Source organism: Thiomonas delicata (genome assembly GCF_900088825.1).
GTDB lineage: Bacteria > Pseudomonadota > Gammaproteobacteria > Burkholderiales > Burkholderiaceae_C > Thiomonas_A > Thiomonas_A delicata.
Map to the genome: position 1 here is coordinate 1,930,465 of NZ_LT592170.1, position 54,336 is coordinate 1,984,800.

The 54,336-nt window shown below is 66.3% G+C and carries 55 protein-coding genes and 2 pseudogenes (2 of these 57 cut by a window edge); 30 read left to right on the forward strand and 27 right to left on the reverse strand.

Translation table 11 applies throughout. The features are described from left to right. The 5 genes from cysS to THIARS_RS09160 all read left to right on the forward strand — a co-directional run. Nucleotides 1-210, forward strand: the final stretch of a protein-coding gene (gene cysS, locus THIARS_RS09140; protein ID WP_094160735.1) for a cysteine--tRNA ligase. 1,170 nt of this gene lie to the left of the window's left edge; the window shows 210 of its 1,380 coding nt (coding positions 1,171-1,380); its start codon lies off the left edge, out of view; its stop codon occupies nucleotides 208-210. A gap of 7 nt (nucleotides 211-217) precedes the next feature. Further along, the gene (locus THIARS_RS09145) at nucleotides 218-844 is read left to right on the forward strand and encodes a DNA-3-methyladenine glycosylase family protein (protein WP_245845707.1); all 627 of its coding nucleotides are present in this window, start codon (nucleotides 218-220) and stop codon (nucleotides 842-844) included. Nucleotides 845-946: 102 nt separating this feature from the next. Continuing rightward, nucleotides 947-1,921, forward strand: coding sequence for an acetyl-CoA carboxylase carboxyltransferase subunit alpha (locus THIARS_RS09150; protein WP_094160737.1), 975 nt, complete (start codon nucleotides 947-949; stop codon nucleotides 1,919-1,921). Nucleotides 1,922-2,000: 79 nt separating this feature from the next. Continuing rightward, nucleotides 2,001-3,017, forward strand: a complete 1,017-nt coding sequence (tilS, locus tag THIARS_RS09155) for a tRNA lysidine(34) synthetase TilS (RefSeq protein ID WP_094160442.1) — start codon at nucleotides 2,001-2,003, stop codon at nucleotides 3,015-3,017. Between the two features lie 107 nt (nucleotides 3,018-3,124). After that, nucleotides 3,125-4,381 carry an aspartate kinase gene (locus THIARS_RS09160; protein ID WP_094160443.1) on the forward strand — a complete coding sequence of 419 codons (1,257 nt, stop codon included), beginning with the start codon at nucleotides 3,125-3,127 and terminating at the stop codon, nucleotides 4,379-4,381. A gap of 9 nt (nucleotides 4,382-4,390) precedes the next feature. Here the strand turns inward: THIARS_RS09160 and THIARS_RS09165 are convergent, their stop codons facing one another. Continuing rightward, nucleotides 4,391-5,734, reverse strand: a complete 1,344-nt coding sequence (locus THIARS_RS09165; protein ID WP_094160444.1) for an ATP-binding protein — start codon at nucleotides 5,732-5,734, stop codon at nucleotides 4,391-4,393. Then, nucleotides 5,731-6,486, reverse strand: coding sequence for a response regulator (locus tag THIARS_RS09170; RefSeq protein ID WP_094160445.1), 756 nt, complete (start codon nucleotides 6,484-6,486; stop codon nucleotides 5,731-5,733). The genes THIARS_RS09165 and THIARS_RS09170 overlap by 4 nt, the downstream gene beginning before the upstream one ends. A gap of 203 nt (nucleotides 6,487-6,689) precedes the next feature. Between THIARS_RS09170 and THIARS_RS09175 the strand changes: the two are divergent. From THIARS_RS09175 to THIARS_RS09185, 3 genes and pseudogenes are all read left to right on the forward strand, one after another. Continuing rightward, a pseudogene (locus THIARS_RS09175) lies at nucleotides 6,690-7,583 on the forward strand (MFS transporter); the annotation flags it as partial. A gap of 41 nt (nucleotides 7,584-7,624) precedes the next feature. After that, complete coding sequence (locus THIARS_RS09180; RefSeq protein ID WP_094160447.1) at nucleotides 7,625-8,146, forward strand: MFS transporter; 522 nt, start codon at nucleotides 7,625-7,627, stop codon at nucleotides 8,144-8,146. A gap of 87 nt (nucleotides 8,147-8,233) precedes the next feature. Then, nucleotides 8,234-9,208 (forward strand): quinone oxidoreductase family protein, encoded by a 975-nt coding sequence (locus THIARS_RS09185; RefSeq protein WP_094160738.1) that lies wholly within the window; start codon nucleotides 8,234-8,236, stop codon nucleotides 9,206-9,208. Nucleotides 9,209-9,239: 31 nt separating this feature from the next. On the opposite strand, the gene THIARS_RS09190 is transcribed toward THIARS_RS09185, so the two are convergent. The 4 genes from THIARS_RS09190 to THIARS_RS09205 all read right to left on the reverse strand — a co-directional run bounded on the left by THIARS_RS09190 (nucleotide 9,240) and on the right by THIARS_RS09205 (nucleotide 14,707). After that, nucleotides 9,240-10,040, reverse strand: a complete 801-nt coding sequence (locus THIARS_RS09190; protein WP_094160448.1) for a DUF2189 domain-containing protein — start codon at nucleotides 10,038-10,040, stop codon at nucleotides 9,240-9,242. A 114-nt stretch (nucleotides 10,041-10,154) separates the two neighbouring features. Beyond that, entirely contained in the window at nucleotides 10,155-10,706 is a 552-nt protein-coding gene (lspA, locus tag THIARS_RS09195; protein ID WP_094160449.1) for a signal peptidase II, read from the reverse strand. A gap of 73 nt (nucleotides 10,707-10,779) precedes the next feature. Next, a complete protein-coding gene (gene ileS, locus THIARS_RS09200; protein WP_094160450.1) occupies nucleotides 10,780-13,632 on the reverse strand; it encodes an isoleucine--tRNA ligase in 2,853 nt (950 codons plus the stop codon). Between the two features lie 103 nt (nucleotides 13,633-13,735). Further along, on the reverse strand, nucleotides 13,736-14,707 hold the full coding sequence (locus THIARS_RS09205; protein WP_094160451.1) for a bifunctional riboflavin kinase/FAD synthetase: 972 nt from the start codon (nucleotides 14,705-14,707) through the stop codon (nucleotides 13,736-13,738). A 253-nt stretch (nucleotides 14,708-14,960) separates the two neighbouring features. Between THIARS_RS09205 and THIARS_RS09210 the strand changes: the two genes are divergently transcribed. Both THIARS_RS09210 and THIARS_RS09215 read left to right on the forward strand, forming a co-directional pair. Continuing rightward, nucleotides 14,961-15,164 carry a cold-shock protein gene (locus THIARS_RS09210; protein WP_094160452.1) on the forward strand — a complete coding sequence of 68 codons (204 nt, stop codon included), beginning with the start codon at nucleotides 14,961-14,963 and terminating at the stop codon, nucleotides 15,162-15,164. A gap of 146 nt (nucleotides 15,165-15,310) precedes the next feature. After that, a complete protein-coding gene (locus THIARS_RS09215) occupies nucleotides 15,311-15,877 on the forward strand; it encodes a DedA family protein (protein WP_094160453.1) in 567 nt (188 codons plus the stop codon). Between the two features lie 3 nt (nucleotides 15,878-15,880). Here the strand turns inward: THIARS_RS09215 and THIARS_RS09220 are convergent, their stop codons facing one another. The 5 genes from THIARS_RS09220 to THIARS_RS09240 form a co-directional block, all read right to left on the reverse strand. Continuing rightward, the gene (locus THIARS_RS09220; protein ID WP_245845825.1) at nucleotides 15,881-17,047 is read right to left on the reverse strand and encodes a tryptophan--tRNA ligase; all 1,167 of its coding nucleotides are present in this window, start codon (nucleotides 17,045-17,047) and stop codon (nucleotides 15,881-15,883) included. 46 nt (nucleotides 17,048-17,093) lie between these two features. Continuing rightward, a complete protein-coding gene (locus THIARS_RS09225) occupies nucleotides 17,094-17,642 on the reverse strand; it encodes an acyloxyacyl hydrolase (RefSeq protein ID WP_094160455.1) in 549 nt (182 codons plus the stop codon). 49 nt (nucleotides 17,643-17,691) lie between these two features. Next, complete coding sequence (locus tag THIARS_RS09230; protein WP_094160456.1) at nucleotides 17,692-18,351, reverse strand: site-2 protease family protein; 660 nt, start codon at nucleotides 18,349-18,351, stop codon at nucleotides 17,692-17,694. A gap of 65 nt (nucleotides 18,352-18,416) precedes the next feature. Beyond that, on the reverse strand, nucleotides 18,417-19,052 hold the full coding sequence (locus THIARS_RS09235) for an L-threonylcarbamoyladenylate synthase (RefSeq protein WP_094160457.1): 636 nt from the start codon (nucleotides 19,050-19,052) through the stop codon (nucleotides 18,417-18,419). Nucleotides 19,053-19,119: 67 nt separating this feature from the next. Next, nucleotides 19,120-19,965 (reverse strand): 3',5'-nucleoside bisphosphate phosphatase, encoded by an 846-nt coding sequence (locus tag THIARS_RS09240; protein WP_094160458.1) that lies wholly within the window; start codon nucleotides 19,963-19,965, stop codon nucleotides 19,120-19,122. Nucleotides 19,966-20,112: 147 nt separating this feature from the next. Between THIARS_RS09240 and THIARS_RS09245 the strand changes: the two genes are divergently transcribed. Both THIARS_RS09245 and plsY read left to right on the forward strand, forming a co-directional pair. Then, complete coding sequence (locus THIARS_RS09245) at nucleotides 20,113-20,601, forward strand: aminoacyl-tRNA deacylase (protein ID WP_094160459.1); 489 nt, start codon at nucleotides 20,113-20,115, stop codon at nucleotides 20,599-20,601. A 52-nt stretch (nucleotides 20,602-20,653) separates the two neighbouring features. Continuing rightward, on the forward strand, nucleotides 20,654-21,286 hold the full coding sequence (plsY, locus tag THIARS_RS09250; protein ID WP_094160460.1) for a glycerol-3-phosphate 1-O-acyltransferase PlsY: 633 nt from the start codon (nucleotides 20,654-20,656) through the stop codon (nucleotides 21,284-21,286). Nucleotides 21,287-21,325: 39 nt separating this feature from the next. On the opposite strand, the gene THIARS_RS09255 is transcribed toward plsY, so the two are convergent. After that, nucleotides 21,326-21,982, reverse strand: coding sequence for a retropepsin-like aspartic protease family protein (locus THIARS_RS09255; protein WP_094160461.1), 657 nt, complete (start codon nucleotides 21,980-21,982; stop codon nucleotides 21,326-21,328). A gap of 14 nt (nucleotides 21,983-21,996) precedes the next feature. After that, nucleotides 21,997-22,482: a YajQ family cyclic di-GMP-binding protein gene (locus THIARS_RS09260; RefSeq protein WP_094160462.1), complete on the reverse strand. Its 486-nt coding sequence runs from the start codon at nucleotides 22,480-22,482 to the stop codon at nucleotides 21,997-21,999. A gap of 47 nt (nucleotides 22,483-22,529) precedes the next feature. Between THIARS_RS09260 and murB the strand changes: the two genes are divergently transcribed. After that, nucleotides 22,530-23,552 (forward strand): UDP-N-acetylmuramate dehydrogenase, encoded by a 1,023-nt coding sequence (murB, locus tag THIARS_RS09265; RefSeq protein ID WP_094160463.1) that lies wholly within the window; start codon nucleotides 22,530-22,532, stop codon nucleotides 23,550-23,552. 101 nt (nucleotides 23,553-23,653) lie between these two features. Here murB and THIARS_RS09270 read toward each other — a convergent pair whose 3' ends face one another. The 5 genes from THIARS_RS09270 to THIARS_RS09290 all read right to left on the reverse strand — a co-directional run bounded on the left by THIARS_RS09270 (nucleotide 23,654) and on the right by THIARS_RS09290 (nucleotide 27,052). Then, on the reverse strand, nucleotides 23,654-24,637 hold the full coding sequence (locus tag THIARS_RS09270; RefSeq protein WP_094160739.1) for a sulfurtransferase: 984 nt from the start codon (nucleotides 24,635-24,637) through the stop codon (nucleotides 23,654-23,656). Between the two features lie 52 nt (nucleotides 24,638-24,689). Then, nucleotides 24,690-25,427 carry a DUF6969 family protein gene (locus THIARS_RS09275; protein WP_141202366.1) on the reverse strand — a complete coding sequence of 246 codons (738 nt, stop codon included), beginning with the start codon at nucleotides 25,425-25,427 and terminating at the stop codon, nucleotides 24,690-24,692. Nucleotides 25,428-25,485: 58 nt separating this feature from the next. Beyond that, nucleotides 25,486-25,746, reverse strand: coding sequence for a hypothetical protein (locus THIARS_RS09280; protein WP_094160465.1), 261 nt, complete (start codon nucleotides 25,744-25,746; stop codon nucleotides 25,486-25,488). Between the two features lie 152 nt (nucleotides 25,747-25,898). Further along, on the reverse strand, nucleotides 25,899-26,492 hold the full coding sequence (locus THIARS_RS09285) for a YeeE/YedE thiosulfate transporter family protein (protein WP_245845709.1): 594 nt from the start codon (nucleotides 26,490-26,492) through the stop codon (nucleotides 25,899-25,901). 8 nt (nucleotides 26,493-26,500) lie between these two features. Then, entirely contained in the window at nucleotides 26,501-27,052 is a 552-nt protein-coding gene (locus THIARS_RS09290) for a YeeE/YedE thiosulfate transporter family protein (protein WP_425444232.1), read from the reverse strand. 266 nt (nucleotides 27,053-27,318) lie between these two features. Between THIARS_RS09290 and THIARS_RS09295 the strand changes: the two genes are divergently transcribed. Further along, the gene (locus THIARS_RS09295) at nucleotides 27,319-28,620 is read left to right on the forward strand and encodes an NAD(P)/FAD-dependent oxidoreductase (RefSeq protein ID WP_094160467.1); all 1,302 of its coding nucleotides are present in this window, start codon (nucleotides 27,319-27,321) and stop codon (nucleotides 28,618-28,620) included. A gap of 138 nt (nucleotides 28,621-28,758) precedes the next feature. On the opposite strand, the gene THIARS_RS09300 is transcribed toward THIARS_RS09295, so the two are convergent. After that, on the reverse strand, nucleotides 28,759-29,868 hold the full coding sequence (locus THIARS_RS09300) for an alkene reductase (protein WP_094160468.1): 1,110 nt from the start codon (nucleotides 29,866-29,868) through the stop codon (nucleotides 28,759-28,761). Nucleotides 29,869-30,239: 371 nt separating this feature from the next. On the opposite strand from THIARS_RS09300, the gene THIARS_RS09305 reads away from it, so the two are divergent. The 4 genes and pseudogenes from THIARS_RS09305 (at nucleotide 30,240) to THIARS_RS09320 (ending at nucleotide 35,571) form a co-directional block, all read left to right on the forward strand. Then, entirely contained in the window at nucleotides 30,240-33,194 is a 2,955-nt protein-coding gene (locus THIARS_RS09305; RefSeq protein ID WP_245845828.1) for a molybdopterin oxidoreductase family protein, read from the forward strand. Beyond that, nucleotides 33,191-33,916, forward strand: a pseudogene (locus THIARS_RS09310) (4Fe-4S dicluster domain-containing protein); the annotation flags it as partial. The gene THIARS_RS09305 and the pseudogene THIARS_RS09310, both read left to right, overlap by 4 nt. 230 nt (nucleotides 33,917-34,146) lie before the next feature. Then, nucleotides 34,147-35,079 (forward strand): dimethyl sulfoxide reductase anchor subunit family protein, encoded by a 933-nt coding sequence (locus THIARS_RS09315; RefSeq protein WP_094160470.1) that lies wholly within the window; start codon nucleotides 34,147-34,149, stop codon nucleotides 35,077-35,079. Between the two features lie 54 nt (nucleotides 35,080-35,133). After that, on the forward strand, nucleotides 35,134-35,571 hold the full coding sequence (locus THIARS_RS09320) for a lysozyme inhibitor LprI family protein (protein ID WP_186436618.1): 438 nt from the start codon (nucleotides 35,134-35,136) through the stop codon (nucleotides 35,569-35,571). Nucleotides 35,572-35,605: 34 nt separating this feature from the next. Here THIARS_RS09320 and THIARS_RS09325 read toward each other — a convergent pair whose 3' ends face one another. Further along, nucleotides 35,606-37,096, reverse strand: a complete 1,491-nt coding sequence (locus tag THIARS_RS09325) for an NAD-dependent succinate-semialdehyde dehydrogenase (protein ID WP_094160472.1) — start codon at nucleotides 37,094-37,096, stop codon at nucleotides 35,606-35,608. Between the two features lie 209 nt (nucleotides 37,097-37,305). On the opposite strand from THIARS_RS09325, the gene alaS reads away from it, so the two are divergent. The 4 genes from alaS to THIARS_RS09345 are packed head-to-tail and all read left to right on the forward strand — an operon-like array spanning nucleotide 37,306 to nucleotide 42,291. Beyond that, nucleotides 37,306-40,068, forward strand: coding sequence for an alanine--tRNA ligase (alaS, locus tag THIARS_RS09330; protein ID WP_094160473.1), 2,763 nt, complete (start codon nucleotides 37,306-37,308; stop codon nucleotides 40,066-40,068). Between the two features lie 16 nt (nucleotides 40,069-40,084). Continuing rightward, entirely contained in the window at nucleotides 40,085-41,281 is a 1,197-nt protein-coding gene (coaBC, locus tag THIARS_RS09335) for a bifunctional phosphopantothenoylcysteine decarboxylase/phosphopantothenate--cysteine ligase CoaBC (RefSeq protein WP_094160474.1), read from the forward strand. Next, nucleotides 41,278-41,730, forward strand: a complete 453-nt coding sequence (dut, locus tag THIARS_RS09340) for a dUTP diphosphatase (protein ID WP_186436619.1) — start codon at nucleotides 41,278-41,280, stop codon at nucleotides 41,728-41,730. Before coaBC ends, dut begins: the two co-directional genes overlap by 4 nt. Nucleotides 41,731-41,739: 9 nt before the next feature. Then, nucleotides 41,740-42,291, forward strand: a complete 552-nt coding sequence (locus THIARS_RS09345; protein WP_094160475.1) for a DUF2062 domain-containing protein — start codon at nucleotides 41,740-41,742, stop codon at nucleotides 42,289-42,291. A gap of 3 nt (nucleotides 42,292-42,294) precedes the next feature. On the opposite strand, the gene THIARS_RS09350 is transcribed toward THIARS_RS09345, so the two are convergent. Beyond that, nucleotides 42,295-42,813 (reverse strand): FKBP-type peptidyl-prolyl cis-trans isomerase, encoded by a 519-nt coding sequence (locus tag THIARS_RS09350; RefSeq protein WP_094160476.1) that lies wholly within the window; start codon nucleotides 42,811-42,813, stop codon nucleotides 42,295-42,297. 209 nt (nucleotides 42,814-43,022) lie between these two features. Here THIARS_RS09350 and THIARS_RS09355 point away from each other — a divergent pair, with 209 nt between their 5' ends. From THIARS_RS09355 to THIARS_RS18935, 3 genes are all read left to right on the forward strand, one after another. Beyond that, nucleotides 43,023-44,186 carry a JmjC domain-containing protein gene (locus THIARS_RS09355; RefSeq protein ID WP_094160477.1) on the forward strand — a complete coding sequence of 388 codons (1,164 nt, stop codon included), beginning with the start codon at nucleotides 43,023-43,025 and terminating at the stop codon, nucleotides 44,184-44,186. After that, a complete protein-coding gene (locus tag THIARS_RS09360) occupies nucleotides 44,183-44,677 on the forward strand; it encodes a DUF7931 domain-containing protein (RefSeq protein ID WP_094160478.1) in 495 nt (164 codons plus the stop codon). The genes THIARS_RS09355 and THIARS_RS09360 overlap by 4 nt, the downstream gene beginning before the upstream one ends. A 181-nt stretch (nucleotides 44,678-44,858) precedes the next feature. Then, on the forward strand, nucleotides 44,859-45,074 hold the full coding sequence (locus THIARS_RS18935; protein ID WP_094160479.1) for a hypothetical protein: 216 nt from the start codon (nucleotides 44,859-44,861) through the stop codon (nucleotides 45,072-45,074). 190 nt (nucleotides 45,075-45,264) lie between these two features. On the opposite strand, the gene rpmG is transcribed toward THIARS_RS18935, so the two are convergent. The 3 genes from rpmG to THIARS_RS09380 form a co-directional block, all read right to left on the reverse strand. After that, complete coding sequence (gene rpmG, locus THIARS_RS09370) at nucleotides 45,265-45,432, reverse strand: 50S ribosomal protein L33 (RefSeq protein WP_094160480.1); 168 nt, start codon at nucleotides 45,430-45,432, stop codon at nucleotides 45,265-45,267. Between the two features lie 28 nt (nucleotides 45,433-45,460). Next, entirely contained in the window at nucleotides 45,461-45,694 is a 234-nt protein-coding gene (gene rpmB, locus THIARS_RS09375; RefSeq protein ID WP_094160481.1) for a 50S ribosomal protein L28, read from the reverse strand. A 120-nt stretch (nucleotides 45,695-45,814) separates the two neighbouring features. Continuing rightward, nucleotides 45,815-46,666: a symmetrical bis(5'-nucleosyl)-tetraphosphatase gene (locus THIARS_RS09380; protein WP_094160482.1), complete on the reverse strand. Its 852-nt coding sequence runs from the start codon at nucleotides 46,664-46,666 to the stop codon at nucleotides 45,815-45,817. Between the two features lie 124 nt (nucleotides 46,667-46,790). On the opposite strand from THIARS_RS09380, the gene THIARS_RS09385 reads away from it, so the two are divergent. Genes THIARS_RS09385 through THIARS_RS09395 form a run of 3 tightly spaced genes read left to right on the forward strand, consistent with a single transcriptional unit; the run spans nucleotide 46,791 to nucleotide 50,599 of the window. Continuing rightward, entirely contained in the window at nucleotides 46,791-48,167 is a 1,377-nt protein-coding gene (locus THIARS_RS09385) for a phosphomannomutase/phosphoglucomutase (RefSeq protein ID WP_094160742.1), read from the forward strand. Nucleotides 48,168-48,178: 11 nt separating this feature from the next. Further along, nucleotides 48,179-49,255, forward strand: coding sequence for a lipopolysaccharide heptosyltransferase I (gene waaC / locus THIARS_RS09390; RefSeq protein ID WP_094160483.1), 1,077 nt, complete (start codon nucleotides 48,179-48,181; stop codon nucleotides 49,253-49,255). A gap of 12 nt (nucleotides 49,256-49,267) precedes the next feature. Beyond that, nucleotides 49,268-50,599 carry a 3-deoxy-D-manno-octulosonic acid transferase gene (locus THIARS_RS09395; protein WP_094160484.1) on the forward strand — a complete coding sequence of 444 codons (1,332 nt, stop codon included), beginning with the start codon at nucleotides 49,268-49,270 and terminating at the stop codon, nucleotides 50,597-50,599. A gap of 67 nt (nucleotides 50,600-50,666) precedes the next feature. Here THIARS_RS09395 and THIARS_RS09400 read toward each other — a convergent pair whose 3' ends face one another. Both THIARS_RS09400 and THIARS_RS09405 read right to left on the reverse strand, forming a co-directional pair. Continuing rightward, the gene (locus THIARS_RS09400) at nucleotides 50,667-51,011 is read right to left on the reverse strand and encodes a rhodanese-like domain-containing protein (RefSeq protein ID WP_094160485.1); all 345 of its coding nucleotides are present in this window, start codon (nucleotides 51,009-51,011) and stop codon (nucleotides 50,667-50,669) included. Between the two features lie 10 nt (nucleotides 51,012-51,021). After that, nucleotides 51,022-51,672, reverse strand: coding sequence for a protein-L-isoaspartate O-methyltransferase family protein (locus THIARS_RS09405; protein ID WP_094160743.1), 651 nt, complete (start codon nucleotides 51,670-51,672; stop codon nucleotides 51,022-51,024). Between the two features lie 268 nt (nucleotides 51,673-51,940). On the opposite strand from THIARS_RS09405, the gene THIARS_RS09410 reads away from it, so the two are divergent. Further along, a complete protein-coding gene (locus tag THIARS_RS09410; protein WP_245845711.1) occupies nucleotides 51,941-53,134 on the forward strand; it encodes an NRAMP family divalent metal transporter in 1,194 nt (397 codons plus the stop codon). A 61-nt stretch (nucleotides 53,135-53,195) separates the two neighbouring features. Then, complete coding sequence (locus tag THIARS_RS09415; RefSeq protein WP_094160487.1) at nucleotides 53,196-54,044, forward strand: undecaprenyl-diphosphate phosphatase; 849 nt, start codon at nucleotides 53,196-53,198, stop codon at nucleotides 54,042-54,044. 24 nt (nucleotides 54,045-54,068) lie between these two features. On the opposite strand, the gene trmB is transcribed toward THIARS_RS09415, so the two are convergent. After that, nucleotides 54,069-54,336, reverse strand: the 3' portion of a protein-coding gene (gene trmB / locus THIARS_RS09420) for a tRNA (guanosine(46)-N7)-methyltransferase TrmB (protein ID WP_094160744.1). 464 nt of this gene lie beyond the right edge of the window; only the last 268 of its 732 coding nucleotides appear in the window; the start codon falls outside the window, past its right edge — the gene reads right to left on this strand; the stop codon is at nucleotides 54,069-54,071.

The following is a 54,336-nucleotide window of genomic DNA, read 5'->3' on the forward strand; positions in this document are numbered from 1 at the left end:
GGCCTGTTGCAGCAGGCGCCGCAGCAATTCCTGCAGGCCGGCGCGGGTGATGCCGACACGGCCTGGATCGAGCAGCAGGTGCAGGCGCGCGCCGCGGCCAAGGCGGCACGCGATTTCGCCGCGGCCGACCATATCCGCGCCGAGCTTCTGGAGCGCGGCATCGTGCTCGAGGACAAGCCGGGTGGCGTCACCGTCTGGCGCCAGGCATGAAGACGCGATGATCGCCACGCGCCCCTCATACTGGGATGAGGCTTGCAGCCAGCTCATGCGCTCCGACCGCGTGATGCGCAAGCTCATTCCCCAGCACAGCCAGACCAGCCTGCAAAGCCGCGGCGACGCTTTCCAGACCCTGGCGCGTTCGGTCGTGGGGCAGCAGATTTCGGTGAAAGCCGCGCAATCGGTGTGGGACAGGCTGCTTGGGGTGGTCGGCGAAGTCACACCGGCCAGCCTGCTGGGCCAGGAGGCGCAGGCGTTGCGGCAGGCGGGGCTGTCCCAACGCAAATGCGAGTATCTGCAGGATCTCGCCGCCAAGTTCCGCGACGGACTGGTGCATCCCGGGCAATGGTCGGACATGGCCGACGAGGCCATCATTGCGGAACTCGTCGCGATTCGCGGCATCGGTCGCTGGACGGCCGAGATGTTCCTCATCTTCCACCTCATGCGCCCCGATGTGCTGCCGGTGGACGACCTGGGCCTGCAGCGCGGCATCAGCGAGCGCTACTTCTCGGGTGAATCCGTCAGCCGCAGCGATTTGCGCGAGGTGGCTTCCGCCTGGGCGCCCTGGCGCTCGGTCGGCACTTGGTATATTTGGCGCAGCCTCGACCCGGTTGCGGTCGAGTACTGACATTCGCAGACACATAGACGCTGGTGCCGTTGCCGCTTTGCGCGGCGCGGCCACCAGCGCATTCGCCGCTCTCCGGCGGCGACTCGCGTGGGGATAGAAACCATGAGCAAAAAAGTCTTTCTCGATTTCGAACAGCCGGTGGCCGAGCTGGAAACCAAGATCGAAGAGCTGCGTTACGTGCAGGACGAGTCCGCCGTCGACATTTCCGAGGAAATCAGCCGCTTGCAGAAAAAGAGCCTTCAGCTCACCAAGGACCTCTACGCCAAGCTCTCGCCCTGGCAGGTCACGCAGATTGCCCGCCACGCCCAGCGTCCCTACACGCTGGACTACGTGGCGCAGCTGTTCACCGACTTCCACGAACTCCACGGCGACCGCCATTTCGCCGACGACCTGTCCATCGTCGGCGGACTGGCGCGTTTCAACGGCCAGCCCTGCATGGTGCTCGGCCACCAGAAGGGGCGCGACACCAAGGAGCGTGCCGCGCGCAACTTCGGCATGACCAAGCCCGAGGGCTACCGCAAGGCGCTGCGCCTGATGAAGCTGGCCGAGAAATTCGGCCTGCCGGTGTTCACCTTCGTCGATACTCCGGGGGCTTACCCCGGCATCGACGCCGAGGAGCGCAACCAGTCCGAGGCCATCGGCCGCAACATCTTCGAGATGGCCCAGTTGCAGGTGCCCATCGTTTCCACCATCATCGGCGAAGGCGGTTCGGGCGGCGCGCTGGCCATCGCCGTGGCCGACCATGTGCTGATGCTGCAGTACTCGGTGTACTCCGTCATTTCTCCCGAGGGTTGCGCCTCCATTCTCTGGAAAAGCGCCGAGCGCGCGCCCGAAGCGGCCGAGGCCCTCGGCCTGACCGCGCACCGCCTCAAGGCGCTGGGGCTGATCGACAAGATCGTCAACGAACCCGTGGGTGGCGCTCATCGCGATCCCCAGGCCATGGCGGCCAGCCTCAAGCGCGCCCTGGCGGAGAGCCTGCGCCAGTTCCAGGGCATCAAGCCTGCCGATCTGGTCAAGCAGCGCTACGAGCGTCTGTGCGCCTTTGGAAAGTTCCAGGACACCAAGGCCACGCGCTGAGTTTTTGCGCGCCAGCCTCCGCGCTGGGGCGTGCTGCGTGCGACGCGTCGGCTGAACGGGTCGCAGACCCGGTTCATGCATGGTTCCTTCAGGCTTCACCGCCCCTCCACCCTGGCCCGCGCTGCGCGCGGACCCGATCGTCGACGCCTTGCGGCGCTTCGTGTCCCGCCATGCGCAGGAGTGTTGCCCCGCGCCCGTGGCGATCGCCTTCAGCGGCGGCGCGGATTCCACCGCGTTGCTGTTGGCCGCGCTCCAGCTCTGGGGCGCTGGGCATGTGCGCGCGCTTCACGTTCATCATGGTCTGCAGGCCGACGCTGACCGCTTCGCGGCGCACGCACAACGGCTTTGCCAGGCGTGGGGCGTGGATTGCAGCCTGTTGCCCGTGCAGGTCGAACTCCAGCGCGGCGACAGTCTGGAGGACAAGGCACGCGGTGCGCGCTACGTCGCCTTGACACGTGCGGCGCGGGATCGGGGCTGCCGGTGGTTGCTGCTCGGCCACCAGGCCGACGATCAGGCCGAGTCCCTCCTACTGGCCTTGTTGCGCGGCGCGGGATCCAGGGGGCTCGCGGCGATGCCTGAAGCCGCCGAGCGGCATGGAATCTGGCTGGGCCGGCCCTTGCTCGGCTGCGCCGCCGACGCTCTGCGCGAACTGCTGGACGCGCAGCAGGTGCCCTACGTCCATGACGCGATGAACACCGATCCCGCATTCCGGCGCAGCCGTATCCGCCACGAGTTGCTGCCCGTGATCGCGCGGCTGGAGCCGGGCTGGCGCAACACCCTGGCGCGCTCGGCGCAGCTTTGCGCGCTGGCCGCGCAGACCCTGGACGAGGTCGCGCAGCGCGACCTCCGGGCATGCAGCGTGCCCGAGGGGCTGGTGTTGAGCGCCTTGCGCGCCTTGCCCGATGCGCGGTTGTCCGAGGTGTTGCGGCTGTGGCTGGAACAGGCTGGCCTGCGGACCCATTCCGGCCAGATCGACAACCTGCTGCGTCAGGTGCGCGCCACGGCGCGCGGCGCTGGAAAGCTGCGCGTGGTCTCGGGCGCAACCACCGTCCTGCGCCATGGCCGCTTGCTGGTGCTCGACGTGGGCGGAACCTGATCCTGCCGCCTGCGGGCGGGATGGCGAGCCCTGCTGCCTATAATTTCCGGTTTTCCCGCCGCAGCGGCGCGCAAGTGCGCACGTCAAGGCCCATTCCCTTCCCAAACATGGCGCTCATCGTCCAGAAATACGGCGGTACCTCGGTCGGCTCCGTCGAACGCATCAAGAACGTGGCCCGTCGCGTCATCAAATGGGCGGACGCCGGGCATCAGGTCGTGGTCGTGGTGTCCGCGATGTCGGGCGAGACCAACCGGCTCATCGGCCTGGCCAAGGAAATCCAGCCCGATCCCGATCCGCGCGAGCTCGACGTGGTGGCCAGCACCGGCGAACAGGTCACCATCGGCCTGCTGTCCATGGCGATCAAGTCGCTGGGGCGCGAGGCGCGCAGCTACACGGGCTTCCAAGTCGGCGTGCACACCAACAGCGCCTTCACCAAGGCCCGCATCGAGTCGATCGACCAGGAGCGCATGCGCGCCGACCTGGAGCGCGGCATGATCGTGGTGGTCGCCGGCTTTCAGGGCATCGACCCCGACGGCAATATCACCACGCTCGGACGCGGCGGCTCGGACACCTCCGGGGTGGCGCTGGCGGCTGCGCTCGGCGCCGACGAATGCCAGATCTACACCGACGTGGACGGGGTCTACACCACCGATCCGCGCGTGGTGCCCGAAGCCAGCAAGATGGCCACTATCACCTTCGAGGAAATGCTGGAGATGGCCAGCCTGGGCTCCAAGGTGCTGCAGATACGCTCGGTGGAGTTCGCCGGCAAATACCGTGTGCGCCTGCGCGTGCTCTCCAGCCTCACGCCCTGGGACATTCCGCTCGAGCAGGAAATGCACAGCGGCACACTCATCACTTTCGAGGAAGACCAGACCATGGAACGAGCCGTCGTCTCCGGCATCGCCTTCGCCCGCGATGAAGCCAAGATCACCGTCGTGGGCGTGCCCGACCGCCCCGGCATCGCCTACCAGATCCTGAGTGCGGTCGGCGGGGCGAACATCGACGTCGACATGATCGTGCAGAATCAGAGCGTGGACGGCTTCACCGATTTCTCCTTCACCGTGGGCCGCAACGACTACGCGCGCACCCTGGACATCCTCAAGACCAGCATCCAGGCGCATATCGGGGCCAAGGACATCATTGGCGACCCCAAGGCCTGCAAGGTGTCCGTCGTCGGCGTGGGCATGCGCTCGCACGCCGGAGTGGCCAGCAAGATGTTCCGCACCCTGGCCGAGGAAGGCATCAACATCCAGATGATCTCCACCTCGGAGATCAAGGTTTCGGTGCTGATCGAGGAGAAGTATCTCGAGCTTGCCGTGCGTGCCTTGCACAAAGCTTTCGATCTCGACGCGCAAGCCACCTGAGCCCTGCGTTCAGGCTGTGACGGCGCCCGGAACATGGGTTGGCGACCCTTGTTCCGGGCAGCCAAACAACACCCGCACGCGCAGGCCCCCGAGGGGGGAGTCGAGCAGGCTGATTTGCGCCCGGCTGCGGTCGGCCACGGTCTTGACGATGGCCAGACCCAAGCCGCTGCCGCCCGGTGGCGAGGTTTCGCGGCGATAGAAGCGGTCGAACACGCGCGGCCGTTCTTCCGGCGGAATGCCGGGACCCGAATCGTCCACCTCCAGTACGGCGCAGCCGCCTTCGCGTCGCACGCGCAGGTCGACACGCCCGCCCGCGGGGGTGTAGCGCAGGGCGTTGTCCACCAGGTTGCGCGCCAGCATGCGCAGGCCGTTGGGCGGCGCCTCCACCGTGATTTCATCGGCCTGTTCCAGTCCGGCGTCCACGCCGCGGATCTGCGCCAGCTCGAAGGTGTCGGACAAAGCCAGCCGCGCGGCCTGGGTGAGCGAGGTGGGCTCCACCGACTCCTGCCCGCCGGAGTCGGCGCGGGCCAGGGCCAGCAGTTGCTCCACGAGGTGCGTGGCGCGGTCCAGGCCCGAACCCAGGCGCTGCAGCGCGAGCTGGCGCGCGGCGTCGTCGTGCGCGCGGCCGAGCATCTGGATCTGCACCTTGAGCGCGGCCAGCGGAGAGCGCAGTTCGTGCGCGGCGTCCGCCACGAACATCTGCTGCGTGTCGAAGGCCTGGCGGGTGCGGGCGAACAGGCCATTCATCGCGCGCACCACGGGTTGCATCTCGAGCATCACGGCCTGCGGCTCCAGCGGGTCGAACGAGGTGGCCGCGCGGTTTTCCAGTTCCTGCGACAGCGCGCGCAACGGCTTGAGCGAGCGGCGCACGACCCAGGCCACGGCCAGCAGCAGGATCGGGGCGATGAGCAGCATGGGCCACACCGAGCTGAAGGCAAAGGTCAGGGCGAGGGCGCGGCGGCTGAGCAGGGGTTGCGCGACCTGGATGGTGCGTCCCCCCGCCTGCATGGAGAACACGCGCCATTGCTGCGTGCCGACGTTCACATTGGCGTAGCCGAGCACGGCCTGGTCCGGCAACTCGAGGCGCGGGCGCGAAACATAGATGCGCTGCCCGTCGGGCGACCAGACCTGCACCACGTAGTCCACGTCGTCGCGCGCATGGCCGCCGGGGCCGAAGCCGGGCAGGCCCAGGTCGCCGCTGGCCAGCGACAGGGCCAGTTGCTGCAGGTGGTAGTCGAACACCGCGTCGGCCTCGCGCATCGCGTTGTTGAACACCACCACGGCCTGCACGATGGCCGCCAGCAGCACGGCGGCCGTCAGCAGCACCAGCAGTTGCGCGCGCAGGGATTTCAATCGCGGTCTCCGGCGGAAGCGCCGTCGGTGCGGCGCTCGGCCTTGGGCTGGTCGGTGTTGGCAGCGCTCCCGGCGCCGGGGGCGGGATCCTGTGCTTCGCGGGCGATCACATAGCCCATGCCACGCACGTTGCGGATGAAGTCGGCGCCGAGTTTCTTGCGCAGGCTGTGCACGTATACCTCCACGGCATTGCTGGAAATCTCGTCCTTCCAGCTGTAGAGTTTTTCTTCCAGCTGGGTGCGCGAGAGGATGACTCCGGGCCGCGTGATCAAGGCCTCAAGCACGGCCCATTCGCGTTGCGACAGCTGGACGGGCTGGCCGTTGAGGGCGGCTTCGTGCGTGGCCGGATTCAGGCGTACCGGGCCATGCTCGAACACGGGCTCGGCGCGTCCGGCGGAGCGGCGCAGCAGGGCGCGGATGCGGGCCTGGAGTTCGTCCAGATCGTAGGGCTTGAGCACATAGTCGTCGGCCCCCGCATCGAGGCCGCCGATGCGATCCTGCACGGCATCGCGCGCGGTGGCCACGAGTACGGGCGTACGGTCATGCCGCGCGCGGGCGCGACGCAGCACCTGCAGGCCGTCGAGCTTGGGCAAGCCCAGATCGAGCAGCACGAGGTCATAGTGCTCGGAGCTCCACGCGGCGTCGGCCATCGGGCCGTCGCGCACCCAGTCCACCGCGTAGCCTTCGCCGCGCAAGGCATCGAGCACGCTTTCGCCGATCATCACGTCGTCTTCAACGAGCAGCAGTCGCATGGGCTTGGAATGGCAGGATGGATGTGGGGCATTGTGCCGCAGCCCCGCGTTGACCAAGCATGAGTATCGCCGCGGGGTCTTAGACTGCGCTTAACCCAGCGTTCCAAGCTCTCTCGTTCGGCATGTCCCGTCATCCTTCGCAGACCCCCGCCTCGACGCGCCTGCCGCGTACCGTCTGGCTCCTCGGCTGGGTGAGCTTGTTCATGGACATGTCGTCGGAGCTCATCCACGCCGTGCTGCCCGTGTACATGACCACGGTGCTGGGGCTGAGCGTGCTGACGGTGGGATTCGTGGAGGGCATCGCCGAAGCGACGGCTTCGGTGCTCAAAGCCTTTTCCGGGGCATTGTCGGACCGGCTGGGCAAGCGCAAGGTTCTGGCGGTTCTGGGCTATGGCCTGTCGGCATTGACCAAGCCCTTGTTCCCCCTGGCCTCGGGCGCTGCGGAGGTGATCGCCGCGCGCTTCATCGATCGTATCGGCAAGGGCATTCGCGGCGCGCCGCGCGATGCCCTGCTGGCCGACGCCACGCCCGAGCCCTTGCGCAACGCCGCCTACGGCTTGCGCCAGAGCATGGACACGGTGGGCGCTTTTCTCGGCCCGCTGGCCGCCATCGCGCTGCTGTGGTGGCTGCACGACCGGCTGCGCCTGCTGCTGTGGTTCGGCGTGTTGCCCGCCCTCGTCGCGGTCGGCATTCTCGCCCTCGGCGTGCGCGAACCCGATGGCCTGCGCGCGCGCGCGCCGCGCGTCCGGGACGCGGGGGCCGGTCGGGCCCAGCGCTTTGCCGCGGCGCGTGCCTTGCCGCCGGCTTACTGGGGCGTGGTGGCGATGGCCGGGGTTTTCACGCTCGCCAGGTTGTCCGAGGCATTTCTGGTGCTGCGCGCCCAGCAGCAGGGCGTGGCGTTGCTGTGGATTCCGCTGGTCACGCTGGCTTTCAGTCTGGTCTATGCACTCAGCGCCTATCCGTCGGGCCTGCTCGCTCAGCGCTATGGGCGCCGCGTTCCGCTGTTGACCGGCATGGCCGTCTTGCTGGTGTCGATGTTGTTGCTGGCTTTGCCCGGCATGCCTGCGTTGTGGCTGGGCGTGGCCCTGTATGGTCTGCACCTGGGCCTGACGNGCCGGCTTACTGGGGCGTGGTGGCGATGGCCGGGGTTTTCACGCTCGCCAGGTTGTCCGAGGCATTTCTGGTGCTGCGCGCCCAGCAGCAGGGCGTGGCGTTGCTGTGGATTCCGCTGGTCACGCTGGCTTTCAGTCTGGTCTATGCACTCAGCGCCTATCCGTCGGGCCTGCTCGCTCAGCGCTATGGGCGCCGCGTTCCGCTGTTGACCGGCATGGCCGTCTTGCTGGTGTCGATGTTGTTGCTGGCTTTGCCCGGCATGCCTGCGTTGTGGCTGGGCGTGGCCCTGTATGGTCTGCACCTGGGCCTGACGCAGGGCGTGTTCGCCGCCGCGGTGGCAGCTAGCGCGCCCATCGCGTTGCGCGGCACCGCATTTGGTTTGTACTACCTCATCATCGGCCTGCTGCAACTGCTGGCCGGCCTCGGCGCCGGCTGGTTATGGCAGCGTTTCGGCGCGCAGGCCGCGTTCGGCGCCGGTGCCGCGATGGCGGCCGCAGCCTTGCTGCTGGCTGCCTTGCGGGCTGGTGGCGGGGCACGCTCCGGGTGAACCCCGGGCGAACTGCGCGCCTGCAATTTCATGGCGGCGTGGGCACAATGCAGGGCTGACAACACATTCTTGGAGACCACCATGACCATGACGCATGCCATACGCATCGAGCGTACCGGCGGACCCGAAGTGCTGCAGTGGCAGGACGTGAACCTGAGCGACCCCGGACCCGGCGAGGTTCGCGTGCGCCACGGCGCCATCGGCGTGAATTTCATCGACGTCTATCACCGCACTGGGTTGTACCCCCTTCAGCTTCCGGCCGGCATCGGCCTGGAGGCGGCAGGCACGGTCGAGGCGGTGGGTGATGGGGTCGATCACCTCAAACCTGGCGATCGCGTGGCCTACTGCAACGGACCGACTGGCGCCTACGCGCAGGCGCGGGTGATGCCGGCGCGGGTGCTGGTGAAGCTGCCCGACGACATTGCCTTCGACACCGCTGCCGCGATGATGCTCAAGGGCCTGACCGCGCAGTTCCTGCTGCGCCGCACGCGCAAGCTGCAGGCTGGCGACGTGGCCCTGTTCCATGCGGCTGCCGGGGGCGTGGGGCTGATCGCTGGGCAATGGGCGCGGGCGCTGGGCGTGAAGCTCATCGGCACCGCCGGCAGCGACGAGAAATGCCAGCTCGCGCTGAAAAACGGCTATGCCCACTGCATCAATTACCGCACCGAGGACCTGGTTTCGCGTGTGAAGGAACTCACCGACGACAAGGGCGTGGCCGTGGTGTACGACTCGGTCGGGCGCGACACCTGGGAGCGCTCGCTCGCCTGCCTGCAGCCGTTCGGCCTGATGGTGAGCTTCGGCAACGCATCCGGCCCCGTGCCTCCGGTGACGCTCACCGATCTGGCGGCCAAGGGCTCCTTGTACGTGACGCGACCGACGCTGATGACCCACATCGCCGACCGGGCCACCCTGGAGCAGATGGCGCAGGAGCTGTTCGACATGGTGCGCTCGGGCCAGGTCAAACCCTTGATCGGACAGCGCTTTGCCTTGCGCGACGCAGCGCAGGCGCACGCGGCCTTGGAGGCGCGCGCCACCACCGGAAGCATCGTCCTGTTGCCTTGAGCCGCGCCCGGGCGCGGCGGCATCGGGCGGGTTACGCGCCAGCCAAGGTCTGCGGGCAGACGATGCCACGGTAGGCATGCCAGCTGGCATGCCCCACCAGGGGCCAGGCCAGCATCAGGCCCAGGCCTAGGGGCAGCAAGGCGAGCAGCGTGACGGCGGCGATGAGCAAGCCCCAGCCCAGCATCACGAACGGATGTTCGAGGCAGGCGCGCAAACTGGTGATGGCGGCGGTGATGGCGTCCACCGGGCGGTCCAGCATCAGGGGGATGGACACCGCGCAGATGGCGAACGCCAGCGCCGCGAACGCGGCGCCCACGCCCAGATAGGCGAGCACGAAGCCCAGGTTGGCCGGATCGAGCAGGATGTCCAGCGCATGGCCTTCGGGAACCGTGGTGTCGAACGACAGGGCGAACACCAGCAGCGAAGCCCGCGCCCACAGCAATTCGATGACCAGCAGCAGCACGGCGAACAGCGCCACGCTGGATCTGGTTTTCCACCAGCATGCCAGGCAGGGCCGCAGCTTGGGTTTGATGCCGGCTTCGCAGCAGCGGCTGGCCTCGATCAGGCCCATGGCCAGCGCGGGGCCCAGCAACAACAGCGCGCTTCCCAGCATCAAGGTGTACTCGGGGCGGCGCAGGAAGCTCAGGCCCAGCGCCCAGACCAGCAGCGTGAACATCAGCCCGTAGCTCAGGCTCACGGCGGGGCAGCGCAGCATGTCGCCCCAGGCGGCGCGCAGCCACACGAACGGGTCGCGCCAGGTCAGCGTGCAGACCGTCACGCGGTGTGCGCTTGCGCTGGACAGTGTCTGATGCTGGGCTTCTTCCGGACTCATCGAACGCTTCCCCGGGTCTGGGCGGCGAACAACCTCGCCGGCAACGAGGTTATGTCCGTCCCGCCAGGCGCGCAAGAGGGCGTTCGCGCAGTCCGCGGACCGCGGCCGCGTGCGTCAGCGCGGCAAGGTTGCGTGCCGCGCTGCGCGGGAACGCAGCCATTCATCCGCCAGCAGCAGCATCGCGCCCACGGTGATGGAGCTGTCGGCGACGTTGAACGCAGGCCAGTGCCACGACCGGCCACCGACGGTGATGTAGAAGTCCAGGAAATCGGTGACATGGCCCCAGACCAGCCGGTCCACCACATTCCCCAGGGCGCCGCCCAGGATCAGCGCGAGGGCCAGGCTGAACAGGGTCCTGCCGCGATGGCGAAACAGCAGCCAGACGATGAGCGCCGAAGCGGCCAGGGCCAGGCCGGTGAACAGCCAGCGCTGCCAGCCGTCCGCGGCGGCGAGGAAGGAGAACGCAGCGCCCGGGTTTTCGTAGTGCACGAGATTGAAGAACCCCGTGACGGGCAGACTGGCGTTGATGGGTAGATTCTGCTGGATCAGCCATTTGGTCCACTGATCGAGCACGAGGACCAGGGCCGAGGTCGCCAGCCATGGCCAGACGCGGCCTCGCGCAGGGCGTGCGGGGCTGGAAGCTGAGGTGTTGGCAGGCGGGTTCATCGTGGGCCGTGCTCGATGGTGGAGGTCTGTGTGGAGTGTGGTGCGGAGCGGACGAAACACGCCGCCCGGCCGTTCAGGCATGGCGGCGTGTTTCGCCCGGCCCCTGCAGATTGCTCACGCAGCGTGCGCAGATGCCCGGGTTGGCGGGGTCGGCGCCCACGTCCGTCTCCCAGTGCCAGCAGCGCTCGCACTTGGTCGCGGCCGCCGGGTCGACCTGCACCGCGAGTTCGGTGCCGGCTTGCAGCTGCACGCGCGAGGTGATGAAGGCGAACTTCAATTCATCGCCCAGGCTGGAGAGCAGGGCAAGGTCATCCGCGGGTGCGGTGAGCTTGACCCAGGCCTGCAGCGAGGAACCCAGCCGGCCTTCGGCGCGCACGGCCTCCACCGCGCGGTTGACCTCGTCGCGAATGGCGCGCAGGCGCGACCATTTGGCGAGCAGGGGCTCGGCATCGGCGGGCACGGGGACCGGGTGATAGGTTTCGACGAACAGCGTGCCGGTCTCGGCTGCGCGCTGCGGGGCGAAGTGGGCCCACGCCTCTTCGGCGGTGAAGCTGAGGAAGGGCGCGATCCAGCGCAGCATGGCGTGGGTGAGATGCCACAGCGCGGTCTGGGCGCTGCGCCGCGCCAGGCTGCGGGCCGGGGTGGTGTAGAGCCGGTCCTTGAGCACGTCCAGGTAGAAGCCGCCCAGGTCTTCGGAGCAGAAGATGAGCAGCTTGGCCACGACCGGATGGAATTCGTAGGCTTCGTAGTGCTGCAGCACCGAGGCCTGGAATTCGGCGGTTCGCGCCAGCGCCCAGCGGTCGATCTCCAGCATCTGCTCCAGCGGAACGGCTTGGCTGGCGGGGTCGAAATCGGCCACGTTGGCGAGCAGGAAGCGCAGGGTGTTGCGCACGCGGCGGTAGCTGTCGACGACGCGGGCGAGGATCTTGTCGTCGCCGGCGATGTCGCCCGAGTAGTCGCTGGAGGCCACCCACAGGCGAATGATTTCGGCGCCGAGCTTCTTGCTGGTTTCCAGCGGATCGACGCCATTGCCCAGCGACTTGCTCATCTTGCGGCCCTGGCTGTCGACGGTGAAGCCATGGGTCAGCAGGCTCTTGTAGGGCGCGCGGCCTTCCAGGGCGCAGGCCAGCAGCAGCGAGCTGTGGAACCAGCCGCGGTGCTGGTCGTGGCCTTCCAGGTAGAGATCGGCTTCGGGGCCCGTTTCGTGATGGGCCTCGGGGTGGGTGCCGCGCAGGACGTGGAAAAAGGTCGAACCCGAGTCGAACCAGACCTCGAGGATGTCGCTGCTCTTGATGTAGTGCGGCGCGTCGCCGGGGCCGAGGATGTCCTCGGCCGTGACCCGGCTCCAGGCCTCGATCCCACCTTGCTCGACGAGGCTTGCCGCCTGGTCCAGGATGTCCATGGTGCGCGGGTGCAGCTCGCCCGTGTCCTTGTGTAGAAAGAAGGGCAGCGGCACGCCCCAGGCACGCTGGCGCGAGATGCACCAGTCGGGCCGGTTGGCGATCATGTCGCGCAGCCGGGCGCGCCCGTTCTCGGGATAGAAGCCGGTGTGGTCGATGGCGTCCAGCGCCATCTGCCGCAGGGTCTTGGGCGCCTTGTCCTTGGTGAACACGCCTTCGCCCTCGTCCATGCGGATGAACCATTGCGCCGCGGCGCGGTAGATCACGGGGGTTTTGTGGCGCCAGCAATGCGGGTAGCTGTGCAGGATGTCCCGCGTCGCGAACAGCCTGCCGGCCCGGCGCAGGGCATCGGTGATGACCGGCGCCGCCTTCCAGATCTGCATGCCGCCGAACAGGGGCAGGTCGGCGGCGTACATTCCGTCGCCCTGGACGGGGTTGAGGATGTCCTCGATGCGCATGCCGTGGGCGAGGCAGGAGTTGAAGTCGTCCAGGCCATAGGCGGGCGAGGAGTGCACGATGCCGGTGCCGTCGTCGGCCGTGGCGTAATCGGCGAGGTAAACCGGGCTGAGCCTGTCGTAGCCCGGATCGACGGCTGCGAGCGGATGGTGGAAGTTGATGCCGGCCAGGCTCTTTCCCTTGGTGGTGGCGGCGACGCGGCCTTCCAGGCCGTAGCGCTGCAGGCAGTCCTGGACTCGCGCGGCGGCCAGCAGCAGCATGCCGCGCGCGGTATCCACCAGGCAGTAGTCGAGTTCGGGGTTGAGGTTGAGCGCCTGGTTGGCGGGCAGGGTCCAAGCCGTGGTGGTCCAGATGACGGCGTAGGCGTCCTGGTCCAGCGCGGGCAGGCCGAACGCGGCCGCCAGCTTGGCGGGCTCGGCGCACAGGAAACCGACATCGAGGGTCTGGGATTTCTTGTCGGCGTACTCGATCTCGAACTCGGCCAGCGAGGAATGGCAGTCGAAACACCAGTGCACCGGCTTGAGGCCGCGGTAGACGAAGCCGCGCTCGATGACACGCTTGAAGGCGCGGATCTCGCCGGCCTCGTTGGCCGGGTCCATGGTGCGGTAGGGGTGGTCCCAATCACCGAGGATGCCAAGGCGCTTGAAGTCCGCCATCTGCTGCGCGATTTGCTCGGCGGCGTAGGCCCGGCTCTTGGCCTGCATGTCGTCGCGGCTCAAGTTGCGGCCGTATTTCTTCTCGATGGCGTTCTCGATCGGCAGACCGTGGCAGTCCCAGCCCGGGATGTACAGCGCGTCGAATCCGGCGAGCTGGCGCGACTTGGTGATCATGTCCTTGAGCACCTTGTTCACGGCGTGGCCCATGTGGATCTGACCGTTGGCGTAGGGCGGACCGTCGTGCAGGATGAACTTCGGGCGTTCGGCTCGGGCCGCACGCAGACGCTGGTACACGCCATCGCGCTCCCACTGCGCAATCCAGCCGGGCTCGCGCTTGGGCAGGTCGCCGCGCATCGGAAAGGCCGTGTCGGGCAGGTTGAGCGTGGAACGGTAGTCGGGCTTGGAGTCGGTCATGTCGGGGAGCGCGGCGGCGCGGCGCGCGCAAGCGTTTGTGGGTTTGGTTGACGGCGGACCCGGCGGCATCCTGGGCGCCGCGGCGCGATGGCGGGCGCTCGCGTCAAATTCGGGAGCAGCTGGTATGGCGCTCGATGGTGGCGAACCAGGCGCGCGCCTGCCGCACGTCGGCCGCGATGGCTTCGGTCAGGGCTGGCAGGGAGTCGTAGCGCGCTTCGTCGCGCAGTTTGTGCAGCAGATCCACGCGTACGAGTTTACCGTAGGCATCCCCGGCCCAGTCGAGCACATGGATCTCCAGCAGCACCCGTCCGGAGTTGTCGACGGTGGGCCGCAGGCCCAGGCTGGCCACGCCCTGGAGCGGCCGCTCGCCGAGGCCATGCACGCATACGGCGAAGATGCCCTGCGCGGCAGGTCGCGCATGGGCCACCCGCAGGTTCAGCGTGGGAAAACCCAGCGCACGCCCCAGCTTGCGGCCGTGTTGGACATGGCCGGACATCGCGTAGGGGCGGTCCAGCAGACTTTCCGCCAGGCTCATGTCGCCGCGTGCCAGAGCCTGCCGCACCGCCGAACTGGAGACGCGCTGGCCATGTACTTCGTAGGCGTTCATGCGCGCCACGTCGAACCCCAGGCGCAGGCCTTGCGCGTCAAGCAGCGCGTAGTCTCCTGCGCGGCCAGCGCCGAAACGGAAATCGTCGCCCACCAGGACATAGCGCGCGTGCAAGCCCTCCAGCAGGACACGCTGGATGAAATCCTGCGCGGGCAGCGCGGCCAGTTTCTGGTCGAAGCGCAGCACCACGGCACGATCCACGCCGCAACGGGCCAGTTCCGCGAGTTTGTCGCGCAGTCCCGAGACACGTCTGGGCGCCAGCTCCGGGTGCCCTTGGATCTGCGCAAAGTAATCGCGCGGATGGGGCTCGAAGGTCAGCACGCTGGCCGCCAGTTCCCGGTGCCGGGCTTCGTTGACCAGCAGGGCGAGCATGGCCTGATGCCCACGGTGGACGCCGTCGAAGTTGCCGATGCACACGGCGCTCGGGGTATTCAGTGCGGCATGGTGAAACCCGCGAAAAACCTGCATAGAGTGGGATTCGTGTCGGAACGTCAGCGCTGGCGTGTCGCGCTCGGGCAACGCTGCACACAGGGGCTGCTGGGGATTTTGAGGGGCCGTCGGCGGAAGGTCTTGCAAACGCGCCGTTCGGTGTATAGTAAGCCCTGCAGTCGCTTCAAGACGGGCTTTTGCCCACAGTTAGGGTTGATTGGTGATCGATAAACCGGCTGGGCTTGTTGAAGATTTGCATTCTTCTTAATGTTCAAGATTCGAAAGGATGATTATGCCCACCGGCATCGTGAAATGGTTCAATGAAAGCAAGGGTTTCGGCTTTATCAAACCCGACGAGGGTGGCGAAGATCTGTTCGCCCACTTCAGCGAAATCCAATCCAAGGGTTTCCGCACCCTGCAAGAAAATCAGCGCGTGGAATTCACCGTGAAGCAAGGCCCCAAGGGTCCCCAGGCTTCGCAGATCCGTCCGCTGTAAACACGACTTGGGCGTGCCTTTGGCGCGCTTGGTTCAAGAACCGGCCGGTGGCCGGTTTTTTTATGCATGCCGCATATGCGCGCCAATGCGTGCCATCATGGCCATGCATGCTGTTGGACGCATGCGGAATGCAACGGAGGCCTTGCTTGGTTGAGCAGTGGATCCAGGACTGGGGTTATGCGGCGGTGGCCATCGGCGCCTTTGCCGAGGGCGAGACCGTGCTCCTGGCGGCCGGCTACGCCGCGCACGCGGGTTTGCTCGACTGGTGGCTGGTGGCTGCGGTGGCGGCCGTGGCCGCGACCGCAGGGGATCAGAGCTTCTACTGGATCGGCCGTCTGTGGGGTGCGCGCCTGCTTGCGCGCTTCCCCCGGTTGGCGGCGCAATTCCCCCGCGTGGCGGATCTGTTGCGGCGCTATCCGCACTGGGCCATCGTCGGCGTGCGTTTCTTGTATGGCCTCAGGATTGCCGGGCCCATCATCATCGGCACCGCCGGGGTGCCGCCGTGGCGCTTTGCGCTGTTCAACGCCATCGGTGCCCTGTTGTGGGCTCCGCTGATCGCCGGGTTGGGCTGGGGATTCGGCCGCGCGCTGTCGGGCCTGTCCTCGCAAATCCAGCGCGTCGAACTCGGGCTTCTGATCCTGGTGGGTCTTGTCGTGGCGTTTGCGGTGCTGATGCGGTGGCGCGCCGGGCGCCGGGCATCGCGCTCAAAATAGCGCTCAACGCAGACCCATGACTTCGCGCACGGTGCGCATGGTCTCGCGCGCCGCCGCCCCGGCCTTGTCGCAACCCGCATCCAGAATGTCGCGCACCAGCCCGGGTTGATCGAGATAGGGTTGTGCGCGCTCCAGCATGGGCTGTTGCTCGCGCAGGATGGCGTCGATGACAGGTTGCTTGCATTCCAGGCAGCCGATGCCCGCCGTGGTGCAGCCCTTCTGGACCCACGCCCGCGTCGCTTCATCGCTGTAGGCGAGGTGGAATTGCCAGACCGGGCAGCGTTCGGGATTGCCGGGATCGGTGCGTTTCACGCGCGCAGGGTCGGTGGGCATGCGCTTGACCTTCTGCTCGACGCTGGCCCGATCTTCGCGGATGGCGATGGCGTTGCCATAGCTCTTCGACATCTTGCGACCATCCAGGCCGGGCAGCTTGGACTCGGGTGTGAGCAGGGCCTCGGGCTCGCGCAGGATGGTGCGCCGCCCACCGTCGATCTGCGCGCGCAGGGCGTCCTTCTCGACGCGGGCGAGCTTGCTCGCGGCGATGAGCGCGCGCGCTTCGTCGCGCTTCTCGACCAGGCCGTCTTGGTCGGCCTCGCGGCGCAGCGCCAGCAGCTGCTGGCGCTGCGTCTCCGTCAGCTTGGCTGCCGCAGCCTTGGCCTGGGCTTCGATCTGCGGGTCCTTGCCGTACAGGGCGTTGAAGCGCCGGGCGATTTCCCGGCTCATCTCGATGTGGGGAACCTGGTCGGCGCCCACCGGCACGTAGCGGGCCTGATAGATGAGGATGTCGGCTGCCTGCAGCAAGGGGTAGCCGAGGAAGCCGTAGGTCAGCAGATCCTTGTCCTTGAGGTTGGTGATCTGGTCCTTGTAGGTGGGCACCCGTTCCAGCCAGGCCAGCGGCGTGCCCATGGCCAGCAGGAGGAAGAGTTCGGCGTGCTCCAGCACCCGGCTCTGCACGAACAGCGTGGCCCTGTCCGGATCCACGCCCGCGGCGAGCCAGTCGATGACCATGTCGTGGGTGTTGGCGGCTACCACTTCGGGCGACTCGTAATGCGTCGTCAGCGCGTGCCAGTCGGCGACGAAGAAATAGCAGGCGTGTTCGTCTTGCAGCCGCACCCAGTTTTTCAGTGCGCCGTGGTAGTGCCCCAGGTGCAGCGCCCCTGTCGGGCGCATGCCGGAGAGCACGCGCTCGTCGCTGCCGTGCGATGCGTGGTCGGTCTCAGTTGAAGTCATAGCTGGCGCGCAGTTGGATGTAGTCCTGGCCGGGGTTCGGCTCTTTGATGTCGGCGTTCGAATAGTGGGTCAGGCGCAAGCCCAGGGTCCACGGCGTGTTGGCAAAGCGGTGGAAGACGCCGATCGAGTCGCCGAACTGGAAGGCCGTGGAGATGGTCTTGTCGCCGATGCGCGTTCCTGAAAACAGGTTGGCTCCGATCCCCACCTCGATTCCGCTGCGGTCGGTGAACCACCAGCGTGCGAAGGGGGTGAGCCCGACATGCCAGAGCGAGCCATGGCCGGACCCGGAGGGCGCGGAGACCTGCCCGGCGGAAGCTTCCAGGCTGAGGTCGAGGCGGCTGTTGGCAAGGTTGTGGACCCACAGTGGACGGGTCTGGTAGGCCAGGGTGATGTTGTGATAACCCTTGTATTCACCCCACAGCGCGGACAGTTCGGCGGCATGCGCGCTGATCAGGCAGGAAGCCGTGGTGACGACCGCGATGACGGCGTGGCGCACGAAACGGATGGATGCGAAGTTGTGTAGGGTCGTCGACATTGTGTGGATCTCCAACTGGTCATTGCAAGGAAAACGGGGCGGGCAAGTCTTAAAGCAGGAGTTTGAACGGCGTGAGCAGCAGGCCGAGCACGGTTTGCGTCAGGCCCATGAGCGGAATCAGCCAGACGGTGGTGATGACGCCGGTGAGCACCAGGGCCATGACGATGAAAAACCCGTAAGGCTCGACGCGTGACAAGGCGATGGCCTGCCGCACGGGTAGCAGCCCGACGAGCACCCGGCCGCCGTCGAGCGGGGGGATGGGAAGGAGGTTGAACACGAACATCACGATGTTGACCAGGATGCCGGCGCGCGCCACGTCATAGAAATAGATTTCGCGACTGCCCAATCCAGTCAGGGCGATCAGCACCAGGCCCCAGAGGAAAGCCTGGACGAAGTTGGAGGCCGGGCCGGCGAGCGCCACCCAGATCATGTCGCGTTTGGGGTTGCGCAAGGCGCCGAAATTCACCGGCACCGGCTTGGCGTAGCCGAACAGGAAGGCGCCGCTGGTGGCGAAATACAGGACCAGCGGGATGAGGATGGTGCCGATGGGGTCGATGTGGCGCGCCGGGTTGAGCGACACGCGGCCCATCATGTAGGCGGAGTTATCGCCGAAATAGCGCGCTGCATAGCCGTGCGCCGCTTCGTGCAGGGTGATGGCGAACAGCACGGGCAGTGCGTAGACGGTGACGGCCTGGATGAGTTGGTCCATAAGGTGCGGTGCGGCAGTTCGTATCGTGGGCGGGTTGTGATGGGGCGCGACTTGGGCTTGGACGTTCAGGACTCGGCGCTCAGACCCAGTGGGGCAAGCGGGCCGCGGCCCATGCGCACGACGGTGGGGGCCGCGCCGCTCAGGTCGATGATGGTCGTGGGCTGCAGGGGGCAGGGGCCGGCATCGATGACGAGGTCGACCAGTTTCTCCAGCCGGGTGCGAATGATCTCGGGGTCGTTCAACGGTTCCTGCTCCCCGGGCAGGATCAGCGTGGTCGCCAGCAATGGCTGGGCCAGTTCGGCAAGCAGGGCGTGGGTGACGGCATGTTGGGGCACGCGCACGCCGATGGTCTTGCGCGAGGGATGCGAAACCCTGCGCGGCACTTCCTTGGTGGCTTCCAGGATGAAGGTGTAGGGACCGGGCGTGGCCGCGCGCAGCAGGCGGAACTGGCGGTTGTCCGCCAGGGCGTAAGCACCAAGCTCGGACAAATCGCTGCACAGCAAGGTGAGATGGTGCTTGTCGTCGACCTGACGAATGCGGCGCAGGCGCTCGGCCGCGCCTTTGTCATCCAGGTGGCAAACCAGGGCGTAGGACGAATCGGTCGGGATGGCCGCGACGCCCCCGCCATGCAGGATGGCGCTGGCCTGCTTGATCAGCCGCTGTTGCGGGTTGTCGGGGTGAATGTGGAAGTATTGAGCCATGCTGGGAAATAGGGGGCCGCCGCAGGCGAGCGGCTCGGAGGCGACTCGTCAAGCGGCGTGTAACCCGTCAGTGCAACAGCTCCCAGATGGGGGCGAGGTCGGCGGGCAGGGGAGGCAGGCCGCCCAAGTCGCAGCGGCTTTCCTGCGGGCTGTGGAAATCGGAACCGCGCGAGGCGCGCAGGCCGAACTCTAGCGCCAGGCCGGCGTACTTGCGGAAGTCCGCCGCACTGTGGCTGCCGGTCATCACTTCGACGCCGGCGCCGCCCATCTCCTTGAAGCTGGTAAACAGCGCCCATTCCTCGGTGGCGGTGAAACGGTAGCGCCCGGGATGCGCAATGACGGCATGGCCGCCGGCAGCGCGAATCCAGCCCACCGCGTCCTGCAGCGTGGCCCAGGCATGTTCCACGTAACCGGGATTTCCGGGCGTGAGAAAGCGGCCGAAGACTTCATGCGTGTTGCCGCAAACACCCTGTTCGACCAGGAAGCGGGCAAAGTGGGTGCGGGAGATCAGCGCCGGATTGCCGGCATAGCGGCAGGCCCCGGCGTAGGCGCCGCGCACGCGGGTATGTTGTTCAAGCGCCTGGGCCATCAGGCGGGCGCGGGTGTCGCGACCGGCGCGTACCTGGGCCAGGCCGGCCAGCAAGACGGGATTGGCAAAATCGATGCCGAGCCCGACGATATGCACGGTCTGGTGACCAACCGAAACGGAGATCTCCACCCCTGGCACAAAGTGCAGGTCGAGCTTTTCCGCGGCAGCCGCGGCTTCGGCCAGTCCCCCGGTTTCATCATGGTCCGTGAGCGCCCAGATCTGCACGCCGTTGGCGCTGGCGCGCCTGGCCAGGGCGGCTGGCGCGAGGGTTCCGTCAGACACGGTGGAGTGGCAGTGCAGGTCGACGTTGGGCGCTGTGGGCATGTCTGGATTCTAGGCCGCCGTCCCCAGCGGGGGCCGCGTATGGGCTATCGCACTGGCGCGCATGATGTCGATTGGGCAGAATAGCCCCGGATCGGATGCCGTGACGTCGCCGCCGCGCCTTCATCGACTCCACATCGGATCAAACCCGTGCAAACCGCCCATCGCCCGACCGAAACCCCCGCGACAGCCTGGCTGCGCAGCCGGAAGGCCGAATTCAGCCTGCATGCCTACGACTATGTCGAGCACGGTGGAGCGGCCTGGGGCGCGGAGGCCCTGGGGTTGGATGTGCATGAGGTCGTCAAGACTTTGGTGATGCAGAACGAAGCGGCCAAGCCGCTGGTGGTCCTGATGCATGGGGATCGCCAGGTCTCGACCAAGAACCTGGCGCGTGCCATTGGCGCCAAGAGCGTGCAGCCCTGTGTGCCCGAGGTGGCGCAACGGCATAGCGGCTATCAGGTGGGCGGCACCTCGCCCTTTGCCCTGCGCAAGGCCATGCCGGTGTATGTCGAGGCGAGCGTGCTGGATCTGGAACGTATCTACATCAACGGCGGGCGCCGCGGGCTGCTGCTGGGCATGCGTCCAGCGCTGTTGACGGAGCTGCTTCAGGCCGTCGCCGTGCATTGCTCCCTGCCCTGACGCTTCGGGTCCCTGCGTTTCGCGGGGGCAAGGTTCAATAGAATCGCGCCCGATGACAACAAACCTCGCAGCACTGTTCGCCGCCCTGGCCGCTTATCTTCTGGGGTCCATCGCCTTTGCCGTGGTCGTCAGCCGGGCCATGGGCCTGCCGGACCCGCGCAGCTTCGGTTCGGGCAATCCGGGCGCCACCAATGTGCTGCGTTCGGGCAGCAAGCTCGCGGCGCTGCTGACGCTGGGACTCGATGCATGCAAGGGCTGGCTGCCGGTCTGGCTGGCCTATCAGGCGGCATATGCCGGCTGGCTCGATCACGCGGCGGTGCCGCTGGTCGCGGTTGCCGTTTTTCTCGGCCATCTCTACCCGGCTTTTTTCCAGTTCAAGGGCGGCAAGGGGGTGGCGACCGCCGCCGGCATCCTGCTGGCGGTCAGCCCGTGGTTGGGGCTGGCCACGATCGGCACCTGGCTGATCGTCGCGCTGTTCACGCGGTACTCGTCGCTAGCCGCATTGGCGGCGGCCTTGTTCGCGCCGTTCTACGCCTGGTTCGGCAGCGGCGTGGCGTGGCGTGGCGACCCCGCGATGCTGTTGGCCGTGACCGTGATCGCGCTGCTGGTGGTCTGGCGGCACCGGCAGAACATGCGCAACCTGCTGGCCGGCAAGGAAAGCCGCATCGGCAGCAAGCGCAAGTAGATCGGGACCGCAGGCCTGCGAAGCCTGTATCGCGACCGCTCAGTAGCGCGGAATCAGAATGAGCTGATCGGCGTCGTGCCGCAGTTCCAGGCGTTTGAGAAAACTCATGCCCAACAGCACGATGGGGAGCGGGGAGTCCTGAATCACGGCGGGGACTTCGCGTTGCTCGATCGTGCCGACGCGCACCGAACTGAGCATGACCTGGGTTGCCCGCACGACGCCATTCGCGGTATGCACGGCGATCGGCGTGCCCCCGCGCAGCGACAGGCCAAGTTGATCGGCCTGCTCCCGGCTGATCGAGACCATGGTCGCGCCGGTGTCCACCATCATGCGCACCAATTTGCCGTTGATGCGGCCCTCGGTCACGAACTGGCCGTTCGGCAGGGCTTGCAGCACCGTGGGCTGCAAGCCCTTGCCGGCGAGATCGACCGGGCTCGCGCCGACGCGAAGTTCCTGTTGCCGGCCGCCGACGCTGATGACCGCCGAACCGTCGCCGACCCGCACCACCCTCACACCCCGCACAGTCTGCCCCGGACTCAGAGCCTTGGGGGTTGCGCCGTCGATCACGAGCAGGGCCTTGTCGCCGAAGCTGCCGACCAGGCTCACGCTCTGCGCCGCGGCCAGGCCAGCGCAGCATCCCAGGATCGCCATGCCCGCAAGGCGCCGGAGCACGCGTCGGTTTGAAATGCGATGCATGGCGCGCGGGGGCTTCAGTCGCGGAAATTGGTGAATGACAGCGGGGCGTCGGAGATGGCCTTGCCAAGCATGGCGATGGCGGCCTGCAGGTCGTCCCGCTTGGCGCCGGTGATGCGCACGACATCGCCTTGGATGGCGGCCTGCAATTTGAGCTTGGATTCCTTCACCGCTGTCGTGATGCGCTTGGCGAGTTCCTGCGGGATTCCGGATTTCACCGTGATGACTTGCTTGACCTTGTCTCCTGCGATGGTCTCGATCTTGCCGAGATCGAGGAAGCGCACATCGACATTGCGCTTGGCCATCTTGCCCATCAGCACGTCGCGCACCTGACCGAGCTGGAACTCGCTGTCGGCCCAGGCGGTGATGATCTTGTCGCCGAGCTCGACCTTGGCCGAACTTCCCTTGAAGTCGAAACGGTTGGCGGTTTCCTTGCCGGTTTGATCGACCGCGTTGCGGATCTCGATCAGGTTGGGCTCGAGGACGGCGTCAAAAGATGGCATGGTGCTGGTCTTGAAAGGGATAATGGCGGTTTGCCTGAGCCGATTGTATGGACTTGCTGCTGGAAACCGATGTTCCCCTTGCCGCCATGAACACCTTTGGCGTGGCGGCACGCGCCGCGCGCCTGGTGCGTGTGCACAGTCAACTCGATGTGCGGCAACTGGTTGATCATCCGGAGTTCGGCATCGCGCCCAAGCTGATTCTTGGCGGGGGAAGCAACCTTCTGCTCACCGGCGATCCGCGGCAACTCGTCGTCAAGGTGGAGATTCAAGGGCTGCGCGTCGTGCGCGACGACCCCGATGCCACCATCATCGAGGCCGGGGCCGGCGTCAGCTGGCATGAACTGGTGCGCTGGAGCCTTGCGCAGGGGCATGCCGGCTTGGAGAACCTGGCGCTGATTCCAGGCACCGTGGGGGCGGCTCCGGTGCAGAACATCGGCGCCTACGGCCTGGAACTGGCCGAACGTTTCCACGCGCTCGATGCCGTGGACCTGACCACCGGGCGCGTGGTCACGCTCGACGCGACGGCATGCCGCTTCGGCTATCGCGACAGCCTGTTCAAGCACGAACTCGCCGGCAAGTCGGTCATCACCCAGGTGCGTTTGCGCTTGCCCAAGCCATGGGTGCCGAGGATCGGTTATGCCGATCTGGAGCGCCATTTCGCCAAGCTGGGTGTCGCGGCGCCCGATGCACAACAGATTTTCGATGCGGTCTGCGCGATACGCCGGAGCAAGCTTCCCGACCCCGCCGTGCTGGGGAATGCCGGCAGTTTCTTCAAGAACCCGGTGGTCAACCGCACCATACGCAACGAAATCCTGGAGGATTTCCCAGAGATCGTCAGCTATCCGCTCGAGGATGGCAGCTACAAACTTGCCGCCGCCTGGATGATCGAGGCGTGCGGCTGGAAGGGCCGGGAACTCGGGCGCGCTGCTGTCGACGCCCGGCACGCCCTGGTCTTGGTGAACAGGGGTGGCGCAAGCGGCAAGGAGATCAAGGCTCTGGCCGAGGCCGTGCAACAGGCGGTGAGGCAGAAATTCGGCATCACGCTCGAGTTCGAACCCCTGGTGGTTTGAATCCCGCGTCGATGCCGCGGACGCAACAAAAAAGGCGCCGAAGCGCCTTTTTTGTTTTCGCGTTGCCGTCGCCTTGGGCGACGGCATGACCGGTTGCACGATTACTGCGGCAGGCCCACGGTGGGGTTGCCCAGATTGGTCCACTCGATCATCGAGCCGGTGTAGAGCTTGGAGTTCTTGTTGCCCATGATCTCGTGGGCGACGAACCAGGCACCGGAAGCCAGGTGGCCGGTGTTGCAGTAGGTCACCGTGGGCGCATTGGGCTGGATGTTGAACTCGGCAAAGATCTTCTTGTAATCCTCGGCGCTCATGAATTCGTGCGCAGCGCCGACGGGCTTGACGATGGCGTCGGTCGGGAAGGACTTGGCGCCCGGCAGGTGGCCGCCGGTCTTGTTGATGGGCTTTTTCACGATACCCAGGAACTGGGCCGTCGGACGCGCGTCGATGAACTGGTCCGAGCCATTTTGCAGACCTTCCTTGACTTGCTGCAGCGAAGCGAGGATGGCCTTGTCTTCAGGACCCGCCGTCCAGTCGCCCTTGGCGTTCGCGGCTTTGTCGGTGCTCACCGGGAACCCCGCTTGCAGCCACGCGTTCACGCCGCCGTTCAGGATCGCGAGCTTGTCACGCGGTTCGCCGAAATAGCGCAGTTGGAAGTACAGGCGGGTGGCCATGTCCATCGAGTCCACACTCTCGCCGGTTGGCACGATGACGATGGGCTTGTCGGTCTTGTTCAGGCCGAAGTCGTCCATCACTTTCGTGAAGTACTCGGCCGTGGGAAGCTGGGCCTTGATCTTCACGCCGTCCACGGTGCGTTCCTGACGGATCTTGTTGAAATCCACGGAGATCGCGCCGGCGATATGGCCGCCGGTTTCCACCAGGGTTTTCTTGCCGGTTTTCTTGTCCGTCTCGTACTTCGGTTCCGCCGTGAAGGTCTTCATGTCATCGCGGATATCGACGACCGTGACCTCGTTCAGATGCTCGTGCAGCCATTGCGGCGTGACCAGCGGGCCCGGAAGGCCGGCGGCCGAGGCGATCTGGGCAGCAGCTCCCAGAATGCCAATGCCAATCCATTTGACCAATTTCATGCTCTTCTCCTCGTTGAACAAACAAAAATGCCGGCTCGGCCATGGGTTGTTTTCAGCCGATGCCGGCGCCCTCCAAAAATTGAAACTGGCTGGCCAGATCGACGCGACACTGGCTCAGGATATGCGTGCGCCGGTCCGCCAGAAGGCGCTCGCGGGCGATGTGGCGTGCCTTGTCCTCCACGCGCGCGTCGCGCCGGTGGAGGAGCGCTGCGATTTGCACGGAGAACAGGCGTGTCGTGGCCTCGACCCAGCGGGCCAGCCGCGCGGGCCTGGCATGACGCAAGTCGAGCTTGTGCAGCGTGGCGATGACGACCGCAGCGGGCAGCCAGCGCTCGTCGGTGACCCATTGATTGGTGGTGAAAAGGCGTAAGGGAAAGCCTCGATCATCGACCGAAATGCCGACGATATGCAGATAGCGGGGCGCAGCGCCAGCCGCGGGTGTTCTGTGCCGGCCCGTTGTCGGTGCCGGCCCGAAGACATGGAAATGGCCGTGTTCGCCGCGCATGCGTTGGCGAGCCTCGTGGGCGTGGTAATAAAAACTGTAGCCGCTGGTGCGGTCGACGGCGTCGCCGGCTGGGTAATGTGCCCATTCCTCGAACTGGGCATGCCTGCCGAGCACATCGGCAAGCATGCCCGCGCCGCGTCTTGCATAGGTGTCGATGCATCCCAGGAGAGTCCCGGCAGCTTCGGCAATACGCTCCCGCCGCTGCACAGGCTCGGCCTGCAGCAGGGTCTTTAACTCCGCTGGGGCGAGTCGGAAACCCGAGCCCCGATCAGCACGCGCTTGCATGGAAGTTCCGCGGGGATTGCAAAGACGGGGCGGAAGTCTGTCGCGTGTTGCAACGCGATTATTTGGAAGGCGCGCAGGGATTGGTCGCTTTCTTGTCCGACTTCTTGCTGGGCGCGCAAGGGTTGCCCGCCTTCTTGTCGGTCTTGCCCATTTTCTTGCCGGGTGCGCAAGGATTCGACGGGGCGCACGGATTGGTGGCGGCTTGAGCCGCGGGCGCCGCGGAAAGGCTGCTCAGAGCTTGGGGCATGGGGGCCACGACAGCGGCGGCCAGCGCAAGCGCTGGAATGGCTTGGGAAAGTTTGAGACGGGTCTTTGCCATCGAAGAATCTCCTAAAAGTGAAAACACGAAAAACAAATGTGCGCGGTATCCAGCCCGACCGATTTTCATCGGGCCGGTCCATCTGAAACGCACGAGTCAGCCGAACGGTGTACGGGCGGTGGGCATCTTCGCATGCCCACCGGGTTCCCGTATCAGGAATGTTGAGGCGCCATGCCCGACGCGGGGGATTCCGACGAAGATTTGTTCCGCTTGTTGCCACGCGTCAAGTAGCCGACCAAGACCAGCACGGCAAAGAGCAAACTCCAGACCGCCCAAGCCGGCATGTGCAGCAGTTGCGGCAGGGTCAGGGAATCCGGGCCGACCTGCATCCAGACCCAGCTTTTTATGGAAGCGTAGACGCTGTTGAACAGCAGCGTACCGGCGCCCAAGCCGATGATGAACACCAGGCCGTCGAGTTTGCCGGAGCAGAAGGCGACCATCGACGTGCCGGGGCAGTATCCGCCGATCGCCATGCCGGCACCGATCAGGACGCCACCAAGCGAACTCCCCCACAGCAGGACCGACGGGACGAACATATTGTTCATCGCCACCATGCCCATGGCTTGCAGGGCATAAAGCCCGCCGGCCGCGACCAGGATGGCGGTGAACATGACTTTGAACACGGCCCAGTCCTGAAGGCGCAACTGGGCGGTGAGCTTGCAGCCGCTGCCAAAGCCCGCGTTTTCGAGCACATAGCCAAAGATGAGGCCAAGCAAGATGCCGGAGATCGCACCGGAATATTCCATTGGGAAGTTCATTTCCACAGCCCCTTGGTGAGTTGACCGAACACGATGCCAGAAACGAAGAAGCCGATCAGGAACAGAAAGCCGGACGCTGCCAGCGTGGCCGAGCCGGACAGGCCCAGGCCGCTGGTGCAGCCCAGGGCCATGCGGGCGCCGAAGCCGGACGCGGTGCCGCCGACCAGGGCGAGCACCAGGCGCATGCTGCGCTTGGCCTGGGTCGGACCGTCGATCTGGAACTTGAAGCGACCGGCGAGCAGGCTGGCGATCAAGGCGCCGATGAACAGGCCGACGACCTCCCAGACCGTCCAGTTGTTCAAGCCGTTTTCGTACGCCACATGCAGATATTGATGGTTGGCAACGGCACTGGGGGCCACTGCGCCCACGGCGACCGCGGTGGCCGAGGTGGTGGCGCCGGTCACGCCATAGCCATGGCCGGTGAAAATGAACGTTGCCAGAAGAGCCAGGCCGAGAACGACACCGGCGACATAGGAATTCCAGAGTGGACGGGGGGGCTGCATGGCTGTAGTTTCCTCCTGGGTGGTGTGAAATTTGCGCGTGACCAAATTCCCTGCATTTAGATGTCTTATCCGGGAACTGCAATGAGTATAGGGACGTTTTTTTCATGCTTCCCGGAGTATTAGGGTTTGTCCAGGGTAGGGCAAACACGGATTTCGGTGCGATTCGATTGACCCTGCTCAAGGGGCCGCCCCATACTTGCCGCTACCGTGCGCGTTTGCGCTGGAGACGGTGTACTTGGGCGTGGGATGGGCGCTGCCTTGCGCGAGGTCTTGGCCACGCGCTTCAATCGACAAAGCAAAGGAGGCAAGACATGGCGCACATCGTTGTACTGGGGGCGGGCATCGGCGGCATGCCGGCGGCGTATGAGGCACGCGATCTGCTGGGCAAGGAGCACCGGATCACAGTGATCAACGAGGCCGACTATTTCCAGTTCGTGCCGTCGAATCCCTGGGTTGCGGTGGGCTGGCGGTCACGCGAAGACGTGGTGTTTCCCATCGGTCCCTACCTGGAGCGCAAGGGCATCGCGTTCATCGCCCAGCCGGCCACCGGCATCGATCCCGCGGAAAACACCGTCACCCTCCGCAATGGCGACAAGGTCTCGTACGACTACCTCATCATCACCACCGGACCCAGGCTGTCGTTCGAGGAGGTCGAAGGCGCCGGCCCGCACGGTGGATTCACGCACTCCATCTGCACGATCGACCATGCCGAGAAATGCCATGAGGATTTCGAGCGGCTGTGCGCAAGCCCTGGGCCCGTGATCGTCGGGGCGATGCCGGGCGCGAGTTGTTTCGGCCCCGCCTATGAATACGCGATGGTTCTCGACGCCGCACTGCGCAAGAAAAAGCTGCGCAGCAAGGTGCCCATGACGTTCGTCTCCGCCGAACCCTATATCGGCCACCTGGGGCTGGATGGCGTCGGCGACTCCAAGGGCATCATGGAACACGAGTTCCGCGACCACGACATCCGCTGGATCACCAATGCCAAGACCACCAGGGTGGAAGACGGCAAGATGTACGTGGACGAGTTGGACGTCAACGGCAACCTGCTCAAGAAACACGAACTTCCGTTCAGGCACGCCATGATGCTGCCCGCCTTCAAGGGCGTCGACGCCGTGGCCAAGGTGGAAGGGCTGTGCAATCCCCGCGGTTTCGTCATGGTGGATGCCTACCAGCGCAATCCGAAATACAAGAACATCTATTCAGCCGGCGTGTGCATCGCCATCCCGCCGGTGGGGCCGACCCCCGTGCCATGCGGCGTGCCCAAGACCGGCTACATGATCGAGTCCATGGTCACCGCCATCGTGCATAACATCCGGGAAGAACTCGCCGGTCTTCAGCCCACGCACAAGGGCACCTGGCAGGCCATCTGCCTGGCGGATTTCGGCACCACCGGGGCGGCGTTCGTCGCCATTCCCCAGATACCCCCGCGCGACGTGAACTGGTTCGGCCACGGCCGCTGGGTCCACCTGGCCAAGATCGCTTTTGAAAAATACTTCATCCGAAAAATGAAGAAAGGCAATTCCGAGCCCGTCTACGAAAAATATGTGATGAAGCTCATCGGCTTCAAACGCCTGCAAGACAAGGTGATGCATCCGCACCACCCATCCTGAGGGGCGGATGGGCTGGGCGCGGTTCACCGACCCGGAGCAAGGTTTCCGCGGCGCCGGTGTCGTTGGTCGGATCGGCCCGCCCGTCGTGAAACGACCGGGCGGGCCGGGCGTTTGCAAGCCGCTCCTGGAACTTGGGGGTTATGCGGCAACCTGCTCCTGGAGCAGGGGATAGTCGGTGTATCCGCGCTCGCCGCCGCCGTAGAACGTGGCGGTGTCTGGTTTGTTCAGCGCGGCGCCGCGGCGCATGCGCTCCACCAGATCGGGGTTGGCGATATAAGGGCGGCCGAAGGCCACGGCGTCGGCCAGGCCCTCGTCGAGACGTGCCTGCGCGCTGTCGGCGGTGTAGTTGCCGCAGACGATGAGACGGCCGCCGTAGGCTTGGCGCAGTTGTTTGCGGAAGTCGGCGGTGAGGGATGGACCGCCGGCCCAGTCGGGCTCGGCCACGTGGATGTAGGCCACGCCGCGGCGGTCGAATTCGCGGGCGAGATGGAGGTGGATGGCCTCGGTCTCGGTGTCGGCGATGTCGTGGCGGGTGAAATGCGGCGAAATACGCACGCCCACGCGCTGGCTGCCTGCCACGGCGATGATGGCGTCCATCACCTCGAGCACCAAGCGGGCGCGGTTTTCAAGGCTGCCGCCGTAGGCGTCGGTGCGCTGGTTGGTGTTGGTGGCAAGGAACTGCTGCAGCAGATAACCGTTGGCGCTGTGCAGTTCCAGCATGTCGAAGCCGGCGCGCAGCGCGCGCTCGGCGGCGCGCGCGTAGTCGGCCACGATGCCGGGGAGCTCGGCGGTGTCCAGGGCGCGCGGCGCGTCGCACGGCACGCGCTTGGGGCCTTCGGGTAGCACGACGAAGGATTCGCCGGTGTCGCTGCGCAGGGCGGACGGCGCGACCGGGGCCTGGCCGCCTTCCTGCAATGCGCGGTGCGAGATGCGGCCCACATGCCACAGCTGCAAGGCGATGCGTCCGCCCGCGGCATGCACCGCGTCGGTCACGATTTGCCAGCCGCGCTCCTGCGCGTCGGTGTAGATGCCCGGGGTGAAGGCGTAGCCCTGGCCCTGGCGGCTGATCTGGGTGGCTTCGCTGACGATCAGGCCGGCCGTGGCGCGCTGCGCGTAGTAGCGCGCGTTCATCGCATTCGGCACGTCGCCCGGCTGGCTTGCGCGCGAGCGCGTGAGCGGCGCCATGACGACGCGGTTGGGCAGTTCGAGGGCGCCCACGCTGAGCGGGCTGAACAGGGTTTTGGACATGGCGGGCTTCCTGGGTTAGGTGGATTCCGATCGGGGCCGTCTCGGTTTCCGTGAATATTGATTGCTGCAATGCGCAAACCGCAATCCTAGGCATTTGCCGCAAGGCTTGCAGAGGCCATGCCGCAGCAGGTTCGCGCGACGCGTGTTAGCCGAGCTGGCGGGTTCCATCGAAAAAACTGCTGACCTTCACCGAAACATTGCGTTGGAATTCATGGCAAACGGGCCTTAGGGTTGAGCCTCATCGCAATCGAGGGCATTCCATGGCCTGGATCACCGACCGCATCGACCGGATCTTCTCCAACGGCGAACCGCTGCACGACCCCATCGCCAAGCCGCCCGGCGAGGTCGAAGTCAAGTCCACCACCTGCTACATGTGCGCCTGCCGCTGCGGCATCAACGTGCATGTGCGCGACGGCGAGGTGCGCTTCATCGAGGGCAACCCGAACCACCCGCTCAACCATGGCGTGATCTGCGCCAAGGGCTCGGCCGGCATCATGAAGCAGGTTTCTCCCGCGCGCCTGACCCAGCCTCTGCGCCGCAAGCCGGGCAGCGAGCGCGGCGCCGGCGAATTCGAGCCCATTTCCTGGGACGAGGCCTTCGCCATGCTGGAAAGCCGGCTGCGCCACCTGCGCGCGACCGACCCCAAGCAGTTCGCCCTGTTCACCGGGCGCGACCAGATGCAGGCGCTCACCGGCCTGTTCGCGCGCGAGTTCGGCACGCCCAACTACGCCGCGCATGGCGGTTTCTGCTCGGTGAACATGGCCGCCGGCATGATCTACACCACCGGCGGCAGCTTCTGGGAGTTCGGCGGCCCGGATCTCCAGCAGTCCAAGCTGTTCGTCATGATCGGCACCGCCGAAGACCATCACAGCAATCCGCTGAAGATGGCGCTGTCGGATTTCAAGCGCGCGGGCGGACGTTTCATTTCCATCAACCCGGTGCGTACCGGCTATTCGGCCATTGCCGACGAGTGGATTCCGATCCGCCCCGGCACCGACGGCGCGCTGTTCCTCGCCATCACGCATGAGTTGCTGCGCACCGGGCGCTTCGACGATGCGTTCGCCGCGCGCTACACCAACGCCGCGCAACTGGTGCGGGTGCAGCCGGGGCACCCGGACGACGGCATGATGGTGCGCAACCCCGCTGCGCCCGAGGTCAACCCCGATGCCCCGCTCAACGCCTGGTGGTGGGACGAGGCCGCTGGCCGGCCCGTCGCCGCCTGGAGCGAAGGCGTGCAGCCGGCGCTGTTCGGCCGCTACACCATGCCCGACGGCACCCCGGTGGCGACGGCGCTCGAGTTGCTGCGCGAGCGCGTGGCCGAGTGCACGCCAGCGTGGGCCGAGGACATCACCGGCATCGCCGCGTCCCGCATCGCGCAACTGGCGGCGGAAATGGCCGAGGCCGCGCTCGACCAGGCCTTCGATCTGCCCCAACCCTGGACCGACTGGTGGGGCCGGGAGCACGACACCGTGCGCGCCCGCCCGCTGGCCTTCCACGCCATGCGCGGCCTGGCCGCGCATTCGAACGGGTTCCACACCATTCGCGCGCTGGCCATTTTGATGAGTCTGCTGGGCACCATCGACGTGCCCGGGGGATTCCGCCACAAGCCGCCGTATCCCAAACAGGTTCCGCCCGGCGTGCGCACCGCAAAGAGCTGGGACGACATCAAGCCCAACACGCCGCTGGCCGGTTCGCCCCTGGGCTGGCCCGCCGGGCCCGGTGACTTGATGGTGGACGACGATGGCCGCCCGATGCGCATCGACAAGGCGTTCTCGTGGGAGTACCCGCTGGCGGCGCACGGGTTGATGCACAACGTCATCACCAATGCCTGGCGCGGCGATCCCTATCCCATCGACACCCTGCTGATCTTCATGTCCAACATGGCGTGGAACTCGGCCATGAACACCCAGCGCGTGCGGCGCATGCTGACCGACAAGCGCGCGGACGGCGAGCACCGCATTCCCTTCCTGGTGGTGTGCGACGCGTTCCATTCCGAGATGACGGCGTTCGCCGATCTCGTGCTGCCCGATACCAGCTATCTGGAACGGCACGACGCCATGTCCATGCTGGACCGGCCGATTTCCGAGTACGACGGCGCGATGGACTCGGTGCGCGTGCCCGTCGTGCCGCCGCTCGGGCAGTGCAAACCGTTCCAGGACGTGCTGATCGAATTGGCTTCGCGCCTGCAGTTCCCGGCCTTCACGCGGGCCGACGGCAGCCGCAAGTTCAAGGACTACACGGACTTCATCGTCAACTACGAAACCGCACCGGGTTCGGGCATCGGTTTCCTCACCGGCTGGCGCGGCGCGGACGGCAGCAAGAGCCTGCGCGGCGAACCGAATCCGAATCAGTGGGAGCAGTACGCCAAGCACGACTGCGTGCATTTCACGCCCATCCCCGAGGCCATGCGCTATATGCGCGGCGTCAACCGCGACTACCTGCGCTACGCCAAGGAGAACGGCTGGCGCAAGCGCGACGACCCGGTGGTCATCGCTATTTACTCCGAGGTGCTGCAGAAATTCCGCCTTGCCGCCCAAGGGCAGCGACCCGGGCGGCAGCCTCCGGCCGAACTGCGCGAGCGCGTTGCCCGGCATGGCGATCCGCTGCCGTTCTGGGCACCTCCGCTGGAGCATGGCGCCGTCGATCTGGGGAAGTTTCCGCTGGCCGCGGTGACCCAGAGGCCCATGGCCATGTATCACGCCTGGGACTCGCAGAATGCCTGGCTGCGCCAGATCCACGGCCACAACCGGCTTCACGTGCATCCCAGGACCGCACAGGCCGCAGGCATCGCCGACGGCGGCTGGATGTGGGTGGAGTCGCCCTGGGGCCGGGTGCGCTGCGTCGCCCAGTATTCCGAGGCCGTCGAGCCCGGCACGGTGTGGACCTGGAACGCCATCGGCAAGTCCAGCGGGCTGTGGGGCCTGCATCCCCATGCCGACGAGTCCCGCCGCGGTTTCCTGCTCAATCACCTGATCACCGACGAGCTTCCCGGAGATGCCGGAACCTTGTCGAACAGCGATCCCGTCACCGGTCAGGCCGGTTGGTACGACCTGCGCGTGCGTCTCGCCCCAGCCGGAGCGCCGCGGGACGACGAGGCCATGGCGGGGGATCACTACGCCGACGTGCACGGCGAGCCGCTGCCCGCTGCGGGCGACGCGCTCGCCCTCCATTCCGAAACCACCTGGCCGCGCCACAGCGCGCCGCAGCCAGCGCCGGGGCAGCATCCCGGCATGCACCGCGTCTCGAGCGGCGCGGCCCATGTGCTGCAGTATTTCGCCGGACGCGGTCGTCGCGGCAAGACCACCGAACAGGAGACACCCACATGACCCAGCTCGCCCTGGTCATCGACCTCGACGTCTGCGTCGGCTGCCATGCCTGCGTCACTTCGTGCAAGCAATGGAACACATCGAGCGCGGCGGGCCCGCTGAGCGACCACGATCCCTACGGCCCCGAGACGTCTGGCGTGTTCTTCAATCGGGTCCAGACCTTCGAGGTCGGCCAGTATCCCGACACGCAGGTGGTGCATTTCCCCAAAAGCTGCCTGCACTGCGAGGAGCCGCCCTGCGTGCCGGTGTGCCCGACTGGCGCCTCGTACAAGCGCAAGGAGGACGGCATCGTGCTGGTCGATGCCGACAAGTGCATCGGCTGCAAGTACTGCGCCTGGGCCTGTCCCTACGGCGCGCGTGAGTTCGACGAACAGCGCGGCATCATGACCAAGTGCACCTTGTGCGTGGATCGCATCTACGACGAGAGCACGCCACCCGAGCGGCGCAATCCCGCCTGTGTGAATGCCTGCCCCACTCACGCCCGCCTGTTCGGCGACGTGCACGACCCCGACTCCGACATCTCGCGCGCCATCCGCGAGCGCGGCGGCTATGCGCTCATGCCCGAGCTCGGCACGCGTCCCGCCAACCAGTATCTGCCCAGGCGCGCCATGGTCGCCGCGGGAACGCAGTCGGGCTCGGCCCAGTCGACGCCGGCGCCTGTGACGCGCGGAAATTCCGCGCACGACGGCGGCGAGTCGGCGGCGGCCGCCGAACTGGTGCGCGAATCCGAGACCATCCTGGCACGTCTTTTCGGTGGCCTGCGCGGGAAAGCGCGCAAACGTGCGCAGCCGGCGCCCGGGGCGTTGCAGCTGCCGAAGGCCGCGCAGTCCTGCGCCTGCGGTGCAGGGCAGGGCGGGTGCGCCAGTGCGAAGCCGGCGGGGCCCGGCCTTGGCGGTCAGCTTCCCGCGGCGGCCGGCCTGCCGGTGTCGCGCCTTTTCGCGGAGGGTTGAGCATGCGTCCAGCCTGGTCTGTGCTGTTTCTCACCACCCTCATCGGTTGCGCGCAGGGTCTCGCCGTGGCGTTGGCCCTGGCCGTCCTGGGCCTGTTCGGCGGTCCGGGTGCGGCACGCGTGGCTGGCGGCCCGGGCTTGCTCATGGTGCTGGCCCTGGGCGTGGTCGCGCTGATCGCGTCTTTCCTGCACCTCGGCAGGCCCGAGCGAGCTTGGCGCGCCGCGGCCATGTGGCGCACGTCCTGGCTATCGCGCGAGGTCATCGTGCTGCCGGCCTTTCTCGGCGTGGCCGCCTTGTGCTGGCTGTGGCTGAGCCGGTTGCACGCCTGGCCCGTCTGGCTGGCGCTGGCGCTGCTGGCAGGTTGCGGCACGCTCTGGGTCTGCACGGCGATGATCTATGCCGGGGTGCGCTTCATTCGCGAATGGGCCACGCCGCTGACCCTGTTGAATTTCGTGTTGATGGGCCTGGCCTCGGGCTTCGCGCTCGCTGCGGCGCTGTTCGCCGCGCTCGGGCTACCGGCGGCCGAACTCGCCGGCTGGGCTCTGGGCTGGACGCTGCTGGCCTTTTTGGGCCGCATGGCCGCGCTCTTGCGCACGGCGCGTCTCGTACCGGCCGGCAGCCTGCAGACGGCCATCGGCGTGCGCAGCAAGCGCATCGTGCAAATCTCGCGCGGCTTCACGGCAGGCAGCTTCAATCTGCACGAGTTCTTCCACGGGCAGCCGGAGGCGGTGGTGCGCGGCGTGCAGGGCGGTTTCGTTCTGCTGGGGTTCATCGTTCCGCTGGCCCTGCTCGGCGCGGGGCTCGGCGCCAGCCGGCCGCTGCCCTGGTTTGCCCTGGCCTGGCTGGTGCAGATGGCCGGACTGCTGGCGGAGCGCTGGCACTTCTTCGCCCAGGTGAATCACCCGCAGAACCGCTACTACGCCGCGGCGCATTGAACGAATTTTGCCGTGCGACATTCTCAAGGCGCAGGTTTGGCCTGGAGGATGCCGATGTCGTTCACCCGTTTCGTGCTGCGTTCTGTCTTGGTGTGCCTCGTCGCGGGGCCGGCTTTGCCCGGGCTGGCCACGGCGCGGGCATCGCCGGCTCCGCCTCCGGCGCAGGCTGGCTGTGACGGCGGTGCGGGCTCGCCGGCGATTTGTGCCGCCGCCCAGCTCAAGGCCTTGAACGCGACGATGCGCAGGCTCTATCGCGCGGAGCTGGCGCGCACCCAGGGGACCATCGCCGAGCGCCGGCTGATCCATGCGCAGAACCAGTGGCGGCGCTATGCCAACGCGGATTGCATGTTCAGCCATGGCCCGCGTCGCGATGGCGGTCCTGCCTGGACGCAGCGCGAGGATGATTGCCTGGCCGCGCATGTGCGTCGGCGCATCGCCCGGCTGCGTGCCGAAGCCGATTGCCGGCCCGGAGATTGCCCGCCGCCGCGTTGAGACGTGCTCTGGCCAGGGAACCGCGCGGTGCGGCTCAGCGGTCGATGGCGCCCAGGCAGAGGTACTTCATCTCGACGTATTCGTCGATGCCGTGGTGCGAACCCTCGCGTCCCAGGCCGGACTGTTTCACGCCGCCGAACGGGGCGACCTCGTTCGAAATCAGCCCGGTGTTGACCCCGACAATGCCGTACTCCAGCGCCTCGCCGACGCGGAAGATGCGGCCCACGTCGCGGCTGTAGAAATAGCCAGCAAGGCCGAACTCGGTGGCGTTGGCCGCGGCGATGGCCTCGTCCTCGGTGGAGAAGCGAAACACGGGCGCCACCGGGCCGAAGGTCTCCTCGCGCGCGCACAGCATGCCGGCATGGGCGTCGGCCAGCACGGTGGGGGCGTAGAAGCGACCTCCCGATCCGGCATGCAGGACCTTGCCGCCGGTGAGCATGCGCGCGCCCTTGGCCAGGGCGTCGTCGACGTGGCGCTGCACCTTGGTCAGGGCCTGGTCGTCGATCAGCGGGCCGACCTGCACGCCTTCGTCGAAGCCGCTGCCCACCTTCATGCCGGCCACGCGCTCGGCAAGTCTCTGCACGAAGGTCTCGTAGACGCCGTCCTGCACGTACAAGCGGTTGGCACAGACGCAGGTCTGGCCGGCGTTGCGGTACTTGCTCTGCATCGCGCCTTCCACGGCGGCATCCACGTCGGCGTCGTCGAACACGATGAAGGGCGCGTTGCCGCCGAGTTCCAGGCCGAGCTTCTTGATGCTGGGGGCCGATTGCGCCATCAGGATGCGGCCGACCTCGGTGGACCCGGTGAACGACAGATGGCGGACCACGGGACTCGCGCACAGCACTTTGCCGATGTCCACCGAGCCGGCGGCGTCGCTGGTCAGCATGTTGAGCACGCCGGGCGGCATGCCGGCGCGTTGCGCCAGCTCGGCTGCGGCCAACGCGGTCAGCGGCGTCTGTTCCGCGGGTTTGATCACCACCGGACAGCCCGCGGCCAGCGCCGGAGCGACCTTGCGGGTGATCATCGCCAGCGGGAAATTCCACGGCGTGATGGCGGCGCACACACCCACCGGCTGGCGCAGGACCAGCAGGCGCTTGGTCGGATCCGGGCTGGGGATGGTTTCGCCGTACACGCGCTTGGCTTCCTCGGCGAACCATTCGACGAAACTGGCGCCGTAGGTCACCTCGCCCTTGGCTTCGGCCAGGGGCTTGCCCTGCTCGGCGGTCATGATGCGGGCGAGGTCGTCGGCATGCTGCATCAGCAACTCGAACCAGCGGCGCATCACGCCGCCGCGCTGCTTCGCGGTCAGGGCGCGCCAGGCCGGCCATGCCCGTTCCGCCGCCGCGATGGCCGTCTCGGCCTCGGCGGCGCCCAGGCGTGGCACCTGGGCAAGCAGCCGGCCGGTGGCGGGGTCGTGGATGGGCACGGTGTTGGCGGACTCGACCCAGTGGCCGTCGATCAGGGCCTGGGTTTTGAGCAGAGAGGGATCTTGCAACTGGGCGAGCGGTGAGGTGGCGGTATCCATGGCGGTCTTTCTTGTGTGTGAACGCAATCAAGCGCCAATTTAGCCCCGCCGGGCGACGTTTGCACAGCACCACCTTGAAGCGGCCGGGGCAACCACTGGTAGGGAGGGCGGGTATCCCGCCTCGCGCCTGGCAAGGGTACGGCGCCTAAAATCGCCGTTTTGCTGTGGTTTGGACGCTGCCGCCGACCCAGCCTCATTCAGGTGCCTCGATGAACGTTTCCGACATCCGCGAGAAGTTTTTGTCCTATTTCGCCGCCCAGGGCCACGCGCGCGTGCCCTCGTCGCCCTTGGTGCCGGGCAACGACCCCACGCTCCTGTTCACCAACTCGGGCATGGTGCAGTTCAAGGACGTGTTCCTCGGCCAGGACCGCCGGCCCTACACCCGCGCCACCACGGCGCAGCGCTGCGTGCGGGCCGGCGGCAAGCACAACGATCTGGAGAACGTCGGCTACACGGCGCGTCACCACACCTTCTTCGAGATGCTGGGCAACTTCAGCTTCGGCGACTACTTCAAGCGCGACGCCATCCGCTATGCCTGGGAACTGCTGACCACGGTGTACAAGCTGCCGGCCGACAAGCTGTGGGTCACGGTGTATCAGGAAGACGACGAGGCCTATGCCATCTGGGCCGACGAGATGAAGGTGCCGCCCGAGCGCATCGTGCGCATCGGCGACAACAAGGGCGCGCGCTACGCCTCGGACAACTTCTGGCAGATGGCCGACACCGGCCCCTGCGGGCCATGCAGCGAAATCTTCTACGACCACGGCCCGGACGTCTGGGGCGGCCCGCCCGGATCGCCGGAGGCCGACGGCGACCGCTACATCGAGATCTGGAATCTCGTGTTCATGCAGTTCGAGCGCAGCGTGGCCGAGGAACGCAGCTTCCCCAGCGAGGTCGAGGCCCAGGCCGCCAAGGCCGAGATCGAGCGCGCGGGCGGCATCGCCCTGGTGGCGCGCCAGGGCGAAACCTGGAAGTGCACCACGTATGCGCAGAAGCCGCTGCCGCGCCCTTGCGTGGATACCGGCATGGGGCTGGAGCGCATTGCTGCGGTGTTGCAGCACGTGCACAGCAACTACGAGATCGACCTGTTCCAGAAACTCATCCGTGCCGCCGCGCGCGAAACGGGCTGCGCCGATCTCGGTCATGTCTCGCTGAAGGTGATCGCCGACCACATCCGCGCCTGCGCCTTCCTCATCGTCGACGGCGTGATCCCGGGCAATGAAGGCCGCGGCTACGTGCTGCGCCGCATCGCCCGCCGCGCGCTGCGCCACGGCTACAAGCTGGGTCGGCACCAACCCTTTTTCCACAAACTCGTGCCCGACCTGGTGGCCGAGATGGGCGCCGCTTATCCCGAGTTGGCGCAAGCTTCGGCGCGCATCCAGGACGTGATCGAGGCGGAGGAGAAACGCTTCGTCGAGACCTTGGAGAACGGCATGCGCATCCTCGACGCCGAACTGGACGCGCTGCGCGGGCGCGCCGATGCCACGCTGTCCGGCGATGTGGCCTTCACCTTGTACGACACCTACGGTTTTCCGCTCGACCTCACCGCCGATGTCTGCCGCGAGCGCGGCGTGGCGGTGGATGAGTCCGGCTTCGACGCGGCCATGGACCGACAGCGCGAGCAGGCGCGCGCCGCCGGCAAGTTCAAGATGGCCGGCAGTCTCGACTACGCGGGCCAGGCCACGCGGTTCGAGGGCTACGAGCACCTGCAGCTCGACGCCTGCAAGATTCTCGCGTTGTACGTCGGCGGCACCTCGGTGCCGCGCATGGAGGCGGGGCAGGAAGGTATCGTCGTGCTCGATCGCACGCCGTTCTACGCCGAATCCGGCGGTCAGGTGGGCGACAGCGGCATGCTGTTCGAGGGCGACGACTGCGCGCTGAACTTTACCGTGCACGACACGCAGAAAATCCAGGCCGAGGTGTTCGGCCACCATGGCGTGCTGGTTTCCGGCAGCCTGCGCGTCGGTGAAACCGTCGCCGCCCGCGTGGACGCCGAGCGCCGCCTGGCCACCATGCGCAACCACAGCGCCACCCACCTGCTGCACAAGGCCTTGCGCCTGGTGCTCGGCGAGCATGTGCAGCAAAAAGGCTCGCTGGTGGACGCGGAGAAGACCCGCTTCGACTTCGCCCACGATGCCCCCATTTCCGCCGACGAGATCGCGCGCATCGAGCGCTGGGTGAACGCGCAGATCCTGCTCAACGCGCCGACCCAGGCGCGCGTGCTGCCGATCGAGGAGGCGAAAAAGACCGGCGCGATGATGCTGTTCGGCGAGAAGTACGGCGACCAGGTGCGCGTGCTCGACATCGGCGACAGCCGCGAACTCTGCGGCGGCACGCATGTCGCGCGCACCGGCGACATCGGCAGCCTGCGCGTCGTCTCGCAAGGCTCCGTGGCCGCCGGCGTGCGGCGCATCGAGGCCACCACCGGAATGAACGCCCTGGCCCTGGCTCAACGCCAGGGCGCCGAGCTGGCGTCGCTGGCGGCCTTGCTCAAGACGCCCGAGAATGAGCTCGACAAGCGCGCGGCGCAGCTGCTCGAGCAGCTGCGCGGGATGGAAAAGGATCTGGCTGCGCTCAAGGCGCAGCAGGCCGCGTCGCGCGGCGTCGAGCTCGCGGGACAAGCCCAGGAGCTTGCCGGGGCCAGGCTGTTGGCGGCACGCCTGGACGGTGCGGATGCCACGGCCTTGCGTACCGTGGTCGACCAGATCAAGGCCAAGCTCAAGTCGGCGGTGGTTCTGCTGCTCAGCGTCGACGGCGACAAGGTGCAACTCGCCGCGGGCGTGACTGCCGACCTGACCTCGCGCGTCAAGGCCGGCGAACTGGTGAACATCGCCGCGCAAGCGGTCGGCGGCAAGGGCGGCGGGCGACCCGACTTCGCCATGGCCGGAGGCAACAAGCCCGAGGCGGCGGATGCCGCGCTCGACGCCGCGCGCGTCTGGGTGACGCAGCGCCTCGTGGCGCAGTCGGCCTGATGGCGCGGGCCGGCCTATGAAACCTCGCCATATCCTGCTCGGCGTCACCGGCGGCGTGGCCGCCTACAAGGCTTGCGAGCTGACGCGGCAACTGGTGAAGGCGGGGCATACGGTCCAGGTCGTGATGACGGAGGCGGCCACCCGCTTCGTCGCGCCCATGTCGTTCCAGGCGCTGTCGGGCCGGGCTGTGGCCGTCGATCCGTGGCAGCCGCTTGTCGCCAATGGCATGGACCATATCGACCTCGTGCGGGCCGCGCATGCGCTGGTCATTGCCCCGGCCAGCGCCGATTTCATCGGCAAGGCCGCGCTGGGACTGGGCGGCGATTTGCTGTCCACGCTCATGCTGGCGCGCGGCGACGTTCCAACCCTGCTGGCGCCGGCGATGAATCGCGAGATGTGGGCCAATCCGGCGGTGCAGCGCAATGTGGCACGCCTGCGCGCCGACGGTGTGCGCATCGCGGGGCCGGCCCGCGGCGAGCAGGCCTGCGGCGAGGTGGGCGAGGGGCGCATGATCGAGCCCGAGGACATCGCCATCGAGATCGACGCGCTGTTCCAGCCCAAGGACCTGGCGGGCCGCAAGGTGCTCATCACCGCCGGGCCGACCTTCGAGCCCTGGGACGCTGTGCGCGGCCTCACCAACCGCTCCAGCGGGAAAATGGGCTGGGCTCTGGCGCGCGCGGCCTGGGAGCGTGGCGCCGAGGTCCAGCTCGTCGCAGGGCCCACCGCGTTGGACGAACCCTATGGGGTGCGTTGGGTCGGTGTCGAAACGGCACGGCAGATGCGTGAAGCCGTGCAAGCCGCGCTGCCGGGCGTCGACGTTTTCATTGCCGCCGCCGCAGTGGCGGATTGGCGGCCGGCGGCGGCGCAGCCCGGCAAACTGAAAAAGCAGTCCGGCGAGCCCCCGCCTGTGCTGTACCTCGATACCAACCCGGACATCCTGGCCGAAGTGGCTGCCCGTGCCGATGCGCCTTACTGCGTGGGCTTTGCCGCCGAGACGGACAACCTCGCCGCCAATGCCCAGGCCAAGCGCCTGCGCAAGGGCGTGCCCATGCTGATCGGCAACATCGGACCGCAAGCCTTCGGCCGTGACGACAACGCCTGCGTGCTCATCGACGCGAACGGCATGACCGAATTGCCGCGCATGGACAAGCTCGCGCTTGCGCGGCGCATCCTGCATGAAATCGCCGCGCGTTTACCCAACGATCAATCATGACCCTTCCGATCGAAGTTCGCCTGCTCGACCAACGCCTGCGCGAGCAGCTTCCGGCCTACGCCACACCCGGCGCCGCCGGCATGGACCTGCGCGCCTGCCTGGATGCCCCACTGACCCTGCAACCGGGGCAGGCCGAACTGATTCCCACGGGCCTGTCCATCCACGTCGCCGACCCAGGCTACGCGGCCCTCATCCTGCCGCGCTCGGGGCTGGGACACAAGCATGGCATTGTGTTGGGCAATCTGGTCGGGCTGATCGACTCCGACTATCAAGGGCCCTTGATGGTGAGCTGCTGGAACCGTGGCACGCAGGCCTATGCGGTGCAGCCCCTCGAGCGCATCGCGCAACTGGTCATCGTTCCTGTGATGCAGGCGCAGTGGACGGTGGTCGAATCCTTCACGCCGAGCCATCGTGGCGAAGGCGGTTTCGGCTCCACCGGCCGGGGCTGATTCAGCACGATGGTGCGCCACTTGGCCCGCCGCATGACGGCGCGTTTCGACGCCATGCGCGAACATGCGGCGCTGCGTCCGTTCGCTCGCTACCTGGCGCATCCCGCGCTGTGGAGCCTGCATCGGCGCAGCGTGGCCCTGGGCTTCGCCGTCGGGCTGTTCGCAGGGCTGATTCCCGGCCCGCTGCAGATGCTGGGCGCGGGTATTCTTGCCGTGATCCTGCGCTGCAATTTTCCCGTCGCGCTGGCCACCACGCTGTACTCAAACCCGCTGACCATCGTGCCGCTGTATCTGATGGCTTACCAGCTCGGGAGCTGGGCCACCGGCATGAACGGGCGTGCCAAGCTCGGCCCCCTTCCTCGATTCGATTGGGGGCATCTGGTCGACTCCACCAAGGCGCTGGTGCACTGGGCGATGGGCCTTGGCGAGCCCCTGCTTGTCGGCCTTCCCCTGTTGGGCCTTTGCCTTGCCGTGCTGGGGTATCTGCTCGTTCGGGTGGGGTGGAACTGGTCCATCCGCCTGCAGTGGGCCAGGCGCCGCGCGCAGCGCGCGCGACCCTGACGCCTACGTCACGTTGCGCGGCATTCCGGCCAGGAACATGCCGCTGTCCACGTCGTCGAGATGGGCGCTTTGCGCCTCGCGTTCGTCGGGGTCCGGTTCTCGCACGTCGAGGATGGTGTAGGACACACGCAGCGCCATGCCCGCGAGCGGGTGGTTGCCGTCGAGCACCACCTTGCCCTCGGCGATGTCGCTCACGGTGTAGATGACGCCGGACTCGCCCGGCCGGCATCCCGGCGGCAGGTGCTCGAACTGCATGCCGGGCTCCAGCACCTCGGGAAACAGCGCGCGATCCTCGATCCGCAGCAGCGTCGGTTCGTAATCGCCGAAGGCGTCATGCGGCTCGATCTGCAGCTGTCCGCTCGCGCCGGCTTGCTTGCCGAGCAGATGCTGCGAGATCTGGGGCAGGAGATCCGCACCGCCGACGTAAAAATCCGAGCCCTCCGCGTCGTCGGCGATGGGTTCGTTCTGGGCGTCGGTCAATTGCCAGGCCAGGGTCACGACGGTATCGAGAGCGGCTTGCATAAAAAAGGTTCGCGAGGGATGAATACGATAAAGACGAAGTGCCCCGTAGCCAGGTCACGGATGCGGGCCACTTCCCACTTTGCAAGCTTAGCGCCTGCTGTGCGCCCAAGCTAAACTCGGCTGCAATTTTTTCGGCTCGGCCATGCAGCAGCGCCCGGTATCACGAGCCTTGCATGCGTGTCCGCGTTCCCACCTTCCCGCTCCATGGCATGAAGTCAAACATCGACACTCCGGACTGGCCTTTGCCGGGCATCAGCCACGCCCACTTCCTGGAGCGATATTGGCAGCGCAAGCCCTTGCTGCTGCGCCAGGCGATTCCAGGTTTCAAACCGTTGTTGACCCGGACCGAATTGTTTAGATGGGCGGGAAGCGAGGATGCCGAGTCGCGCCTCGTGCAACGCAAGGACGAGCATTGGTTCTTGCGCCACGGCCCGTTCGGCAGGCGCCAACTGCCGCCCCTGCGCCAACCGGACTGGACGCTCTTGGTTCAGGGGGTGAATCTGCTCGATGACGCGGTGGCGGCACTTCTGGAGCGGTTCCGCTTCATTCCGGACGCGCGGCTGGATGACGTGATGATTTCGTGGGCCAGTGACGGCGGCGGCGTGGGCCCGCATGTGGACGCTTACGACGTGTTCCTGCTGCAGGCCGAGGGGCAGCGCCGGTGGCGCATCGGTCCGGTGAAAAGACCATGCTTTCAACCCGAGCAGCCGCTGAAGCTGTTGGTGGATTTCGAGCCGGATACGGAGTGGGTGCTGAACCCCGGCGACATGCTCTACTTGCCACCGGGGTGGGGGCACGACGGCGTTGCACTTGGCCCATGCATGACCTATTCCATCGGGTTTCGCGCGCCTCCCGCCGGCGAACTCCTGCAGCAACTGCTCTGGAAATTGGCCGATGGGCTGGAGCAAGGTGCGCGGTATAGCGATCGGGGCCGCATCGATCCTGCTTGCGCGAGGCATCCGGCGCGTCTGCCTGGCGACATGGTGCAGTTCCTGCACACCGCTTTCAATCGCTTGAAGCCCGCTGCGCGCGATTTTGAAGTGGCTCTCGGTGAACTTCTCACGGAGCCGAAGCAGCAGGTCTGGTTCGAGCCGTCACAACAAAAACCGACGCAACTTGACCGCATCTGTGCGCGTCGCGGCGTGCGCCTGGACCGGCGCAGCCGCATGCTCTATTCGGCGACGGACGTCTACATCAACGGCGAGCGCGTCGAGGCAGGGCTGGCGCGCTCGAAATGGTTGCGCGTGCTGGCCGACCGGCATGCGCTCGGTCATGCGGACTGGAAGCTTGCATCGGCGCATGAGCGGGCGCTGTTGCTGCAATGGTGCGCACAGGGCTGGCTGCACGCCGATGTCGAGGGGAATGACGCATGAACGAATTCGGCTCGCAGGGCGATGGGGATGGCCAGGAGATCCGTGGCCGCATGGCTTGGCAGCAGGCCATCAAGGAATTGCTGGGCGCCCCCGGCGCGGTCATCAGCATGTACAGCCCCGATTTCTCGGATTGGCCGCTGAACCAGGCTGATGTCATCGCCGCCCTCGATGCCTGGGGGCAGGCCCGGCGCCAACCTTGCGTACGCATGCTGGCGCGGCACTTCGACGTCGTTCAGCGGGACGCGCCGCGATTTGCGCAGTGGCGCACACGCTTTGCGCATCTCGTCGTCTGCCACGTGCTGCCTGAGGAATTTGCAGCGCCTCAAGAATGTTTGCTGTTGCGCAATCGAGGCCTGCTTGCTCTGCCAAGCCAGGCATTCCGTCTGGGTTCGTGGTGCTCCGGAGCGAGGCTGCATGCGGCCGTGGGCCTGTTCGATCAGGTGTGGCAGCAATCGGAGCCAGGGTTCCCTGCACAAGCTCTGGGCTTGTGAATTTTGCGCAACATTATGTTGCGGACCGGCCGGATGTACTAGGGGAAGCCCTGGCTAGCGTTATACTTTCCATCTGAACTCGACATTGCCCATGTGGCATGCAGGTTCAACATTGAAATTAATCCCGGAATCCACCGATTTCTATTGACTGTTTGATTCGCCTGACGCTTTGAGGATACAAATGAAAAAGTCCCTTCTGTTGGCTTCCATGATTGCTGCCCTGGCCCTGGCCGCTTGCGGTAAGAAAGAAGAAGCAGCTCCTGCCGCTTCGGCTCCTGCTTCCGCTGCTGCCCCGGCTTCGGCTCCGGCCGCTGCTGCATCCAAGCCGGCTTCCGCTCCCGCGGCCGCCTCGGCGCCTGCTGCTGCATCTGCTCCCGCCAGCGCAGCCAGCAAGTAAGCAATTCGACTCGAGTTTTCGCGTCGAGTAAAAAAGCCAGCGCAAGCTGGCTTTTTTATGGCCTTGCCCGTGCTTGATGGAGCGGGCCAGGGTGCATCGGGTTCAAGCTGAGGCATCAATAAAAAGAGGCCCGCCGTCCATGGACGGCAGGCCTCTTTTTATTGGAAGTCAAACCAAGCAGGAGAAAACCTTACTTGATCTTGCCTTCCTTGTATGCGACGTGCTTGCGCGCAACCGGATCGAACTTCATGATTTCCATCTTTTCCGGTTGGATGCGCTTGTTCTTCGTGGTGGTGTAGAAGTGGCCGGTTCCCGCAGTGGATTCCAGCTTGATCTTTTCACGTCCGCCCTTGGCCATGGTCTCTAGCTCCTGTCCTGTTCAGTGCTCAAACTTCGCCACGGGCGCGCAGGTCGGCCAGCACCGTGTCGATCCCGATCTTGTCGATGAGTCGCAGGGCGGCATTCGAGATGCGCAGACGGACGAAGCGATTCTCGCTTTCGACCCAGATCCTGCGGTATTGCAGGTTGGGCAGGAAGCGACGCTTGGTTTTGTTGTTGGCGTGGGAAACATTGTTGCCCACCATCGGCGCTTTGCCGGTTACTTGACAGACTCGTGCCATGGAGCACTCCACCTAGTTCGATCAAACAAACGAAAAATTATACACGTTGCTCGGACAACTTCCTAGAGCCAGTCTTGTCCCGCGAGGGGCGGGCCTGCGGCGTGGATTCGGCGCCCGGGCTCACCCCAGCATGGGTTCGAGTTGGCGGGGGCATGGGACGCTGTGGACGTCGATCCAGTCTTGCGCGGGGGCAGGCAATGGGACGCCGGTCAGGCTCCCGCCCCAGAGGCAGCCGCTGTCCAGGCACAGCGTGTTGAATGCCCAATGCAAGCCGAGAGTGGACCAGTGGCCGAAAGCGATGGGGATCTCCGCAGTTCGGCGTTCGCGCACCGCAAACCATGGAACGAGTCCGGCCGGCGCCCGGTCGGCTTCCTGCTTGACATGAAAGTCGATGCGTCCCGCGCCGCCGGGGCTGACGTCGATGTAGCGCATGCGTGTCAAGGCGTTGATGACGATGCGCCAGCGTTCAGGCCCCTGCAGGGCGTCGTGCCAACGGTCGGGCTGGTTGCCGAACACGTCACGCAAAAACCCGGTGAGGTTGTTTCCTCGCAATTGCGTTTGCACCTCGCGTGCGAGCTCCAGGGTTTGCTCGCCGGACCATTGCGGAAGGACGCCGGCATGAACAAGCAACCAGCCTTGCTCGAAGAGGGCGAGCGGACGGTGTCGCACCCAGTCCAGCAGGGCATCGCGATCGGGTGCCTGGAGTATGGTGTCCAGGGTATCGCTGCGATGAGCCTTGCGTATGCCCTGGGCGACGGCGAGGAGGTGCAGGTCATGGTTGCCGAGCAGGCATTCGGCGGCTTTGCCCAGCGCCATGAGCCGGCGGAGTACCGGCAGTGAGCCAGGACCTCGGTTGACGGCGTCGCCCAGCACGATGAGGCGGTCGTGCGCCGCATCGAAGCCCATGGTGTCGAGCAGGCGAGTGAAGGCGTCGTCGCAGCCTTGCAGGTCTCCGATCAGGTAGGTCGTCATAGCTTCCTAGAATAGCTGGGGATTTCCCGAAGCATGCGCGACCGTCCTGCTGCAGACAGTCTTTGTCGGTTTTTTGCGGCCGCGCATGCCCGTTCAACGCATCACCCATTCCCGGAACAAGCACATGGCTCAACTCGATCCCACATTGTTCAAGGCTTACGACATTCGCGGCATCGTCGGACGCAACCTGACGGAGCCTGCCTGCGAGCACATCGGCCGCGCCTATGCCACGCTGGCGCGGGAGCAGGGGCAGCGTGCGGTCTACGTCAGTCGCGATGGCCGTCTTTCGGGTGCGGCGCTTGGGCGCGCGCTCATCACGGGCCTTCGGGCTGGCGGCCTGGACGTGATCGATCTGGGCATGAATGCCACCCCCATGCTGTACTACGCCTGCGCGACCAGCGACGTGCCCAATGGCATCCAGATCACCGGTAGCCACAACCCTCCCGATTACAACGGTCTGAAAATGGTGCTGGGTGGCGATGCCCTGCACGGAGAGGGCATCACCCGCTTGCGCGACATCACCCTCTCCGAGCGGTATGCAAGCGGGGCCGGCAGCTTGCGCGAGGACAGCGTGGTGGAGGCCTACCTGCGGCGCATCGTCGAGGATGTCAAGCTCGCCCGCCCGATGAAGGTGGTGGTGGATTGTGGCAACGGCGTGGCCGGGGCGTTCGCACCGCGACTGATGCGCATGCTGGGTTGCGAGGTCGTCGAACTGTTCTGCGAGGTCGACGGCAGCTTTCCGAATCATCATCCCGATCCAGCCGACCCGCACAATCTGGAAGACCTCAAGCGCGCGTTGCGTGACACCGATGCCGAAATCGGCCTGGCCTTCGACGGCGACGGTGACAGGCTGGGCGTGGTCACCAAGCATGGCCATGTCATCTGGCCGGATCGTCAACTGATGCTCTACGTGGCCGACGTGCTCACCCGCCATCCCGGAGCGCCCATCATCTTCGACGTGAAGTGCACAGCCAACCTCGGTCCCTGGATTCGCAAGCACGGCGGCGAACCCATGATGTGGCGCACCGGGCATTCGCTCATCAAGGCACGCATGAAGGAGGTGGATGCGCCGCTGGCGGGCGAGATGAGCGGGCACATCTTTTTCAAGGACCGCTGGTATGGCTTCGACGATGCCCAGTACGGTGCTGCGCGCATGCTGGAACTGCTCTCGCGCGTCGACGATCCGGAGTCGCACCTGATGGCCTTGCCGGATTCCGTATCGACTCCCGAGCTCAAGCTCGATACCGCCGAGGGGGCGAACTTCGCGTTGTGCGAGCGTCTGCAGCGCGAGGCGAAGTTCCCAGGAGCGGTGCAGCTGCACACCATGGATGGCGTGCGCGCCGAATACCCGGATGGCTTCGGACTGGCGCGCGCGTCGAACACCACGCCATGCGTGGTCTTGCGCTTCGAAGGCCAAAATGCCGAGGCTCTGGCGCGCATCCAGGGCGAGTTCCGCGCTGCGCTGCATGCGCTCGATCCGGCACTGAAGCTTCCGTTCTGAGTCACCCGGTGATGCGCGTGCTGCTGGTCAAGACCAGCTCGATGGGCGATATCGTCCATGCCCTGCCGGTGGTCGCGGACATCCATGCCGCATATCCGGAGGCCCGGATCGACTGGTTGGTTGAAGAGGCCTACGCGCCCCTGGTGCAAGCGCACCCAGGGGTCGAGCGCGTGATTCCGCTGGCGCTGCGGCGGTGGCGCAAGCATTTGCGGCAGGCCGAAACCCGTCAGCAGTGGGCTGACTTGGTCCGCAGCCTGCGCGTTCATGCCTTCGACGCCGTCATCGATCTGCAGGGTCTGGTGAAAAGCGCCGTCATCGCCCGCTTGGCGCGCGGCCCGCATATCGGTCTGTCCTGGGCTTCGTCGCGAGAGGCGTTGGCGCCTTTGTTCTACGACCGTCGCATGAAGACCCCGCTGCGCAGAACCGAGGCCGCCGTGCAGCGCTATCGAGAACTGGCGGCATGGGCGTTGGACTACACGCCGTCCGGACCCCCGCGCTTTGGCTTGAAGGTCCAGGCCCAGCGGCCGGTCTGGCTCCCTGCCGCGGCGTCGCGGCCCTTTGCGGTGCTGCTTTCGGCGACCGCCAAGCCGCGCAAGCTCTGGGCGGAAGATTGCTGGACCCAGTTGGCCGGTTGGCTGTGGACGCGCGGGATCGCCAGCGTCTTTGCCTGGGGCAACGCTGCCGAGCTCGAACGTGCCGAGCGCCTATCCGCGTCGGTCAACGGCGCGTATCCGTCGGACGCGGTCGATCGCCCCGCAAGGCCTGCGCCGGAAGCGTTCGGACTGGATGTCTGGATGCAGGTTCTGGCGGCGGCGGATCTGGTGGTGGGCGTGGATACGGGTCTTTTGTATCTTGGCGCCGCGGTCGGCACGCCCGCCGTGGCGATCTATTCCGGCTCCTCGCCGCACAGCGTCGAATTCCAATCCGCCGGACCTTGGCGCAGCCTGGGTGACGCCGGGCGCCCGCCCGCGGTTCAGGATGTGCTCGCGGCCGTCGAGGATGTGCTCGCACCGCGCTGGCGCGAAGCCAGCTCATTGCCCGCGTCGGTTCCCGCCGATTGCGGCATGGGCCTGGGCGAAAGCCCCTGAAGCCGCTCGGCAATGTCGTCCGCGATTGACGGTTCGGAGCGGCGCGTGCGGCCCCGCGTTTTGCGCATCTACACATGGGTCTGGCGTTTGCTGGCGCCCATGGCCGTGTTGCGCCTGCTTTGGCGCTCGCGCCGCGAGCCGCTGTATCGCGCCCATCTGGCCGAGCGTTTCGGCTGGTATGGGCAAAGGCAGGCGGAGCCGGCGCGGTCGCTGCCCACGGTGTGGCTGCATGCGGTCTCGCTCGGCGAGACCCGTGCCGCCGAACCGCTGGTCGAGGCGTTGCGCATGGCGCATCCCCGGATGCGCCTGCTGCTCACGCACATGACGGCGACCGGACGCGAGGCGGGACGAGCCTTGCTGCGCGATGGCGACATGCAACTCTGGCTGCCTTACGACATCCCTGGTCCGCTGCGGCGCTTTCTGCGGCGCATGCGGCCCGACGTCGGGGTCTTGATGGAAACGGAAGTCTGGCCGAACTTGGCACAGGCTTGTGCGGGGGAAGGCGTGCCGCTGCTGTTGGCCAACGCGCGTTTGTCGGCTCGAAGTTCCACGCGCTGGACGCGCTGGCCGAGCCTGGCGCAGTCGGCGTACGGCGCCCTCACCGCAGCGGCGGCGCAGACGCAGGACGATGCTGCCCGCTTGCGTGAGTTGGGTTTGCGCGAGGTGTCCGTGCTGGGCAACATCAAATTCGATCGCGGCTCCAACGGCGCACTGCATGCGCTGGGCGAGGAATGGCGGCGCAAGGCAGGGCGCCCTGTGCTGTTGTTAGCCTCGACCCGCGAGCATCAAGGGGTGGCGGAAGAGGCGCTATTGCTCGATGCCATGCCGGAGAATGTGCTGCCGCGCGCCTTGCTCGTGGTGGTGCCGCGGCATCCGCAGCGCATGGAGGAAGTCGGCCGCCTGTTGCAGGCGCGCGGATTGCGCGTCACCAAGCGCAGCGAGGCCCCGGCGGATGCGCAGACGCAGGTCTGGCTCGGTGACAGTCTGGGCGAAATGCCGGCTTATTACGCCATGGCCCTTGCCGCCTTCGTCGGCGGCAGCCTGTTGCCGCTGGGGGGGCAAAACCTGATCGAGGCCAGTGCCGAGGGCTGCCCCGTGGTGATGGGGCCGCATGTGTTCAATTTTGCCCAGGCCGTTGAACAAGGCGTCGCCGCCGGTGCCATGGTGCAGGCGGCCGATGCGCGGGAGGTCTGGACGCGCTTGCTGGCCTGGCTGGACGATCCGCAGAGCCGCCGCGGTGCGGCGCAGGCGGCACTGCGGTTCAGCGCCGAGCACAGAGGCGCGGCCAAGGCGCAGGCGGCGTGGATCGGTCGTTATCTACCGCCCGGCATGCCACCGTCCTGAATCCGTGCGGATTGCGGCAGGGACGACGCTTGGCGCGGATTCGGGCGGTGCTGCGCGAACCGCGCAATCAATAAGTGGGAACCGACGGATCGATTTCGCGCGACCACGCGGTGATGCCGCCCTGCAGGTTGTAGATGCTCGGGAAGCCGTTTTGCGCCAAGTAGTTCGCAACCTGCATGCTGCGCCCGCCGGTCCTGCACATCACGAGGATGTTCTTGGCCTTGTCCAATTCCTGATGGCGCAGCGGGACGGTGGCCATGGGGATGTGGGTGTGCCGGAACTTGGGGTGTTTGATCGAGGCGCGCTCCAGCTCCCAGGGTTCGCGCACGTCGATGACCTGCCAGTTCGCCAGTTGCTCGGGTTGTTCGTCGAGCAGCGCGGACAGTTCGCTCACGGACAATTGCTGAATCATGTGTGGATCCTCAGAAACGGAAACGGGGTGTATCGGGAAAGCCATGCAGCCGCGGGGCCATGGTGTCGAACAAGTCCACCGCGGTGGACTCCTGCGCACTGGTGCGCGTGAGCAGCTGCGCGCGCATCATCGGCGCATCGCCGACGATGGCGCACATCCGGCCTCCCGGCTTGAGCTTGGCCAGCAGGGCATCTGGAATCTGCGCCACGGAACCTGACAGCATGATGGCGTCGAACTCGCCCGCGGGCAGTTCCTTGGACGCATCAAGGCAGCGTACGGTGGCATTCGTCACGCCGGCGTGACGCAGTTTTTGCTGCGCCGACTCGGCCAGTTCGGGATGGATTTCGAGGCTCAGCACATGCGCGGCGCGGTGCCCGAGCAACGCCGCGACATAGCCGCTTCCCGTTCCGATCTCGAGCACCCATTCATGTTTGCGCACGGCCAGTTCCTGCAGCATGCGTGCTTCCAGCTTGGGCGAGAGCATGATTTCGCCGCAGGCCAGCGGAATTTCCATATCGGTGAAAGCCAGGCTGCGATAGGCCGGCGGCACGAAATCCTCGCGCTTGACGGCACCCAGAAGATCCAGCACGTCCTGGTCCAAGACGTCCCAGGGGCGGATCTGCTGCTCGATCATGTTGAAACGGGCTCGTTCGAAGTCCATGGCATCCGGTTTCCGTTGAAAAACGGTCATTTTAGAGGGGTCGAAAATATCCGGCGCCGCAACCTTGTCGGCCTGGGGCCGGGTGATCTTCGGCGCGCGACCCGGCTCGACTCGGGTAACGGGAGGTAAGGGCGCTGCAATCACAATCAAGAACGATTATCATTAATCAAAATTTCCGCCCACGCAAAAATATCACGCTTCGTCTATGAGTCTGCGCATCTCCACCGCTGTACCAACGCAGCCACCTCTCGTGCGCTGGAAAATTTTCATGGCTGTGCTTGGGCCGGGTCTGGTGGTGATGCTGGCCGATACCGACGTGGGCAGTGTGCTCACCGCGGCGCAAAGCGGTGCGCAGTGGGGCTACCAGCTGCTGAGCCTGCAATTGCTGCTGATCCCCATCCTGTACGTGGTGCAGGAACTCACGGTCCGTCTGGGCATTTTCACCGGCAAGGGGCATGGCGAACTGATTCGTGAAACCTTTGGCCCGGCCTGGGCCTGGGTTTCCGTGGCGGGGCTGGCCGTGGCCACCATCGGCGCCTTGCTCACCGAGTTTTCCGGGGTGGCCGGTGTCGGGGAGTTGTTCGGTGTGCCGCGAATCTGGAGTCTGGCGCTGGCTGCCGCTTTCCTGCTCATCGTCGTGTGGACGGGCAGCTACCGCCGCGTCGAGCGCGTGGCCATTGCGCTGGGTTTGTTCGAATTGGTCTTCGTCTGGGTGGCGCTGAAGGCGCCGGTCCAGATGCATCAGTTGGCGGCGGGGCTGAGCCATGTCCCGGTACACGAGACCGGCTTTTGGTATCTGGTGGCGGCCAATATCGGCGCCGTCATCATGCCGTGGATGGTGTTCTACCAACAGTCCGCCGTGGCGGATAAGGGCCTGCAGCCCGAGCAATATATTGCCGCACGCTGGGATACGGCGCTTGGCGCCATCCTGACCCAGGTGGTCATGGCCGCGGTCTTGCTGTTGACCGCCGCGACGCTGTGGTCCGGACACCTCAGTCCGCCGCTGAATACCGTGGGGCAGGTGGCGCAGGCCTTGACCCCTTTTCTTGGCGTGGGCCTGGGGCACACCCTGTTTGGTCTCGGCATTCTGGGTGCGGCGATGGTGGCAGCCATCGTCGTGACGCTCGCCGCGGCCTGGGGGTTCGGCGAGGTGACCGGCTACAAGCATTCCCTCGAATATCACCCCTTCGAGGCACCATGGTTCTACATCGTGTTCACGATCGGCGTGGTGGGCGGTGCGCTGATCGTCGCCCTGGCCCCGGACTTGGTGGCGCTGTCCGTCGGCGTCGAGGTCATGAATGCACTCATGCTGCCCGTGGTGCTGGGTTTTCTCGTGGCGTTGGCGGTGAAGGCCCTGCCTTCGGAACACCGCCTGCGCGGTGCGTATCTCTGGATCGTCCTGGGGGTCGTGACCTTGACGTCCGCGCTCGGCGTCTATGGCGGACTGAGCGGGGCGTTCTGAGCGCCGATGACGGCGCGTCATGCACGGGCCGCCATAATGCGGACTTTTGCCGCCAATCCGCATGGACACGCACACCGCATTCATCGCCGCCATCCTCGGCTTGGTCGAGGGACTGACCGAATTTCTGCCGATCTCCTCCACCGGCCATCTCATCCTCGCGGGCAGTCTGTTGGGCTGGGTCAACGACAAGGCCAAGGTTTTCGAAATCGCGATCCAGAGCGGAGCGATCCTGGCGGTCATCTGGCATTACCGCCGGCGTCTGAATGCGGTGGTGAAGGGCTTGGCCGCGCCGCAGCAGCAGGCGCGCCGCGCCGCATGGCGCTTTGCGTTGAATCTGCTAATCGCCTTTCTTCCGGCGGCGATGCTCGGGCTGGTGTTCGCTTCGCGCATCAAGCAGTATCTGTTCGCCCCGATTCCCGTCGCGGCGGCCTTCATCGTCGGCGGATTGGTGATCCTGTGGGCCGAACGCCGCCCATCCGGCGGGGCGGGCGGGATTCGCATCGAGAGCGTGGATGCGATGCGCCCGCTGGATGCGTTGAAGGTGGGTTTGGCGCAAAGCTTCGCGTTGATTCCGGGCACCAGCAGGTCGGGGGCCACCATCATCGGCGGCATGCTGTTCGGCCTCAGCCGTATCGCGGCCACCGAGTTTTCATTCTTCCTCGCCATTCCCACCTTGCTCGCCGCCACCTGCTATGACTTGCTCAAGCATCGCGCATTGTTCAGCGCGGCCGACTTGCCGGCGTTCGCGCTGGGCATGGGGGTGTCTTTCGCGTCGGCCTTGGTGGTGGTGCGTTGGCTGCTGCGTTACGTCGGAGGGCACAGCTTCGTGCCTTTTGCCTGGTATCGCCTCGCGTTCGGTGCGCTGGTGTTGGTCACCGCGCGCATGGGCTGGGTGCAATGGGCGAGTTGAGGCGCCTGTAGACGAACCGTGGCTTCAGGCCGGCTCGCCGCGCCGCTCGAATACCAGATCCCACACGCCGTGGCCCAGGCGCAGGCCGCGCTGCTCGAACTTGCTCAAGGGGCGCCAGGCCGGCCGCGGCGCATAGTTTTCGGCCGTATTGCGCAGCAGGGGGTGGCTTGAAAGCACGTCCAGCATGTGTGCGGCGTAGGGTTCCCAGTCCGTGGCGCAGTGCAGGATGCCGCCGGCGCCAAGGCGGCTGGCCGCCAAATCGGCGAAACCGGGCTGAATCAGGCGCCGCTTG

Coding starts and splice junctions, on each gene's coding strand:
- THIARS_RS09255 (WP_094160461.1), bottom strand. CDS start 21,982: ATGCATCGCATTTCAAACCGACGCGTGCTCCGGCGCCTTGCGGGCATG.
- waaC (WP_094160483.1), top strand. CDS start 48,179: ATGCGCGTGCTGCTGGTCAAGACCAGCTCGATGGGCGATATCGTCCAT.
- THIARS_RS09275 (WP_141202366.1), bottom strand. CDS start 25,427: ATGCAAGCGCGTGCTGATCGGGGCTCGGGTTTCCGACTCGCCCCAGCG.
- THIARS_RS09150 (WP_094160737.1), top strand. CDS start 947: ATGAGCAAAAAAGTCTTTCTCGATTTCGAACAGCCGGTGGCCGAGCTG.
- THIARS_RS09270 (WP_094160739.1), bottom strand. CDS start 24,637: ATGAAATTGGTCAAATGGATTGGCATTGGCATTCTGGGAGCTGCTGCC.
- THIARS_RS09235 (WP_094160457.1), bottom strand. CDS start 19,052: ATGGCTCAATACTTCCACATTCACCCCGACAACCCGCAACAGCGGCTG.
- THIARS_RS09220 (WP_245845825.1), bottom strand. CDS start 17,047: ATGCGCCCGACAGGGGCGCTGCACCTGGGGCACTACCACGGCGCACTG.
- THIARS_RS09170 (WP_094160445.1), bottom strand. CDS start 6,486: ATGCGACTGCTGCTCGTTGAAGACGACGTGATGATCGGCGAAAGCGTG.
- THIARS_RS09145 (WP_245845707.1), top strand. CDS start 218: ATGATCGCCACGCGCCCCTCATACTGGGATGAGGCTTGCAGCCAGCTC.
- THIARS_RS09260 (WP_094160462.1), bottom strand. CDS start 22,482: ATGCCATCTTTTGACGCCGTCCTCGAGCCCAACCTGATCGAGATCCGC.
- THIARS_RS09360 (WP_094160478.1), top strand. CDS start 44,183: ATGAACGAATTCGGCTCGCAGGGCGATGGGGATGGCCAGGAGATCCGT.
- coaBC (WP_094160474.1), top strand. CDS start 40,085: ATGAAACCTCGCCATATCCTGCTCGGCGTCACCGGCGGCGTGGCCGCC.
- THIARS_RS09190 (WP_094160448.1), bottom strand. CDS start 10,040: ATGAGTCCGGAAGAAGCCCAGCATCAGACACTGTCCAGCGCAAGCGCA.
- THIARS_RS09320 (WP_186436618.1), top strand. CDS start 35,134: ATGTCGTTCACCCGTTTCGTGCTGCGTTCTGTCTTGGTGTGCCTCGTC.
- THIARS_RS09400 (WP_094160485.1), bottom strand. CDS start 51,011: ATGATTCAGCAATTGTCCGTGAGCGAACTGTCCGCGCTGCTCGACGAA.
- THIARS_RS09405 (WP_094160743.1), bottom strand. CDS start 51,672: ATGGACTTCGAACGAGCCCGTTTCAACATGATCGAGCAGCAGATCCGC.
- THIARS_RS09205 (WP_094160451.1), bottom strand. CDS start 14,707: ATGCAGGTTTTTCGCGGGTTTCACCATGCCGCACTGAATACCCCGAGC.
- THIARS_RS09345 (WP_094160475.1), top strand. CDS start 41,740: ATGGTGCGCCACTTGGCCCGCCGCATGACGGCGCGTTTCGACGCCATG.
- THIARS_RS09385 (WP_094160742.1), top strand. CDS start 46,791: ATGGCTCAACTCGATCCCACATTGTTCAAGGCTTACGACATTCGCGGC.
- THIARS_RS09230 (WP_094160456.1), bottom strand. CDS start 18,351: ATGGACCAACTCATCCAGGCCGTCACCGTCTACGCACTGCCCGTGCTG.
- ileS (WP_094160450.1), bottom strand. CDS start 13,632: ATGACCGACTCCAAGCCCGACTACCGTTCCACGCTCAACCTGCCCGAC.
- THIARS_RS09415 (WP_094160487.1), top strand. CDS start 53,196: ATGGACACGCACACCGCATTCATCGCCGCCATCCTCGGCTTGGTCGAG.
- THIARS_RS09380 (WP_094160482.1), bottom strand. CDS start 46,666: ATGACGACCTACCTGATCGGAGACCTGCAAGGCTGCGACGACGCCTTC.
- THIARS_RS09305 (WP_245845828.1), top strand. CDS start 30,240: ATGTGCGCCTGCCGCTGCGGCATCAACGTGCATGTGCGCGACGGCGAG.
- THIARS_RS09285 (WP_245845709.1), bottom strand. CDS start 26,492: ATGGAATATTCCGGTGCGATCTCCGGCATCTTGCTTGGCCTCATCTTT.
- rpmG (WP_094160480.1), bottom strand. CDS start 45,432: ATGGCCAAGGGCGGACGTGAAAAGATCAAGCTGGAATCCACTGCGGGA.
- murB (WP_094160463.1), top strand. CDS start 22,530: ATGGACTTGCTGCTGGAAACCGATGTTCCCCTTGCCGCCATGAACACC.
- THIARS_RS09295 (WP_094160467.1), top strand. CDS start 27,319: ATGGCGCACATCGTTGTACTGGGGGCGGGCATCGGCGGCATGCCGGCG.
- tilS (WP_094160442.1), top strand. CDS start 2,001: ATGGTTCCTTCAGGCTTCACCGCCCCTCCACCCTGGCCCGCGCTGCGC.
- THIARS_RS09225 (WP_094160455.1), bottom strand. CDS start 17,642: ATGTCGACGACCCTACACAACTTCGCATCCATCCGTTTCGTGCGCCAC.
- THIARS_RS09315 (WP_094160470.1), top strand. CDS start 34,147: ATGCGTCCAGCCTGGTCTGTGCTGTTTCTCACCACCCTCATCGGTTGC.
- alaS (WP_094160473.1), top strand. CDS start 37,306: ATGAACGTTTCCGACATCCGCGAGAAGTTTTTGTCCTATTTCGCCGCC.
- lspA (WP_094160449.1), bottom strand. CDS start 10,706: ATGAACCCGCCTGCCAACACCTCAGCTTCCAGCCCCGCACGCCCTGCG.
- THIARS_RS09160 (WP_094160443.1), top strand. CDS start 3,125: ATGGCGCTCATCGTCCAGAAATACGGCGGTACCTCGGTCGGCTCCGTC.
- THIARS_RS09240 (WP_094160458.1), bottom strand. CDS start 19,965: ATGCCCACAGCGCCCAACGTCGACCTGCACTGCCACTCCACCGTGTCT.
- THIARS_RS09300 (WP_094160468.1), bottom strand. CDS start 29,868: ATGTCCAAAACCCTGTTCAGCCCGCTCAGCGTGGGCGCCCTCGAACTG.
- dut (WP_186436619.1), top strand. CDS start 41,278: ATGACCCTTCCGATCGAAGTTCGCCTGCTCGACCAACGCCTGCGCGAG.
- THIARS_RS09355 (WP_094160477.1), top strand. CDS start 43,023: ATGAAGTCAAACATCGACACTCCGGACTGGCCTTTGCCGGGCATCAGC.
- THIARS_RS09350 (WP_094160476.1), bottom strand. CDS start 42,813: ATGCAAGCCGCTCTCGATACCGTCGTGACCCTGGCCTGGCAATTGACC.
- plsY (WP_094160460.1), top strand. CDS start 20,654: ATGACAACAAACCTCGCAGCACTGTTCGCCGCCCTGGCCGCTTATCTT.
- THIARS_RS09210 (WP_094160452.1), top strand. CDS start 14,961: ATGCCCACCGGCATCGTGAAATGGTTCAATGAAAGCAAGGGTTTCGGC.
- rpmB (WP_094160481.1), bottom strand. CDS start 45,694: ATGGCACGAGTCTGTCAAGTAACCGGCAAAGCGCCGATGGTGGGCAAC.
- THIARS_RS09410 (WP_245845711.1), top strand. CDS start 51,941: ATGGCTGTGCTTGGGCCGGGTCTGGTGGTGATGCTGGCCGATACCGAC.
- THIARS_RS18935 (WP_094160479.1), top strand. CDS start 44,859: ATGAAAAAGTCCCTTCTGTTGGCTTCCATGATTGCTGCCCTGGCCCTG.
- THIARS_RS09280 (WP_094160465.1), bottom strand. CDS start 25,746: ATGGCAAAGACCCGTCTCAAACTTTCCCAAGCCATTCCAGCGCTTGCG.
- THIARS_RS09180 (WP_094160447.1), top strand. CDS start 7,625: ATGGCCGGGGTTTTCACGCTCGCCAGGTTGTCCGAGGCATTTCTGGTG.
- THIARS_RS09395 (WP_094160484.1), top strand. CDS start 49,268: ATGTCGTCCGCGATTGACGGTTCGGAGCGGCGCGTGCGGCCCCGCGTT.
- THIARS_RS09325 (WP_094160472.1), bottom strand. CDS start 37,096: ATGGATACCGCCACCTCACCGCTCGCCCAGTTGCAAGATCCCTCTCTG.
- THIARS_RS09185 (WP_094160738.1), top strand. CDS start 8,234: ATGACGCATGCCATACGCATCGAGCGTACCGGCGGACCCGAAGTGCTG.